This is a genomic window from Prauserella rugosa (assembly GCF_000719975.1).
GTDB lineage: Bacteria > Actinomycetota > Actinomycetes > Mycobacteriales > Pseudonocardiaceae > Prauserella > Prauserella rugosa.
In genome coordinates this window covers 1-57,233 of the sequence record NZ_JOIJ01000020.1, presented here as the reverse complement: position 1 = coordinate 57,233, position 57,233 = coordinate 1, and the positions used below count along the sequence as shown (strand labels likewise).

General features: G+C 70.6%; 56 protein-coding genes and 1 pseudogene (1 of these 57 running past the window's edge). 48 read left to right on the top strand and 9 right to left on the bottom strand.

The window, feature by feature from the left end; all coding sequences use genetic code 11:
- The 7 genes from IF64_RS0121480 to IF64_RS0121450 all read left to right on the top strand — a co-directional run.
- A protein-coding gene (locus IF64_RS0121480; RefSeq protein ID WP_030533968.1) for an HAD-IIA family hydrolase crosses the window boundary here: on the top strand, window positions 1–74 show its final stretch. The gene continues 925 nt to the left of window position 1, outside the view; the window shows 74 of its 999 coding nt (coding positions 926–999); its start codon lies off the left edge, out of view; it ends in the stop codon at window positions 72–74.
- Window positions 75–174: 100 nt separating this feature from the next.
- A complete protein-coding gene (locus IF64_RS0121475; RefSeq protein WP_030533967.1) occupies window positions 175–378 on the top strand; it encodes a hypothetical protein in 204 nt (67 codons plus the stop codon).
- Between the two features lie 3 nt (window positions 379–381).
- Entirely contained in the window at window positions 382–1,215 is an 834-nt protein-coding gene (locus IF64_RS0121470) for a TlyA family RNA methyltransferase (RefSeq protein ID WP_030533966.1), read from the top strand.
- Entirely contained in the window at window positions 1,212–2,150 is a 939-nt protein-coding gene (locus IF64_RS0121465) for an NAD kinase (RefSeq protein ID WP_030533965.1), read from the top strand. The genes IF64_RS0121470 and IF64_RS0121465 overlap by 4 nt, the downstream gene beginning before the upstream one ends.
- 66 nt (window positions 2,151–2,216) lie before the next feature.
- A complete protein-coding gene (gene recN / locus IF64_RS0121460; RefSeq protein ID WP_084706013.1) occupies window positions 2,217–4,148 on the top strand; it encodes a DNA repair protein RecN in 1,932 nt (643 codons plus the stop codon).
- Window positions 4,149–4,305: 157 nt separating this feature from the next.
- Entirely contained in the window at window positions 4,306–5,490 is a 1,185-nt protein-coding gene (gene steA / locus IF64_RS0121455) for a putative cytokinetic ring protein SteA (protein WP_030533963.1), read from the top strand.
- Window positions 5,487–6,437, top strand: a complete 951-nt coding sequence (locus tag IF64_RS0121450) for a copper transporter (protein ID WP_030533962.1) — start codon at window positions 5,487–5,489, stop codon at window positions 6,435–6,437. The genes steA and IF64_RS0121450 overlap by 4 nt, the downstream gene beginning before the upstream one ends.
- Before the next feature lie 31 nt (window positions 6,438–6,468).
- Here the strand turns inward: IF64_RS0121450 and aroA are convergent, their stop codons facing one another.
- Complete coding sequence (gene aroA / locus IF64_RS0121445; RefSeq protein WP_030533961.1) at window positions 6,469–7,767, bottom strand: 3-phosphoshikimate 1-carboxyvinyltransferase; 1,299 nt, start codon at window positions 7,765–7,767, stop codon at window positions 6,469–6,471.
- Between the two features lie 84 nt (window positions 7,768–7,851).
- On the opposite strand from aroA, the gene pyrG reads away from it, so the two are divergent.
- Complete coding sequence (gene pyrG / locus IF64_RS0121440; protein WP_030533960.1) at window positions 7,852–9,549, top strand: CTP synthase; 1,698 nt, start codon at window positions 7,852–7,854, stop codon at window positions 9,547–9,549.
- Window positions 9,546–10,190 (top strand): NUDIX domain-containing protein, encoded by a 645-nt coding sequence (locus tag IF64_RS0121435; protein ID WP_030533959.1) that lies wholly within the window; start codon window positions 9,546–9,548, stop codon window positions 10,188–10,190. The genes pyrG and IF64_RS0121435 overlap by 4 nt, the downstream gene beginning before the upstream one ends.
- Window positions 10,191–10,196: 6 nt before the next feature.
- On the opposite strand, the gene IF64_RS0121430 is transcribed toward IF64_RS0121435, so the two are convergent.
- The gene (locus tag IF64_RS0121430; RefSeq protein WP_030533958.1) at window positions 10,197–10,691 is read right to left on the bottom strand and encodes a DUF1707 domain-containing protein; all 495 of its coding nucleotides are present in this window, start codon (window positions 10,689–10,691) and stop codon (window positions 10,197–10,199) included.
- A 134-nt stretch (window positions 10,692–10,825) separates the two neighbouring features.
- Here IF64_RS0121430 and xerD point away from each other — a divergent pair, with 134 nt between their 5' ends.
- The 6 genes from xerD to IF64_RS0121400 all read left to right on the top strand — a co-directional run bounded on the left by xerD (window position 10,826) and on the right by IF64_RS0121400 (window position 16,077).
- The gene (gene xerD, locus IF64_RS0121425) at window positions 10,826–11,728 is read left to right on the top strand and encodes a site-specific tyrosine recombinase XerD (RefSeq protein WP_036877455.1); all 903 of its coding nucleotides are present in this window, start codon (window positions 10,826–10,828) and stop codon (window positions 11,726–11,728) included.
- Window positions 11,729–11,936: 208 nt separating this feature from the next.
- Window positions 11,937–12,986 carry a ParA family protein gene (locus IF64_RS0121420; protein WP_030533956.1) on the top strand — a complete coding sequence of 350 codons (1,050 nt, stop codon included), beginning with the start codon at window positions 11,937–11,939 and terminating at the stop codon, window positions 12,984–12,986.
- Entirely contained in the window at window positions 12,983–13,501 is a 519-nt protein-coding gene (locus IF64_RS0121415; RefSeq protein ID WP_030533955.1) for a hypothetical protein, read from the top strand. Before IF64_RS0121420 ends, IF64_RS0121415 begins: the two co-directional genes overlap by 4 nt.
- Complete coding sequence (locus tag IF64_RS0121410) at window positions 13,501–14,511, top strand: segregation and condensation protein A (RefSeq protein ID WP_084706012.1); 1,011 nt, start codon at window positions 13,501–13,503, stop codon at window positions 14,509–14,511. The genes IF64_RS0121415 and IF64_RS0121410 overlap by 1 nt, the downstream gene beginning before the upstream one ends.
- The gene (gene scpB, locus IF64_RS0121405; RefSeq protein ID WP_246134730.1) at window positions 14,508–15,347 is read left to right on the top strand and encodes an SMC-Scp complex subunit ScpB; all 840 of its coding nucleotides are present in this window, start codon (window positions 14,508–14,510) and stop codon (window positions 15,345–15,347) included. The genes IF64_RS0121410 and scpB overlap by 4 nt, the downstream gene beginning before the upstream one ends.
- Window positions 15,337–16,077 carry a pseudouridine synthase gene (locus tag IF64_RS0121400; protein ID WP_030533952.1) on the top strand — a complete coding sequence of 247 codons (741 nt, stop codon included), beginning with the start codon at window positions 15,337–15,339 and terminating at the stop codon, window positions 16,075–16,077. Before scpB ends, IF64_RS0121400 begins: the two co-directional genes overlap by 11 nt.
- Before the next feature lie 54 nt (window positions 16,078–16,131).
- Here the strand turns inward: IF64_RS0121400 and IF64_RS0121395 are convergent, their stop codons facing one another.
- Entirely contained in the window at window positions 16,132–16,560 is a 429-nt protein-coding gene (locus tag IF64_RS0121395; protein WP_030533951.1) for an organic hydroperoxide resistance protein, read from the bottom strand.
- A gap of 113 nt (window positions 16,561–16,673) precedes the next feature.
- Between IF64_RS0121395 and IF64_RS0121390 the strand changes: the two genes are divergently transcribed.
- Complete coding sequence (locus tag IF64_RS0121390; protein WP_084706011.1) at window positions 16,674–17,396, top strand: TetR/AcrR family transcriptional regulator; 723 nt, start codon at window positions 16,674–16,676, stop codon at window positions 17,394–17,396.
- A gap of 175 nt (window positions 17,397–17,571) precedes the next feature.
- Here the strand turns inward: IF64_RS0121390 and IF64_RS0121385 are convergent, their stop codons facing one another.
- The gene (locus IF64_RS0121385; RefSeq protein WP_030533949.1) at window positions 17,572–18,756 is read right to left on the bottom strand and encodes a cation:proton antiporter; all 1,185 of its coding nucleotides are present in this window, start codon (window positions 18,754–18,756) and stop codon (window positions 17,572–17,574) included.
- Window positions 18,757–18,759: 3 nt separating this feature from the next.
- Window positions 18,760–19,242, bottom strand: a complete 483-nt coding sequence (locus tag IF64_RS0121380; protein WP_030533948.1) for a cation:proton antiporter regulatory subunit — start codon at window positions 19,240–19,242, stop codon at window positions 18,760–18,762.
- Window positions 19,243–19,391: 149 nt separating this feature from the next.
- Between IF64_RS0121380 and mbhE the strand changes: the two genes are divergently transcribed.
- The 11 genes from mbhE (at window position 19,392) to IF64_RS0121325 (ending at window position 29,664) form a co-directional block, all read left to right on the top strand.
- On the top strand, window positions 19,392–21,770 hold the full coding sequence (gene mbhE, locus IF64_RS0121375) for a hydrogen gas-evolving membrane-bound hydrogenase subunit E (RefSeq protein ID WP_084706010.1): 2,379 nt from the start codon (window positions 19,392–19,394) through the stop codon (window positions 21,768–21,770).
- 71 nt (window positions 21,771–21,841) lie between these two features.
- Window positions 21,842–22,336, top strand: a complete 495-nt coding sequence (locus IF64_RS0121370; RefSeq protein WP_084706017.1) for an MnhB domain-containing protein — start codon at window positions 21,842–21,844, stop codon at window positions 22,334–22,336.
- A 7-nt stretch (window positions 22,337–22,343) separates the two neighbouring features.
- A complete protein-coding gene (locus IF64_RS0121365; RefSeq protein ID WP_030533945.1) occupies window positions 22,344–22,817 on the top strand; it encodes a Na(+)/H(+) antiporter subunit C in 474 nt (157 codons plus the stop codon).
- Window positions 22,814–24,346 (top strand): Na+/H+ antiporter subunit D, encoded by a 1,533-nt coding sequence (locus IF64_RS0121360; RefSeq protein ID WP_030533944.1) that lies wholly within the window; start codon window positions 22,814–22,816, stop codon window positions 24,344–24,346. The genes IF64_RS0121365 and IF64_RS0121360 overlap by 4 nt, the downstream gene beginning before the upstream one ends.
- On the top strand, window positions 24,346–25,107 hold the full coding sequence (locus IF64_RS0121355; RefSeq protein ID WP_084706009.1) for a Na+/H+ antiporter subunit E: 762 nt from the start codon (window positions 24,346–24,348) through the stop codon (window positions 25,105–25,107). The genes IF64_RS0121360 and IF64_RS0121355 overlap by 1 nt, the downstream gene beginning before the upstream one ends.
- Window positions 25,104–25,370 (top strand): MrpF/PhaF family protein, encoded by a 267-nt coding sequence (locus IF64_RS0121350; protein WP_030533942.1) that lies wholly within the window; start codon window positions 25,104–25,106, stop codon window positions 25,368–25,370. Before IF64_RS0121355 ends, IF64_RS0121350 begins: the two co-directional genes overlap by 4 nt.
- A complete protein-coding gene (mnhG, locus tag IF64_RS0121345) occupies window positions 25,367–25,708 on the top strand; it encodes a monovalent cation/H(+) antiporter subunit G (RefSeq protein WP_030533941.1) in 342 nt (113 codons plus the stop codon). Before IF64_RS0121350 ends, mnhG begins: the two co-directional genes overlap by 4 nt.
- Window positions 25,709–25,851: 143 nt before the next feature.
- Window positions 25,852–26,571 (top strand): (d)CMP kinase, encoded by a 720-nt coding sequence (gene cmk, locus IF64_RS0121340; RefSeq protein WP_030533940.1) that lies wholly within the window; start codon window positions 25,852–25,854, stop codon window positions 26,569–26,571.
- Complete coding sequence (locus IF64_RS0121335; protein ID WP_030533939.1) at window positions 26,562–27,251, top strand: lysophospholipid acyltransferase family protein; 690 nt, start codon at window positions 26,562–26,564, stop codon at window positions 27,249–27,251. Before cmk ends, IF64_RS0121335 begins: the two co-directional genes overlap by 10 nt.
- Entirely contained in the window at window positions 27,248–28,669 is a 1,422-nt protein-coding gene (gene der, locus IF64_RS0121330; protein WP_030533938.1) for a ribosome biogenesis GTPase Der, read from the top strand. Before IF64_RS0121335 ends, der begins: the two co-directional genes overlap by 4 nt.
- A gap of 92 nt (window positions 28,670–28,761) precedes the next feature.
- Complete coding sequence (locus IF64_RS0121325; protein ID WP_030533937.1) at window positions 28,762–29,664, top strand: proteasome assembly chaperone family protein; 903 nt, start codon at window positions 28,762–28,764, stop codon at window positions 29,662–29,664.
- Window positions 29,665–29,670: 6 nt separating this feature from the next.
- On the opposite strand, the gene IF64_RS0121320 is transcribed toward IF64_RS0121325, so the two are convergent.
- Window positions 29,671–30,846, bottom strand: coding sequence for a benzoate/H(+) symporter BenE family transporter (locus IF64_RS0121320; RefSeq protein WP_246134729.1), 1,176 nt, complete (start codon window positions 30,844–30,846; stop codon window positions 29,671–29,673).
- Window positions 30,847–31,201: 355 nt separating this feature from the next.
- Window positions 31,202–31,984: a zinc ABC transporter ATP-binding protein AztA gene (aztA, locus tag IF64_RS0121315; protein ID WP_084706008.1), complete on the bottom strand. Its 783-nt coding sequence runs from the start codon at window positions 31,982–31,984 to the stop codon at window positions 31,202–31,204.
- Window positions 31,985–32,050: 66 nt separating this feature from the next.
- On the opposite strand from aztA, the gene aztB reads away from it, so the two are divergent.
- The 12 genes from aztB (at window position 32,051) to IF64_RS0121255 (ending at window position 44,415) form a co-directional block, all read left to right on the top strand.
- Window positions 32,051–32,908, top strand: coding sequence for a zinc ABC transporter permease AztB (gene aztB, locus IF64_RS0121310; protein WP_030533934.1), 858 nt, complete (start codon window positions 32,051–32,053; stop codon window positions 32,906–32,908).
- Window positions 32,909–32,940: 32 nt separating this feature from the next.
- On the top strand, window positions 32,941–34,101 hold the full coding sequence (locus IF64_RS0121305) for a hypothetical protein (protein ID WP_246134728.1): 1,161 nt from the start codon (window positions 32,941–32,943) through the stop codon (window positions 34,099–34,101).
- Complete coding sequence (aztC, locus tag IF64_RS0121300) at window positions 34,098–35,027, top strand: zinc ABC transporter substrate-binding protein AztC (RefSeq protein WP_030533932.1); 930 nt, start codon at window positions 34,098–34,100, stop codon at window positions 35,025–35,027. Before IF64_RS0121305 ends, aztC begins: the two co-directional genes overlap by 4 nt.
- Before the next feature lie 69 nt (window positions 35,028–35,096).
- A complete protein-coding gene (gene aztD, locus IF64_RS0121295) occupies window positions 35,097–36,284 on the top strand; it encodes a zinc metallochaperone AztD (protein WP_030533931.1) in 1,188 nt (395 codons plus the stop codon).
- A 190-nt stretch (window positions 36,285–36,474) separates the two neighbouring features.
- Window positions 36,475–38,433 (top strand): molecular chaperone HtpG, encoded by a 1,959-nt coding sequence (gene htpG, locus IF64_RS0121290; protein WP_084706007.1) that lies wholly within the window; start codon window positions 36,475–36,477, stop codon window positions 38,431–38,433.
- Between the two features lie 222 nt (window positions 38,434–38,655).
- Window positions 38,656–39,123 (top strand): hypothetical protein, encoded by a 468-nt coding sequence (locus tag IF64_RS0121285; protein ID WP_030533929.1) that lies wholly within the window; start codon window positions 38,656–38,658, stop codon window positions 39,121–39,123.
- A complete protein-coding gene (locus IF64_RS26280; RefSeq protein WP_030533928.1) occupies window positions 39,123–40,733 on the top strand; it encodes a putative T7SS-secreted protein in 1,611 nt (536 codons plus the stop codon). Before IF64_RS0121285 ends, IF64_RS26280 begins: the two co-directional genes overlap by 1 nt.
- A 42-nt stretch (window positions 40,734–40,775) precedes the next feature.
- Window positions 40,776–41,297: a hypothetical protein gene (locus tag IF64_RS0121275; RefSeq protein ID WP_030533927.1), complete on the top strand. Its 522-nt coding sequence runs from the start codon at window positions 40,776–40,778 to the stop codon at window positions 41,295–41,297.
- Complete coding sequence (locus IF64_RS0121270; RefSeq protein WP_030533926.1) at window positions 41,294–41,818, top strand: YbaB/EbfC family nucleoid-associated protein; 525 nt, start codon at window positions 41,294–41,296, stop codon at window positions 41,816–41,818. The genes IF64_RS0121275 and IF64_RS0121270 overlap by 4 nt, the downstream gene beginning before the upstream one ends.
- Window positions 41,819–41,905: 87 nt before the next feature.
- A complete protein-coding gene (locus IF64_RS0121265) occupies window positions 41,906–42,616 on the top strand; it encodes a hypothetical protein (RefSeq protein WP_030533925.1) in 711 nt (236 codons plus the stop codon).
- A 74-nt stretch (window positions 42,617–42,690) separates the two neighbouring features.
- Window positions 42,691–43,341, top strand: a complete 651-nt coding sequence (locus tag IF64_RS0121260) for a HEAT repeat domain-containing protein (RefSeq protein WP_030533924.1) — start codon at window positions 42,691–42,693, stop codon at window positions 43,339–43,341.
- Window positions 43,342–43,371: 30 nt separating this feature from the next.
- Window positions 43,372–44,415: a MerR family transcriptional regulator gene (locus IF64_RS0121255; protein WP_030533923.1), complete on the top strand. Its 1,044-nt coding sequence runs from the start codon at window positions 43,372–43,374 to the stop codon at window positions 44,413–44,415.
- Window positions 44,416–44,449: 34 nt separating this feature from the next.
- On the opposite strand, the gene IF64_RS0121250 is transcribed toward IF64_RS0121255, so the two are convergent.
- The gene (locus IF64_RS0121250) at window positions 44,450–45,427 is read right to left on the bottom strand and encodes an exonuclease/endonuclease/phosphatase family protein (RefSeq protein WP_246134726.1); all 978 of its coding nucleotides are present in this window, start codon (window positions 45,425–45,427) and stop codon (window positions 44,450–44,452) included.
- 244 nt (window positions 45,428–45,671) lie between these two features.
- Here IF64_RS0121250 and IF64_RS0121245 point away from each other — a divergent pair, with 244 nt between their 5' ends.
- Both IF64_RS0121245 and IF64_RS0121240 read left to right on the top strand, forming a co-directional pair.
- The gene (locus tag IF64_RS0121245; protein ID WP_211252631.1) at window positions 45,672–46,796 is read left to right on the top strand and encodes a permease; all 1,125 of its coding nucleotides are present in this window, start codon (window positions 45,672–45,674) and stop codon (window positions 46,794–46,796) included.
- Window positions 46,797–46,941: 145 nt separating this feature from the next.
- Entirely contained in the window at window positions 46,942–47,916 is a 975-nt protein-coding gene (locus tag IF64_RS0121240; RefSeq protein WP_425468476.1) for a YncE family protein, read from the top strand.
- A gap of 52 nt (window positions 47,917–47,968) precedes the next feature.
- Here IF64_RS0121240 and IF64_RS0121235 read toward each other — a convergent pair whose 3' ends face one another.
- Entirely contained in the window at window positions 47,969–49,030 is a 1,062-nt protein-coding gene (locus IF64_RS0121235) for a LacI family DNA-binding transcriptional regulator (protein ID WP_030533919.1), read from the bottom strand.
- A 130-nt stretch (window positions 49,031–49,160) separates the two neighbouring features.
- On the opposite strand from IF64_RS0121235, the gene IF64_RS0121230 reads away from it, so the two are divergent.
- The 7 genes and pseudogenes from IF64_RS0121230 (at window position 49,161) to IF64_RS28085 (ending at window position 57,138) form a co-directional block, all read left to right on the top strand.
- Window positions 49,161–51,227, top strand: a complete 2,067-nt coding sequence (locus IF64_RS0121230; RefSeq protein ID WP_030533918.1) for a hydantoinase/oxoprolinase family protein — start codon at window positions 49,161–49,163, stop codon at window positions 51,225–51,227.
- Window positions 51,224–52,855: a hydantoinase B/oxoprolinase family protein gene (locus IF64_RS0121225; RefSeq protein ID WP_030533917.1), complete on the top strand. Its 1,632-nt coding sequence runs from the start codon at window positions 51,224–51,226 to the stop codon at window positions 52,853–52,855. The genes IF64_RS0121230 and IF64_RS0121225 overlap by 4 nt, the downstream gene beginning before the upstream one ends.
- Window positions 52,852–53,907, top strand: a complete 1,056-nt coding sequence (locus IF64_RS0121220; protein WP_030533916.1) for a Gfo/Idh/MocA family protein — start codon at window positions 52,852–52,854, stop codon at window positions 53,905–53,907. Before IF64_RS0121225 ends, IF64_RS0121220 begins: the two co-directional genes overlap by 4 nt.
- Window positions 53,908–53,983: 76 nt before the next feature.
- A complete protein-coding gene (locus tag IF64_RS0121215; RefSeq protein WP_030533915.1) occupies window positions 53,984–55,105 on the top strand; it encodes an NAD(P)/FAD-dependent oxidoreductase in 1,122 nt (373 codons plus the stop codon).
- A gap of 59 nt (window positions 55,106–55,164) precedes the next feature.
- Window positions 55,165–56,508, top strand: coding sequence for an MFS transporter (locus IF64_RS0121210; protein ID WP_030533914.1), 1,344 nt, complete (start codon window positions 55,165–55,167; stop codon window positions 56,506–56,508).
- Window positions 56,505–56,741: pseudogene (locus tag IF64_RS28090) on the top strand (gamma-glutamyltransferase); the annotation flags it as partial. The gene IF64_RS0121210 and the pseudogene IF64_RS28090, both read left to right, overlap by 4 nt.
- A gap of 106 nt (window positions 56,742–56,847) precedes the next feature.
- Complete coding sequence (locus IF64_RS28085) at window positions 56,848–57,138, top strand: gamma-glutamyltransferase (protein ID WP_030533913.1); 291 nt, start codon at window positions 56,848–56,850, stop codon at window positions 57,136–57,138.
- Window positions 57,139–57,233: the final 95 nt, after the last annotated feature.

Sequence of the window (57,233 nt, the reverse complement as noted above, 5' to 3'; positions counted from 1 at the left end):
GTGAGGGCAGCACCTCCGTACGCGCGGGCGACGACCGCGCCGACGCGGCGTTGGCCGAGCTCGGCCTCGCCTGAACGCCGGACCGGCGCGGGCGCACCCGGCCGGCCCGCGACGCCGTACCGGCGCGCGGTGACGTGACGACGCGGGCGCGCGTTGATCGGATAACGTTGAGGGGTGCAGGAACACACCGACCCTCCGCCGGCCGCGGCCGGCGAACCCCCTCAGGAACCGCAGGACACGGATCCGCGCGCCGGCATCGACGAGGCCGTGTCCGCGCTGGACGGCCTCGACGACCTGCCCGTGGCCGACCACGTCGAACGGTTCGACGCCGTGCACACGGAACTGACGGTCGCCCTGTCCAGTATCGACAAGGTATGAGGCATGCCGCGTAGGGCGCGTCTCGACGCCGAACTGGTGCGCCGCGGCATGGCGCGCTCCAGGGAACACGCCAGCACGCTGATCGGCGAGGGCCGGGTCACCGTGCGCGGGATGGTGGCCAGCAAACCCGCCACCGGTGTCGAACCCGACGCCGCCATCGTGGTCCGCACCGACGACGACCCCGGGTGGGCCTCGCGGGGCGCGCACAAACTGCTGGGCGCACTCGCGGCGTTCACGCCGCACGGACTGACCGTCACCGACAAGCGCTGCCTCGACGCGGGAGCGTCCACGGGCGGGTTCACCGACGTGCTGCTCCGCGAAGGGGCGCGCGAGGTCGTCGCCGCCGACGTGGGACGCGGCCTTCTCGACTGGCGGCTGCGCACCGACGACCGCGTCCTCGTCCTGGACAAGACCAACGTGCGCAGCCTGACGCCCGAGGACATCGGCGGCCACGTCGATCTGGTGGTCGCGGACCTGTCGTTCATCTCGCTGGGGTTGGTGCTGCCGGCACTGGCCGCGTGCGCCGCCGACGGTGCGGACCTGCTGCCGATGGTCAAACCCCAGTTCGAGGTCGGCAAGGAGCGTCTGGGCAGCGGCGGGGTCGTGCGTGATCCGGAGCTGCGCGCCGAGGCCGTGCTCGGGGTGCTCCGCGCGGCGGGCGAACTCGGGCTGGCCACGAAGGCCGTCACGGCGAGCCCGCTGCCGGGACCGTCCGGCAACGTCGAGTTCTTCGCGTGGCTGCGCAAGACCCCCGGCGGTCGTGACGACGACCGTGCCGGCGGCGGGGTCGATCTCGCCGAGCTCGTACGGACCGCCGTCGAGGAGGGGCCGCAGTGACCGCGTCGCACCCGTCCCGCCCCCGCCGTGAGGTGCTCCTGGTCGTCCACCCGGACCGTGAGTCGACCAGGGACGCCGCGCGGGCGGTCGCGTCCCGGCTCGCGGCCGCGGGCATCGGCCTGCGCGTGATCGACGAGGAGGTCCGCCGCCTCATCGGCCCGCCCGAGGACACGCCCTGTGTCGTCGCCGACCTCAGCGGCGACCCCGCCAACGGCGCCGAGCTGGTGCTCGTGCTCGGCGGCGACGGAACGCTGCTGCGCGCCGCCGAGCTGGCACGTCCGGCGGGCGTGCCGGTGCTGGGCGTCAACCTGGGCCGCGTCGGTTTCCTCACCGAGGCCGATTCGCACGCGCTGGCCGACACGGTGGAACGGGTCGTCGACGAGCGCTACCGCATCGAGGAACGCATGACCATCGACGTCACCGTGACCCACGGCGACGAGGTCGTGGCCCGCACGTGGGCACTCAACGAGGCGAGCGTGGAGAAGTCCACCCGCGAACGCATCCTCGACGCGCTCATCGAGGTCGACGGCCGTCCCGTGTCGGCGTTCGGCTGCGACGGCGTGCTCTGCTCGACCCCGACCGGCTCCACCGCGTACGCCTTCTCCGCGGGTGGGCCCGTGGTGTGGCCCGACGTCGAGGCGTTGCTGGTGGTGCCGAGCAATGCGCACGCGATGTTCTCGCGCCCCCTCGTGGTGTCCAGGGAGTCGGTGATCACCGTGCGCGTCGACCCGGACGGCTCGCCGGCGGTCCTGACCTGTGACGGCCTGCGGCACGTCGAACTCGAACCGGGCATGCACGTGCGCGTCACCGCGGGCACGGTGCCGGTGCGGCTGGCCCACCTGTGGGACGGACCGTTCACCGACCGTCTCGTGCACAAGTTCTCGCTGCCGGTCAAGAGCTGGCGGGAACGGCACGACCGCGACCTGCCCCGGTGACCGGAGCGACCCTCGCGATCGGTGCTCGGCGGTGGAAATGTCGGCCGCTGCCGATACGGTGGGACCGTGCTGGCCGAGATGCGAATCCAGGGCCTCGGAGTGATCGAGGACGCCCTGCTCGAACTGCACCCGGGGTTCACCGTCGTCACCGGTGAGACCGGGGCGGGCAAGACCATGGTCGTCACCGGGTTGCACCTGCTCTCCGGTGGTCGGTCCGAGGCGTCGAAGGTGCGCGCGGGCGCGGCTAAGGCGTCGGTCGAAGGTCGTTTCGAGGGCCTCGACGCGGCAGGCGAGCGGGCCACCGAGATCGTCACCGACGCCGGTGCCGACGTCGACGAGGACGGCAGCGTCATCGCGCTGCGGTCGGTGAGCGCCGACGGCCGCTCACGCGCGCACTTGGGCGGGCGGTCCGTACCCGTCGGCGTGCTGGGCGACCTCGCCGAGCAGCTGATCGCCGTGCACGGTCAGAACGACCAGCTGAAGCTGCTGCGCTCGGCCCAGCAGCGCGCCGTGCTCGACCGGTTCGCCGGGGACGCGGTGGCCGCTCCGCTGGCCGAGTACCGCCGGGTGCGCCGCGCCTGGCTCGAGGTACTCACCGAGCTCGAGGAACGGTCGTCGCGGTCGCGCGAGCTGGCGCAGCAGGCCGACATGCTCCGCCACGGACTGTCCGAGATCGAGGCGGTCGCGCCCGAACCCGGCGAGGACGTCGAGCTCACCGAACAGGTCAAACGTCTCGCGGCGGTGGACGAGCTGCGGGAGGCCGCGTCGGCGGCCTCGGCCGCCGTGTCGGGAGCCGCCGACGGCGACCCGGAGATGCCTGGGGCGCTCGGTCTGCTCGCCGACGCGCGCAGGCGCCTGTCCGGGGTCGACGACGCGGTGTTGCGGGACCTCGAGCCGCGGCTCGCCGAGGCGGCGACGCTGCTGTCGGACGTCGGCGCGGAGCTGATGACCTACCTCGACGGGCTCGAGGCCGACCCCGAACGGCTCGAACGGATCCTCGCGCGGCAGGCCGAGCTGAAGAAACTCACCCGCAAGTACGCCGCGGACGTCGACGGGGTGCTGGCGTGGGCCGACGACGCACGCACGCGACTGGACGGTCTGGACACCTCCGACGAGGCGCTCGCCGAACTGGCTGCGAAGCGCGACGAACTCGCCGCCGAGCTCGCCGGGCACGCGGACGCCGTGAGCAAGGCACGCCGCGCGGCGGCCGCCGACCTCGCCGGCCGCATCACCGCCGAACTCGCCGGCCTGGCCATGGGGCAGGCCGAGGTGGAACTACTCGTGCGGCCCAAGGAGGCCGACGCCGGCGATCCGCACGCCGTGGCCGTCGGCGGGCAGCGGCTGCACGCCGGCAGTGAGGGGGTCGACGAGGTCGAACTCGTCCTCAAGGCCCACGCGGGCGCCCAATCGCTGCCCGTGCACAAGGCCGCCTCGGGTGGTGAGCTCTCGCGCGTCATGCTGGCCATCGAGGTGGTGCTCGCGCACGCCGACCCGGTGCAGACCCTCGTGTTCGACGAGGTCGACGCCGGGGTGGGCGGCCGGGCCGCCGTGGAGATCGGCAAACGACTCGCCACCCTGGCCCGCACCCACCAGGTGCTCGTCGTGACCCACCTTCCGCAGGTCGCGGCGTTCGCGGACCGCCACCTGGTGGTCGACAAGGGCACCGCAGACGGCGTCACCCGCAGCGGCGTGACCGTCCTCGATCCCGAACACCGCGTCGACGAGCTCGCCCGCATGTTGGCCGGCCTGGACGACAGCGAGGCAGGCAGGGCACACGCCGAGGAACTCATCGGCACGGCCGACGCCTACAAACGGGACCGCGAGCGGGAACGCGCGAAACCGGCGAAGAAGACCGCGAAGAAGGCGACCGAGACCGCATCGACCGGGCAGGGCAAGACGTCGGCCAACACATCTGGCACGACGTCGGGCACGACGTCGGACAAGTCGGCGCGCGCCAAGGCGGCTCTGTCGAGGAAGAAGGCCGATACCGGCAAGTAACCCACTCGCCGCACGTTTCGCGGTCCGAAATGGACCGCCGGCACGCGTACCGGGACCCGCCGGCGTGGCGAGACGCACGTGGCCTGCGCCGGGAACGGTTCGGCCTTCCCGGCGCGTCGCGACGCCTTTTCCCGGCGTCTTTTGTCAGTATCGAGCCATGAAACTCTCCGGCATGCTCACCCGGGCCAAGGAGCCGCTGCCCGGTATCAGCGGAGTGGCACGCGTCGACCGGCGTACCCGGGAGTTGTTGCGCCGGGTGGGTTCCGGAGACATCGTCGTGCTCGACGAGGTCGACATCGACCGTGCGACCGCCGACGCCCTCGTGCAGGCCGAGGTCGCCGCGGTGATCAACGCGGCACCGTCCATTTCGGGCAGGTTCCCGAACCTCGGCCCGGAGATCCTGGTCGAAGCGGGCATTCCGCTGGTCGACAACGTCGGCGCCGACGTGGTGCACCGCGTCAAGGACGGCGCGAAGGTGCGGCTCGACGAGGGCGTCCTGTACGCCGGGGACAAGCAGCTGGCCTCCGGCACGGTCCAGACCGCCGAGAGCGTCGCCGACGCGATGATCGAGGCCAAGGCCGGCATGTCCACCCAGCTCGAGGCGTTCTCGGCCAACACGATCGAGTTCCTGCGCCGGGAACGGACGTTGATCCTCGACGGTGTCGGCGTGCCCGACCTGCGGATGTCGCTGAAGGACCGGCACGTCCTGGTCGTCGCGCCCGGAACCGAACACGCCGAGGACCTCAGGGCGCTCAAGAAGTACATCCACGAGCACCGGCCCGCATTGATCGGTGTGGACTCCGCGGCCGACACGCTCCGCGACCTCGGCCACACGCCGGACATCGTCGTGGGCGACCCGAACGCCGTCGAGGCGCAGACCCTCAAGGAGTGCCACGAGGTCGTCGTGCCCGCACAGCCCGACGGCTACGCGCCCGGCGTCGAGCGCATTCAGGACCTGGGGATCGGGGCCGTGACGTTCCCGGCCTCCGGCAACGCCGAGGACCTGGCGCTGCTGCTGGCCGACACGCACGAGGCGAGCCTCGTCGTCACGGTCGGCTTCCAGGCGACCCTGCGGGAGTTCCTCGACCACGGCCGGTCCGGATCGAACCCCTCGACGTTCCTCACTCGACTCAAACTGGGCACCAAGCTCGTCGACGGCAAGGCCGTCGCGACGCTGCACCGCAACCGGGTGTCGATGGGCGCCGTCGTCCTGCTCGTGCTGGCCGCGCTCGTGGTGGTCGCCGCGGCGCTGCTCGTGTCCGACGTGGGCACCGTCTACGTCGACTGGCTGCGCGACACCTGGAACTCCTTCGCGACCTGGGTCAGGGGGCTCTTCACGTGATCTCGCTGCGGTACCACATCGTGTCGATCGCGGCCGCGTTCCTCGCGCTGGCGATCGGCGTCGTGCTCGGATCGACCGCGCTGAACGGGTCCCTGCTGTCCGGGCTCTCCGACGAGCGTGGCGACCTGGCGCGGCAGGTCAGCGATCTCGAGAGCGAACGCAACGCGCTCCAGGCACGACTCGACGACGCCGACGCGTTCGCCGGCTCGGTGGGCGGCAACGTCGTCGACGGCACTCTCGACAAGCGTTCGGTGGTGTTCGTGACCACGCCGGACGCCAGCTCTGCCGACCGCGACGCGCTCACCGAACGCGTCGAGCAGGCGGGCGCGGACGTCACGGGCGAACTGCAGCTCACCGAGGCGTTCACCGATCCGGGCCAGTCGGACCAGCTGCGGGAGATCGTCACCCGCCTGCAGCCGTCCGGTGCGCAGTTCCCCACGGCAGGCGACCCCGGCACGTTGGCGGGTGCGCTCGTCGGCTCGGTGCTGCTGCTCGACGGGGAGAACGCGAAGCCGCAGGCCTCCGGGGCGGAACGGCAGGCGGCGCTGTCCGGCCTGACCGACAGCGGATTCGTCAAGCCGAGCCAGGACGAGGTGAAACCCGCACAGCTGGCGATCGTCCTGACCGGCGGCAAGGCCACCGGCGACGGCGCGGGCAACGCGGCGTCGATGATCAGCCGCTTCGCCGCGCAACTCGACCGCACCGGCGCGGGCACCGTGCTCGCCGGGCGGCCGTCGTCGGCCGAGGGCAGCGGTGCCGTGGGCGTGGCGCGTGCCGACACGGCGACGACCTCCGTGCTGTCCACGGTGGACAACGTCGATTCCCAGTCCGGGCGGATCGCCACCGTGCTGGCGCTGCGGGAACAGCTCGAAGGGGACGTGGGACGCTACGGCACGGCGGGCAGCGCGGAAGGTCCCGCCCCCGGCGTCAACCAGGAAGGCCGCTGACCCACCGCGCACGCGCGCGTCAGGGCGTCGCTCACGCCGAACGCGTCAGCATCGCGGTCCAGGCGTCGACGAACCCGGGGAACGTCTTGCCGACGGTCGCCGGGTTCTCGACCTCGATGCCCGGCACCCGCAGTCCGAGCACCGCGCCCGCCATGACGAGCCGGTGGTCGTCGTAGGTGTGGAACGTGCCCGCGTGCAGTGGTGCGGGGCGGATGATCAGCCCGTCGGCGGTCTCCGTGACGTTCCCGCCGAGCGCGGTCAGTTCGGTCGCGAGTGCGGCCAGCCGGTCCGTCTCGTGCCCGCGCAGGTGTGCCACACCGCTGATGCGGGACGGCCCGTCGGCGAAGCACAGGAGCGCGGCGATCACGGGCGTGAGTTCGCCGACCTCGTGCAGGTCGAGGTCCATGCCGGGCAGCGAGCCGCCACCGGAGACACGCAGTCCCGACCCGTCCGCGGTGTCGGTGTCGAACACCGTCGCACCGCCGAGCTCGGCCACGAGGCTGCGCAGCCAGTCACCCGGCTGGGTGGTCTCGCGGGGCCAGTCGGGAATGTGCACCGAGCCGCCCGCCACGAGCGGGGCGACGACGAACGGCGCCGCGGACGACAGGTCCGGCTCGACGGTGTACTCGGGCAGGTGCAGCGTGCCCGCGGGCACGTGGAACCGGGCGCGGTCACGCTCCGGGGCGGCGCCGAACCGGCGGAGCATGTCGAGGGTCATGGCGATGTGCGGCTCACTGGGCACCTCGCCGACCAGCCGTACGGTCACGCCGCGCTCGAACGCAGGGGCGGCGAGCAGCAGCGCGGACAGGAACTGGCTGGAGGCCGACGAGTCGAGCTCCACCTCGCCGCCGGCCAGTCCGCCGCGCCCGCGCACGGTGAACGGGGGAGCGCCCGGTGTGCCGCCCTCGTCCTCGATGTCGGCGCCGAGGTCGCGTAGTGCACCGAGCAGGGGCGAGAGCGGCCTGCGCCGGATCGCCGCGTCCCCGTCGAAACGCACCGTCCGGTCGCCGAGTGCGGCGAGTGCGGGCGTGAACCGGGCGACCGTGCCCGCGTTGCCCAGGTCCACGTGGGCCTCTCCGGCGCCGGAAGCGAGCGGTCCCACGCGCACGCCGCCGTCGACGTGCTCCACCGGCGCGCCCAGGGCCGTCAGCGCCCCTTCCATGAGGCGGGCGTCGCGGGAGTCCAGCGGCCTGCGCACGAGCGTCGAGCCCGACGACAGCGCCGCGAGCACGTAGGCACGGTTGGTGATCGACTTCGAGCCCGGCACGCGCACCGTGGCATCCACCGCGGCCTCGGCGAGCGGGGCTGTCCAGGAGGGTTCGGTCGGCACGCCGACACTCTCGCACGGCGGGCGGCACGCGGCGCGTGCCAGGCGTGCGCACGAACCGGTGAGAGTGAGTTAAGGTGGAAGCCCGTGGGACTTCAGCCGCGGACAACCAAGTACGTCTTCGTCACGGGAGGCGTCGCCTCCTCTCTGGGCAAGGGGCTCACCGCCTCCAGCCTGGGCCAGCTCCTCACCGCTCGTGGGCTCCGCGTCACGATGCAGAAGCTGGACCCCTATCTCAACGTCGACCCCGGCACCATGAACCCGTTCCAGCACGGTGAGGTGTTCGTCACCGAGGACGGTGCCGAGACGGATCTGGACATCGGGCACTACGAGCGGTTCCTCGACCGCGACCTGTCGGGATCGGCCAACGTCACCACCGGCCAGGTGTACTCGACGGTGATCGCCAAGGAACGACGCGGCGAGTATCTCGGCGACACGGTGCAGGTGATCCCGCACATCACCGACGAGATCAAGGCCCGGATCATGGCGGTCGCCGACGGTGACGGCAGCGGCCAGCGTCCCGACGTCGTCATCACCGAGGTCGGCGGCACGGTCGGCGACATCGAGTCGCTGCCGTTCCTCGAGGCGTGCCGGCAGGTCCGGCACGACGTCGGCCGGGACAACTGCTTCTTCCTGCACGTCTCGCTCGTGCCGTACCTCGCCCCGTCCGGCGAGCTCAAGACCAAGCCGACCCAGCACTCGGTCGCCGCGCTGCGCAACATCGGTATCCAGCCGGACGCGCTGGTGTGCCGCGCCGACCGCGAGCTGTCCGACGAGGTCAAGAACAAGATCGGCCTCATGTCCGATGTGGACAGCGAGGCCGTGATCGCCTGCCCGGACGCCCCCTCGATCTACGACATCCCCAAGGTGCTGCACGCCGAGGCGCTCGACGCCTACGTCGTGCGCAAGCTGGGCCTGCCGTTCCGGGACGTCGACTGGACGGTGTGGGGCGACCTGCTCGAGCGGGTCCACAATCCGAACGAGACGGTGCGCATCGCGCTCGTCGGCAAGTACATCGACCTGCCCGACGCCTACCTGTCGGTCACCGAGGCGTTGCGCGCGGGCGGATTCGCCCACCGGGCCAAGGTGAAGATCGTGTGGGTCGCCTCCGACGACCTGCTCACCGAGTCGGGCGCGGCCGCGGCACTGTCCGATGTCGACGGTGTGCTCATCCCGGGCGGATTCGGCATCCGCGGCATCGAGGGCAAGATCGGCGCGATCAAGTTCGCCCGCGAGCGCAGGATCCCGCTGCTGGGCCTGTGCCTGGGACTGCAGTGCATGGTGGTCGAGGCGGCCAGGAACCTCGCCGGCATCTCCGGTGCCGACTCGGCGGAGTTCGACCCGGCCACCGAGCACCCGGTCATCTCCACGATGGCCGACCAGAAGCAGGTCGTCGCGGGGCAGAAGGACATGGGCGGCACGATGCGCCTGGGTGCCTACCCCGCGCGGCTGCAGGCCGACTCGCAGGTGGCCAAGGCCTACGGCGAGACCGAGATCTCCGAACGGCACCGCCACCGCTACGAGGTCAACAACGCCTATCGCAAGCAGCTCTCGGACGCCGGACTGGTCTTCTCCGGGACCTCGCCCGACGACCGGCTCGTGGAGTTCGTCGAACTGCCCGCCGATCAGCACCCGTTCTTCGTGGCGACGCAGGCGCACCCCGAGTTGAAGAGCAGGCCGACGCGCCCGCATCCGCTGTTCAGCGCGTTCATCCGGGCGGCCGTGGACTACCACACGGCCGAGCGCCTTCCGGTCGAACTGCCCGAGTCCGCGGGCACCCGATGAGCGAGCCGGGCACGCACGAGTTCCGGGTGACCTCCACCGAGGACATCCACATCGGCCGCGTGGTCGGACTGCGGGTGGACGAGGTCGCGATGCCCGGTGACGGCACGGCGCGGCGGGAGGTCGTCGAACACCTCGGCGCCGTCGCCGTGTGCGCGGTCGACGACGACGGCGCGGTGACGCTCATCCACCAGTACCGGCACCCGGTGCGGGACCGGCTGTGGGAACTGCCCGCGGGCCTGCTCGACGTCGACGGGGAGGACCCGGTGGACACGGCGGCCAGGGAACTCGTCGAGGAGGCGGGCCTGGCCGCAGGCCGGTGGGACACGCTGGTCGAGGTCGCGGCCTCGCCCGGGTTCACCGACGAGGTGGTGCGGGTCTTCCTCGCCCGTGAGCTGCGTCCGGTGGACCGGGAGCTGCACGGGGACGAGGAGGCGGATCTGACGATCAGCACGGTGCCGCTGACGCAGGCGGTCGACATGGTGCTGTCCGGGCAGATCGTCAACGGCGCCAGCGTTGCCGGGATCCTCGCCGCCCACACGGTGCTGTCGGGCAACCACACCGCCGACGGCGTGCCGCGTGATCCCCGCGCGCCGTGGCGGCATCGGCCGACGACGTTCGCCGCGCGGCTCCGCGATTCCTGAGCGGCCTCACTCGCGGAGCCTGCGGCCGTTGCCGTCGTGGCCGCCGCTGGCCAGCAGGATGATGCCGTCGATGAACGACCAGATGCCGCCGATGCCGAACGTCACGATCGTCACCAGCAGCTGGGCGATCGCCAGACCGGTGTGGCCCGTGTAGAACCGGCCCGCGCCGAACGGGACGAGTAGCTGCAGCAACCCGGCGACGAGCCGGGACTTCTCGGACGGCGGCAGCACATCGCCGCCGGGACGCGGGTCGAGCTCGGGATGCCGGGTCATCGGCGCGTACGTGGGCAGCGGGGGAGCCAGGAACGTCGGATGCGGGGCGGGCAGGTCGTCGAACTGTTCGCGGACCTCGGCGCGGTTCCGTGCGGCGACCACGGCGGCGACGCGTTCGTCGTACTCGGTGACCGACAGCCTGCCCGCCGCGAAATGCTCGCCGAGCACGCGGGAGGCCTCCTCGCGTTCCGCCGTGCCGATCCGTAGCCGGTCGGGATCCTGCGCCATGACCCGACGGTACCGGTCGCGCGGTGGGGAGGTGGTGATCGCGACATCCGGCGCACCTGCCGGAATCCCGGACCCGCCGGGCCGCCTGCCTCTACAGTGTCCGCGTGGCACGCGTGCGCGGATCCGTCGACCAGGTGGTGGCGACCTATCTCGATCACCTGGCCGTGGAACGCGGCATCTCCCGCAACACCCTCGACAGCTACGCCAGGGACCTGCGGCGGTACGGGGAGTTCCTGTCCGGCAGCGGCGTCGAGCACCTGGCCGACGTGCAGCCGGCGCACGTGACCGAGTTCGGTGCCGTGCTGCGCGAGGGCGACGGTGACCACCCGCCGCTGGCGGCCTCGTCGTCCGCACGGGCGCTCGTGGCCGTTCGCGGGCTGCACAAGTTCGCGTGTGCCGACGGCATCACCGACCACGACCCCGCGCGCGACGTGCACCCGCCCGCGCCTGCCCGCCGGCTGCCGAAGGCGCTGCCGGTGGACGACGTCCTGCGCCTGTTGGCCACACCACCCGAGGACGGCGAGCGTTCGTTGCGGGACCGCGCGTTGCTCGAGTTGCTGTACTCGACGGGGGCGCGCATCTCGGAGGCCGTGGGGCTCGACGTCGACGACGTGGACACGACCGAGCGGACCGTCGTGCTCGACGGCAAGGGCGGCAGGCAACGGCTCGTGCCCGTGGGCCGGCCCGCGCTCGAGGCCCTCGACGCGTACCTGGTGCGGGCTCGTCCCGTGCTGGCCCGGTCGGGACGGGGGACCGCGGCGGTGTTCCTCAACGCTCGCGGCGGCAGGCTGTCGCGGCAGAGCGCGTGGCACGTGCTCAAGACGGCGGCCGAACGGGCGGGGATCAGCGCGACGGTGTCCCCGCACACCCTCCGGCACTCGTTCGCGACCCACCTCATCGAGGGCGGCGCCGACGTGCGCGTGGTGCAGGAGCTGCTCGGTCACGCGTCGGTGACCACGACGCAGGTCTACACCCTCGTCACGGTCAACACCCTCCGCGAGGTGTACGCCACGGCGCATCCCCGCGCACTGCGCTGACGTGCGCGGCTGACGTGCGCGCCGTCGTCCGGCGGGGCGTGCCGGGCGGTGCCGGACGTGATGCCGGACGTGGCCGGGAGTCGTGGTGTGGCCGGTGATGTGACCTGTGCGGTGATCTCGCGCGCGTGCCCGGCGAGCCTCTTTGCCGCTATGTCTACTCCGCGCTTAGGCTGACGCCGTCCTTGCCCGAAGGAGGAGCTTCCGCCCTATGTCGACCTCCCAGCATCCTGCGCGAACCGATGCGCACGGCCCCGACGCGGCGAGAGCCTCGAGTGCCTCCTCCGGCGCGTCGACCGAGAACGTGGCCCCGGTCGAGGGGCGCGCCACGGAGGACGTCACGAAGGACCCCGCTCCCCACGACGCCGCTCTGAAAACCCCTCCGAAAACCGCTGCGAACGGCACGGCGAAGGACGCCGCGAAGGACGAGGTGAAGCTCGGTCCGACGGGGCGCCCGATCCGGGAGATCCCGGAACCGCCGGAACTGCACACGCACGGCCCGGCGACGGTGCTCGCGATGTGCAACCAGAAGGGCGGCGTCGGCAAGACGACCTCGACGATCAATCTCGGCGCGGCTCTTGCGGAGTACGGCAGGCGCGTGCTGTTGGTCGACTTCGATCCGCAGGGTGCGCTGTCGGTCGGTCTCGGCGTGCAGCCGCACGAGCTCGACCAGAGTGTCTACAACGTGATCATGGAGCGGTCGCTGCCGGTGGACAGCGTCATCCGGAACACGAAGCTCGAGGGCGTGGACCTGCTGCCGAGCAACATCGATCTGTCCGCGGCCGAGGTGCAGCTGGTGGCCGAGGTCGGGCGTGAGCACACGCTACTGAGGGTGCTTACGCCCGTGATGAAGCAGTACGACTATGTTCTTGTCGACTGCCAGCCGTCGCTGGGGCTGCTCACCGTCAACGCGCTCACCGCGTCCGACGGCGTGATCATCCCGCTGGAGTGCGAGTTCTTCAGTCTGCGGGGCGTGGCGTTGCTGATCGACACCATCGATAAGGTGCGCGAACGGCTCAACCCCAAACTGGACATCACCGGCATTCTCGCCACGATGTTCGACCCGAGGACGTTGCATTCGAAGGAGGTCATGGCGCGCGTGGTGGAGGCATTCGGCGACACCGTGTTCGACACGGTCATCAACCGCACCGTGCGGTTCCCGGAGACCACTGTGGCCGGCGAGCCGATCACGAAGTGGGCTCCTCGCTCGGCCGGTGCCGCCGCGTACCGGCAGCTGGCACGCGAGGTGATCGGCCGGTGAGCAGGCGAGCATCCCTGCCGGGTGCGTCCGAACTGTTCCGCCGCACGAGCAACCCGGTCTTCGGGGACGGCGCCGTGACGCCCGCAGGCCCGCCCGCGCAGACCCCGGCTCCGGACGCCGAGTCCGTCGAGTCCGCGGCGCCGCAGGCAGGCACCGACCACGCGGCGTCCGAAAAGGACACGGGCGCCTCGGGGACATCGGGGGCTTCCGGGTCGTCGTCCGGTGCGTCGGCGACCGGCCGAGCGCTGGCGAAGGCGAGCGCGGGCAGGCGCGGGTCCGGGCGGCAGAAACACGACACGAAGATCACCGTGTACCTGTCCGGTGACGAGCTCGTCGCGATCGAGCAGACCCGGCTCGCACTGCGCGCCTCGCACGACCTCGCGGTCGACCGTGGCCGCATCGTGCGGGAGGCCGTGGCCGTGCTGCTTGCCGACTTCGAGGACCGCGGCGAGGACTCGGTGCTGGTGACCCGGCTGCGCGACGGCGACCTCGACGGTCAGGAAGCCACGAACTGATGGAACACGGGGCACCGCCCCAGCCGGACGCCGGCGACGACGACACACCCGACACGGCTGCGGCACCGGACCAGGCACCGGACCAGGCATCGGACCACGAGCCGGAACAGGGGTCCGCACCGGAGCCGGCGGCCGATCAGGGCACGGGCGCCGAGGGAGCCGACGGGACCACCGGGGCCGAGCAGGAGGCCGACACCGACAGCGGTGCGCCACGGTTCCAGGTGCGCCTGGACAACTTCGAGGGACCGTTCGACCTGCTGCTGCAGCTGATCTCGCAGCACCAGCTCGACGTCACCGAGGTCGCGCTGCACCAGGTCACCGACGACTTCATTGCCCACACGCGGTCGCTCGGGCAGGAATGGGACCTCGACGAGACGACCGAGTTCCTCGTCGTCGCGGCCACGCTGCTCGATCTGAAGGCGGCCAGGCTGCTGCCCGCGGGTGACGTCGAGGACGAGGACGACCTGGCGCTGCTCGAAGCGCGCGACCTGCTGTTCGCCCGCGTGCTGCAGTACCGGGCGTACAAACAGGTTGCGGCCCTGTTCGGGGAGCTCGAGGCGGGTGCGCTGCGGCGCTACCCGAGGTCGGTCACGTTGGAGGAGCGGTACCTGGGCCTGCTGCCCGAGGTGATGCTGGGCGTGACGCCGGACCGGTTCGCCGACATCGCGGTCAGCGTGTTCCGGCCGAAGCCCACGCCCGAGGTGTCGCTGGGCCACCTGCACATGGGCACCGTGTCGGTGCGCGAGCACGCCGCGGTGCTGCGGGTGCGGCTGGCCGAACGCGGTGGCGGGACGTTCCGCGACCTCGTGTCCGACTGCGAACACACCATCGAGGTCGTCGCGCGGTTCCTGGCCCTGCTCGAGCTGTACCGCGAGAAGGCGGTCAACTTCGAGCAGGCCGAGGCCCTGGCCGAACTGCATGTGCGCTGGACCGGCGGTTCGGTCGAGGAGGCGACCGCGCAGGCCGAGGCCGACCGCGCCGCGACCACAGACGACGAGGAGTACGGGTGAGCGAGCCACACGACATCGACGCGCCGGCGGGCGACGAGGTCGCCCCGGACGTCCCCGGTGCACCGGAATCCGCCGAACAGGCCCCCGTCGTGGAGTCCCCGGCAACCACGGAATCCGCCGAGCCTGCGGAACCCGCCGAGTCCGCGGAACCCCCTGTGCCCGCCGTCGGGGCCGCCGCGGGTGGGTCACCGATCGAGCAGGCCGCGGATGAGCCGGCCCCGGACTCGGAGGCCGAGCCGGGGGAGGAGGACACGAGCCTCGTGGCCGTGGCGCAGGACCGGGTGCTGCCGGACCTGAGCGGGTACGACACGCTGGTGTCGGCGCTGGAGGCCATGCTGCTCGTCGTCGACGCACCGGTGAACGAGGAAACCCTCGCTGGGGCGCTGGAGCAGCCGGTCGACCGGGTCACCGAGGTGCTGCGCACGATGGCCGAGGACTACACCGACCGCGGCAGCGGTATCGACCTGCGCCGCGTGGGCGAGGGCTGGCGGTTCTACACCCGCGACACCTACGCGCCGTTCGTGGAGAAGCTCCTGCTCGACGGTCAGCGTTCGAAGCTGACGCGGGCCGCGCTGGAGACCCTGGCGGTGATCGCGTACCGGCAGCCGGTGACGCGCTCGCGGGTCGCGGCGGTACGCGGTGTGAACGTCGACGGGGTGATCCGTACGCTCGTACAACGCGGTCTGATCGAGGAGACGGGGACCGACGGCGAGACCGGAGGCACCCTGTACGTGACGACCGAGCTGTTCCTGGAGCGGCTGGGCCTGGAGTCGTTGAACGACCTGCCGCCCATCGCACCCTTGCTACCCGAAGTGGATTCGATCGATGACATCTAGCAACCCCGAAGGGGTGCGCCTGCAGAAGGTGCTCGCGCAGGCGGGCGTGGCCTCACGCCGCGCGTCGGAGGAGCTGATCGCCAAGGGGCGGGTCAGCGTCGACGGCGAGATCGTGCGCGAGCTCGGCAGGCGCGTCGACCCCGACACCGCGGTGATTCACGTGGACGGCATGCGGGTGATCGTCGACGACGAGCACGTGTATCTCGCGATGAACAAGCCGAAGGGCGTGCACAGCACGATGTCCGACGAGGAGGGCAGGCTGTGCGTCGGTGACTACGTCCGCGACCGCAAGGAGCGCCTGTTCCACGTCGGCAGGCTCGACGCCGAGACCGAGGGCCTGCTGTTGCTGACCAACGACGGCGACCTGGCGAACAAGCTGATGCACCCGTCGTACCACGTGCCGAAGACGTACCTGGCCGAGGTCGACGGGTCGGTGCCGCGCGGTCTGGGCAAACGGCTCCGCGCCGGGATCGAACTCGACGACGGCCCGGTGCGGGTCGACGAGTTCCGCGTCAAGGACGTGCAGGCGGGCCGCACGCTGGTGGAGGTCGTGCTGCACGAGGGCCGCAAGCACATCGTCCGCAGGCTGCTGCGCGAGGTCGGCCACCCGGTGCGCAAGCTCGTGCGCACGGCCGTCGGCGAGGTGCAGCTGGGCCAGACGAAGCCGGGCGCGATCCGCAAGCTGAACCGCAAGGAGATCGGGTCCCTCTACAAGGCCGTCGAGTCCTGACGCGCGTCGCCGGTGAGCCGGGTACCCAGCCCGGGCCGGCTCACCGGCTGAGCGTCAGGCCACCGTCGCGTCCACGCTGACCGGGATGTTGCCACGGGTCGCGTTGGAGTAGGGGCACATCGCGTGCGCCGCCTCGGTAAGTTCGTCGGCGGTGGTCTGGTCGACGCCGGACAGTTCGACGTGCAGGTCGGCCGCGAGGCTGAAACCGCCCTCGTCGCGGGGCCGCAGCTGCACCTCGGCCACCACCGCGGAGTCGGCGATCGGTGTCTTGCGCTCGGCGGCGACGGCCTTCAGCGCCGAGTGGAAGCACGCGGCCCACCCGGCCGCGAACAGCTGCTCCGGGTTCGTCCCTCCGCCGGTGCCGCCCATCTCCTGCGGAACCGCGAGCGTGACGTCGAGCGCCTGGTCGTCGGTCGCGGCCCTGCCGCCGCGCCTGCCGTCGCCCGTGGAGGTCGCGACGGCCGTGTAGATCGCCTCTGACATGGAGTTCTCCCTGCTCGCACCGATGTAGACTAACTAGTACGTCTACGACGTTACCACCGTTCCGGCTCACCTGCGCGGGACGGCTAACCTGGATCGACGGAGAAGGGAGCGGCATGACGGCGACTCAACAGCCGGATCAGCGCGTGGCCGGGTCCGCGCGCCGTGCGCACCCGGACGAGCCACGCAGGCCCGTACGCGAACGCATCCTCGACGCGGCGAACGCGCTGTTCTACGCCGACGGCATCCGCGCGGTGAGCGCCGACCGGGTGATCGCGGCGGCGGGCGTGAGCAAGGTGACCTTCTACCGGCACTTCCCGACGAAGGACGACCTGGTGGTCGCCTACCTCGGCGTGCGGGCCGCCGCCGAGCGGGAGGTCGTGGGTGCGCTGCGCGCGCGGCACGCGGGCGACCCCGGCGGCATGCTGACCGAACTGGCCCGGTCGATGGCCTCGGCCAGCTGCGCGCCCGGCTTCCGCGGGTGTCCGTTCATCAACGCCGCCGCCGAGTACCCGGACGCAGGCCACCCGGTGCGGCAGGCCGTCGCCGCCCATCGCGCGTGGTTCACGGGCCTGCTCGGGGAGGTGCTGGGCGAGCTGGACGTCGCCGACCCGGCCGTGGTCGACCGGCTGATGATGCTCCGTGACGGAGCCATGGTCGCCGGCTATCTCGGTGGCAGCGATCTGGCCGCCGGTTTGCGTACCGATGTGGGCAGCGGCCGCGGCAGCGACGTCGCCCACGGCACCGACGGCACCGACGATCGCGCAGACGACGGTGTCGCGGCCCGCGCGGAGACGCTCGTCGAGGCGGGGCGGGCGATCATCGCGGCCGCCCGCTGACGGCCGGGTGCGTAGTACCCGCCCCGATCACCGAGCCGGCGGACCGAGCCGCACCCGCAGCCGGATCACAGCGAGTCCTGATCACACCGAGTCCTGATCACACCGAGAGCCGACCACACCTCGCTGGATGATGCCGAGCTCGCCCCACTCATCGGCCGGATCACACCGGGTCCGGTCACGAGCGGACGGTCTGCGGTGCCGTGCGGCGCTGCAGGCCCCTGGCCACCGGCTCGACGACCCGCGCGGCGATCGGGCCGATCATCGCCATCAACAGGACGTACGCGGTCGCCAGCGCGGCGAGTTCGCCCTCCACCGCGCCGGCGCTGACGGCGAGACCCGCGATCACGATCGAGAACTCCCCGCGGGCGACGAGTGCCGCACCCGCCCGCGCGCGGCCCAGTCTGCCGACGCCCGAGCGGCTCGCGGCCCACCATCCGGTGCCGACCTTCGTCGCCGTGGTCGCCACCGCAAGCACGATGGCCCACACTAGTACCGGAGGGATCGAGGCCGGGTCGGTGTTCAGCCCGAACACCACGAAGAAGGCCGCGGCGAACAGATCCCGCAGTGGCTCCAGCAGCTTCGTCGCGTTCTCGGCCGTCGACCCGGAGATGGCGATGCCGAGCAGGAACGCCCCCACCGCAGCCGACACCTGCATCGCCGAGGCCAACCCGGCCACCAGGAGCGCGGCACCGAAGACGCGCAACAGGAAGACCTCGCGATCCTCACTGTCCACGACGGCCGAGACGATGCGCCCGTAGCGGACGGCGACGAGCAGGACCACCGAGATCACGAGCAACGAGATCCCAACCGCCGTGAGCCCACCGAGCAGGCTGACGCCGCCCAACACGGCGGTGAGGATCGGCAGGTACAGCGCCATCGCGAGGTCTTCGAAGACCAGGATCGACAGGATGACCGGCGTCTCGCGGTTGCCGAGCCTGCCCAGATCGCCGAGGACCTTCGCGACGATCCCGGACGACGAAATGTAGGTGACGCCGGCGAGCGTGAGCGCCCCGATCGGTCCCCACCCGAGAATCAGGGCGACGATCGCGCCCGGAGCGGCGTTCGCCACCAGGTCCACCACGCCGGCGAGCCAGGACCGCCGCATGCCGGTCACCAGCTCGGTCGCCGAGTACTCGAGGCCGAGTAGCAACAGCAGCAGGACCACGCCGATCTCGCTCGCGACGGCGGTGAACTGGCCGATGTCCCCCAGGCTCAGCACTCCGCCCTGGCCGAAGAACAGACCGCCGAGCAGGTACAGGGGGATCGGCGACATGCCGATGCGCTGAGCGACCTTGCCCAGCGAGCCCAGCAGGAAGAAGACGGCGCCGAGCTCGATCAGGGCGAGTGCTGTGTGATCCACGCGTTACCCGTGGAGGAGGATCTTCAGCGCCGACTCCAGCCCTTCCGAGGTACCGACCGCGACGACCATGTCCCCCGCGGTGAACGTGAAATCCGGGGCGGGAGAGGGCAGCACCTGTCCCGCGCGCATGACCGCGACCACGGACACGCCCGTGCGCGTGCGGATCTGCGTGTCGCCGAGCGTGCGCCCGTCGTAGGGCGAGCCGCTCTTGACCGTGAGCTGTCGTGTGTTGATGCCGGGCAGTTCCCGGTGTTCCTCGGTCAGCTGCGCGACCAGCTGGGGAGCGCCGAGAAGGTTGGCGAGCGCGCCGGCCTCGTCCGCGCTCATGGGAAGGGACGCCAGGCACGCGTCCGGGTCCTCCGATTTCGACACGATCAGCTCGATCTTGCCGTCCCGGTGGCTGATGACACCCACGCGTCGGCCGTCTCCGGCCTCGAATTCCTTCCGGACACCGATGCCCGGCAGGGGAGTCACTTCGACGTTCACGTCGTACACGGTAACCCTTGTTCGTCGAGGTGGCACCGGGGTCCGCGGCCGCCGCGCGCGATTGTCCATTCTGGCCGGTCGCGCGCCGTGATCACCCGTTTCGTACGATGTCCGTATTACGGGGTTCGATCGAGGGACGGTGAAGCCGAGTGCTGGTGGCGATCGTGGCGCACTTCGCTCTGGCCGCGGTCCTGCCGCTGATCGGTCGCCGCTACGGTCGCGTGGCGTTCCTCGTCGGAGCCCTGGCGCCAGCCGCGACCCTCGGCTACGCGCTGAGTCGAGCAGGTGAAGCCGTCAGCGGGACGCCGCCGGTCGACACGGTGGCGTGGGCGCCCGTCATCGGACTCGAGTTCACCGCGCGGCTCGACGAACTGGCGCTGCTGCTGATCCTGCTGGTCAGCGGCATCGGGGCGGTCGTGCTCTGCTACTACTCCCAGTACGCCAAGGCCGACGATCACCGCACCGCCGCCCGCGACTCGGCACTGCTGGTGACGTTCGCCGGCGCGATGCTGGGCCTCGTCCTGGCCGACGACGTCATCTCCCTGTACCTGTTCTGGGAGCTCACCACGGTGTGCTCCTTCCTGCTGGTCGGAGGGGACGGCGTCGCGAAGCGGCTGCGCAAGTCGGCGACGCAGGCGCTGCTGGTGACGTCGCTCGGCGGCCTGGCGATGCTGCTCGGGCTTATCCTGCTGGGCACCGCGGCGGGCACGATGCGGATCTCCGAGATCCTGGCGGACCCGCCGTCGGGCGGGATCGTCACCGCGGCCCTGCTGTTGATCCTGCTCGGAGCGCTGACCAAGTCCGCGCAGGTGCCGTTCCACCCGTGGCTGCCGAGCGCGATGGTGGCGCCGACCCCGGTGAGTGCGTATCTCCACGCGGCCGCGATGGTGAAGGCGGGCGTCTACCTGGTCGCGCGGTTCTCGCCCGGATTCGCCGATCACCCCGCGTGGTGGATTCCCGTGGTCGTGTGCGGGCTGTGGACGATGCTGCTCGGTGGGTTCCGCGCCCTGCGCCAGTACGACCTCAAGACACTGCTGGCCTACGGCACGATCAGCCAACTCGGCTTCCTCATGATCATGCTGGGCTCCGGCACGTGGATGTCGGCGCTCGCGGCGGGCACCCTGATTCTCGCGCACGGACTGTTCAAGTCCGCGCTGTTCCTGACCGTGGGCATCATCGACAAACGCGCGGGCACTCGCGACATCCGTGAGCTCTCCGGTCTCGGCAGGCAATGGCGGACGCTGACGACCCTGGCGACGTTCGCCGCGATGTCCATGGCCGGCCTGCCCCCGCTCTTGGGCTTCATCGGCAAGGAGGTCGCGCTCGAAGCGCTGTTCGGCGGCGACACCCTCGATCAGGTCATCGGCGTCGGCGTGGCGATCGGCTCGGTGCTGACCGTGGCCTACAGCCTGCGATTCCTCCGCGGGGCGTTCGGCACCAAGCCCGACATGGCGGCGGCGGAGCCCGTGCCGTGCGGACGTCTGATGACCGGACTGGTCGCGATCCCGGCGCTCGCCGGGTTGGTGCTCGCGTTCGTGCCCGAGGTGATCGAGCCGATGGAAGCCGGGTACGCGGACGGCTACGGCAGTCACCCCGGATACCACCTCGCACTGTGGCACGGCATCACTCCGGCACTGCTGATCAGCGTGGGCATCGTCGTCGTCGGCTTCCTGGTGCATCGCTACGCCGGGCTGCAGCGGCTCGGTGGCTACGTTCCGGAGCCCCTGCGGGCACAGACCTGGTACACCAAGTCGGTCGAGAGCCTCGAGTTCCTCGCACAGGGAGTGACCGGGCGGATCCAGGTCGGTTCGCTTCCCGTGTATCTCGGCGTCATCCTCACCACGCTCGTCGTCGTTCCCGGTGCGGGCCTGCTGTCCGGCGGCGTGGAGTTCGGCGAGCTTCGCCTCGTGGACAACTGGCTGCAGCTGCCGCTGTCGGTGTTGGTGCTGGCCGCGGCGGTGACGGCTCTGATCGCGCGCCGGCGGCTCACCGCGGTGTTGCTGGCCGGTGTCGTCGGCTATGGCATCGGCGCCTGGTTCGTCGTCGACGGCGGCGCCGATCTGGCGCTGGCACAGTTCCTCGTCGAGACGCTCACGCTCGTCGTGTTCGTCTTCGTGATTCGCCGCTTCCCGCCGCGGTTCATCGAGAACCGCGGCTACGTGCACGGGCGCTGGCCGAAGGCGATCGTCTCCGTGGCGGCCGGGACGTTCGTGGCCGTGCTCGCGGTGCTCTACTCCGGATACACCTCGGGCATGCCGGAGGGGAGCCGGGAGTACATCCAGCGCGCCGAGGACGAGACCGGAGCCACCAACGTCGTCAACGCCATCATCGTCGACTTCCGTGCGTTCGACACGATCGGCGAGATCACCGTGCTCGCGGTTGCGGCCACGGGAGCGGCCAGCCTGATCCTGGCACGGTCGCGGAAACGGGGTGGTCCGGAGCCGGGCGAGCGTGACCGGTCGGCCGAGCCGGACCACGCCGGCTCCGACACCACGTCCGCTGCCGATACGCCGGAGGTGACGTCGTGAGCGACCGCCCCGACCCCGTACGCGAACCCGTTCCCTGGACCGAATGGGACACGCCGCGGGAACGCTGGCTGATGACCGAGCAGGACGCCTATTCGTGGCCTCGGTCGATGCTGCTCGAGGTGCTGGCCCGCATCCTGTTCCCCACGGTGCTCGTCTTCTCCGTGTATCTGCTGCTCGCGGGCCACAACGACGCGGGCGGCGGATTCAGCGGGGGACTGGTGGCCGGTCTCGCCTTCGTGCTCCGCTACGTGGCGGGCGGAAGTGCCGAGCTCGCGATGACGGTGCGCGTGCGCCCGCCTGTGGTGATCGGCGCCGGTCTCGCACTGTCGGTGCTCACCGCGCTCGTGCCGGTCCTGTTCGGCGAGCCGGTGCTCGCGTCGGCGATCTGGAAGCTGGACCTTCCCGTCCTCGGCGAGCTCAAGATCACCTCGAACCTGCTGCTCGACCTCGGTGTGTATCTGCTGATCATCGGGGTGGTCGTGGATCTGCTCCGCACGGTCGGCGCGGGCACGGAGGTCGGTGGTCCCGGCGTGGACGACGAGGCGCTCGAGGAAGAGAGAGGGTGAGGCGGCCGTGACCATCAACATCACCATGGCCGTCACACTCGCCGGTCTGTACTCCATCGGCTTCTACCTGCTCATGCAGCGTTCGCTGATGCGCGTGATCCTGGGCATCGTCATTCTCGGCCATGGGGCGAACCTGTTTCTGCAGGTGGCGGGCGGTCCACCCGGTGAGCCGACATTCGTGGGCACCGCGCTCATCGAGGAGATGGTGGATCCGCTCCCGCAGGCGCTCGCGCTGACGGCGATCGTCATCACGTTCGCGATGACGACGTTCCTGCTCGCGCTGGCCTACCGGTCGTGGGCCCTGCTCGGCCACGACGAGGTTCAGGACGACGTCGAGGACCGCCGGATCGCGGAGGCCGAACTCGCCGAGCAGGAGTCGGAGGACGAGACCCCCGACAGTGAACGGGTGGCCGGTTTCGAGGCGCCGGAGGCGCCGGAGAGCAGGCCCGGCGAAGATCACGAGGAGGCCCGGATCCGATGAGTGTCCTGGTCGCACTCCCCGTGCTGCTGCCGCTGCTGGCGGCTGCCCTTTCGCTGGTCGCCGGACGGTCGCCACGCGTGCAGCGGTTGCTGGGCGTGGTCGTGCTCTCGGTGATCGCCGTGGTGGCGGCGGTACTGCTCGTGCACGCCGACCAGACGGGGCCGGTGGTCCTGCGGCTCGGCGGCTACGGCCCGCCGTTCGGGATCACGCTGGTCGCCGACCGGCTCTCCTCGCTGTTGCTTCTCGTGTCGGCCCTGGTCACGCTCGCGGTGCTGATCTTCTCGATCGGTCAGCGCATCACCGATTTCGGGCGCAGGACCGCCTCGACCGCCTTCCACCCGATGTACCTGGTGTTGTGCGCGGGCGTGTCCCTGGCGTATCTGACCGGTGACCTGTTCAACCTGTTCGTCGCGTTCGAGATCATGCTCGGCGCCTCGTACGTGCTGATCACGCGGCGCGTGACCGCCGAGCGGGTCCGCCCGAGCATGACCTACGTGATCGTCAGCCTCACGTCGTCGCTGCTGTTCATCACGATGATCGCGCTGGTCTACACGGCCACGGGCACGGTCAACCTCGCCGCGCTGCCGGAGAAGATCGCCGCGCTGCCCGCCGGGGTGCAGTCGAGCCTGGCGCTGTTCATCGTCATCGTGTTCGGCATCAAGGCGGCGCTGGTTCCGCTGCACTTCTGGCTGCCCGACAGCTATCCGACGGCACCGGCGCCGATCACGGCCGTGTTCGCGGCGCTGCTGACGAAGGTCGGCGTGTACGCGCTCATCCGCACCCAGACGCTCGTGTTCGTCCATGACGACAGCTGGGCGGTGCTGCTGGCCGTGGCGCTCGTGACGATGATCGTCGGTGCGCTCGGCGCGATCGCGCAGAACGACCTCAACCGAATGCTGTCGTTCCTGCTCGTCAGCCACATCGGCTACATGCTGTTCGGTCTCGCGCTGTTCACCGTGATCGGCCTCGCGGGCGTGATCCTCTACGTGGTGCACCACATCACGGTGCAGGGCGCGTTGTTCCTGGTCAGCGGTCTGGTTACGCGGCACACCGGCACCGTGTCGTTGCAGGCGATGTCGGGGGTGGCCAGGGCGTATCCGCTGGTGGCCGTGCTGTTCGCCATCCCCGCGATGAGCCTGGCCGGCATCCCACCGTTCTCGGGCTTCGTCGCCAAGATCGCCCTGTTGCAGGCGGGCGCAGCGACCGGAACCCCGATGGCGATCGCGGTGACCGCGGGTGCCGTCCTCACGAGCTTGCTGACGCTCTACGCCGTCACGAAGATCTGGGTCGGCGCGTTCTGGGGCCCGCCCACCGAACCGTCGCCGGACGCCGATCCGAACGACGACGTCACCGTGGGAACGGGCTCCACGTCGGCGGCGATGCTCGGGGCGACCGGCGGTCTGGTGCTGATCAGCGTGCTGATCGCCGTGTTCGCGGGTCCGCTCGCCGACATGAGCGAACGTGCCGCCCACGACCTGCTGCACGACGAGGGTTACCGCTCCGCGGTGCTCGGAGAGGGGAACGGCTGATGCCCCAGCGCAGCATGCCCGGCACCCGCGTCGCGCCGTCGCTGGTGATCTGGCTCGTCATCGTCTGGATGCTGCTGTGGGGGACGTTCGACGTCGCCACGGCGGTGTACGGCCTGCTCGTGGCTCTCGTCGTCCTGGTGCTGTTCCCGTTGCCCTCGCATCGGTGGAACATCTTCCGCAGGCCGCATCGGCTGGCGTATCTGACGGTGTACGTCGTGATCGACCTGTTCGGCTCGGCGGCCCGGTTCTTCGTCGACAGCCTGCGGGCGTCCGGCAGGGTCTCGGCCGCCATCATCGCGGTTCCGGTTCTCTCGGACGTCGACCACGTCATCGCGTCCGCCGCGAACGTCGTGTCGCTCGCGCCCGGCACGTTCGTGCTGCAGATCGATCGGCCGGGCGGTATCTGGTACGTGTACACGACCGGCGTGCGCACCGCCGAGGACGCCCACAAGGCCTACGACGACGTGATCGATATGCAGCGCGTGGTCGTGTGGGCGTTCGGCGACGAGCAGGAGGCACCTGCCGCGCGCAGCCGCGCCGAGGAGGCGAAGCGGCAGCGTGATCGCTCGTCCGTGTGCCGTCCCCAGCGGCCGGCCCCCGTCGAGGCGGTGGCCGCGTCGGAGGCCGCCTCCCGTAGCGCGGGAACGGACGGCCACGCGCCCTCGCACACCGCCGACGCCGAGTCCCCGGACAGCGCCGAGGACACGGCGGCTGGGAGCGGTGCCGAGGGGACCGACGACACCAGGCGGGAGGACCGATGAGCGTCGTCTTCGCGATCACGTTCGGTCTGCTGGGGCTGGCCGGACTGCTGACCCTGGTGCGGATCGTGCGTGGCCCGCGCACGCTGGACCGCATCCTTGCGGTGGACGTGTTGGTGGTGCTGATCGTCGCAGGCACGGCGGTGGGCATGGCGATGTCGCTGCGGGGTATCTACATCGCCCTCATCGTGGTGGTGGCACTGCTCGGCTTCGTCGGCACGATCTCGGTCGTCCGGCTCGTCGAACGGAGGGAGGAGTACCGATGAGCACAGCGGACTGGATCAGCGCGGTGCTGCTCATCTCCGGCGCCCTGTTCTGCGTGATCGGGGCGTGGGGCATGGTGCGCCTGCCCGACACCCTGAGCAGGCTGCAGGCGGCCACGAAGCCGCAGACACTGGGACTGCTGCTGATCCTGGCGGGCGTGGCGGTGCGACTGGAGCCGCAGTACGCGGTGGGCCTGCTGGTTGCGGGTTTGTTCCAGGTGATCACCGCGCCGGTGCTGTCGCAGTTGTTCGGCCGTGCGGCGTACCGGACCGGGGCGGTCGACCGGTCCACGCTGGTCGTGGACGAGCTGTCCGAACGCCTGCGTGCCGGGCGGAAGTGACCGGAAGGCAGAATAGGACGCTGGCACGGGCGACGTCCGGCGCCGCGAGAGCGGTCCCGGCGCCGTAGAGACGCGTCCGCACGGCCTGGACACACGGACGCGAGTAGCTGAGGAGAACGCCGGTGACGGGAGCCCTACGCGGTGTGGTCGCGCTCGACGGACCGTCGGGAACCGGCAAGACCACGGTGGCGAGGAAGCTGGCGGCCAACCTCGGAGCCGGATTCCTCGATACGGGTGCGATGTACCGCGTCGTGACGCTCGCCGCGCTCGAGGCCGACGTCGACCCCGCGGACGCCGCGGAGGTGGCGTCGCTGGCCGAGCGGCTGCGACTGGACATCGCGACGGACCCGTCCGCTCCGGGGGCACGCCTCGACGGCGCCGACGTCGGGGAGTCCATCCGCACTGCCCGGGTCGATGCCGCGGTCTCGGCGGTCTCGGCTGTGCCTGAGGTGCGTGAGCTGCTGGTCCGCAGGCAGCGCGCGATCATCGCCGAGACGGTCGAGCGGGTCGGAGGCATCGTGGTCGACGGACGCGACATCGGCACCGTCGTGGCCCCCGACGCACCGCTGAAGGTGTTCCTCACCGCATCGTCCGAGGTGCGGGCCGCACGGCGGGGTGCGCAGGACACGGCAGCAGGGCGTCCGGTCGACCAGGCCGCGGTGCTCGCGTCGGTTCGACGCCGCGACGAACTGGACTCCAGCAGGGCCACCTCGCCGCTGCGTGCTGCGGACGACGCGGTGGAGCTCGACACGTCGGAGCTGTCGATCGAGCAGGTGCTCACGGCGCTGACCGAACTGGCGGGCCACCGTGGGCTGCTCGACCAGGACGTGCGGGGTGCGCAGGCCGCGGAGGCGTGCCGGTGACCGGATCCGGCGGCCCGGCGAGCGGACTGCCCGAGGGTTCGGTGCCCTGGCTGCACGACGTCGGGCGCACGATCGCGCGGCATCTCTACCGGCCGGCGTACCGGCTTCGGGTCAGTGGCATGGACCGGGTGCCGCGCACGGGGCCCGTGGTGCTGGTCGCCAACCACAGCACGATGATCGAACCGCAGCTGATCTTCGGATTATTGCCGCGGCGTTCGGTGTTCCTCGTGAAGGACGAGATGTTCGACGGCGTCGCCGGGCCGTGGCTGCGCAGGATCGGCCAGGTCCCGGTCACCCGGGGCGCGCCGGACCGCACGGCGCTGACCACGGCGACCGGGGTGCTCGCCGACGGCGGGCTCGTGGGAGTGTTTCCCGAGGGCACCCGCGGTGCGGGCGACGTGAGCTCGGCGCACCACGGCGCGGCGTGGCTCGTGCGCATGTCCGGCGCGGCGGTGCAGCCGGTCGCGGTCCGCGGCACGCTGCGCCCGCCGGAACGTACGCGCAGACGGCTCCGTCCCGTGGTGGACGTGGTGGCGGGGGAGCCGTTCACACTGGACGTCGGACGTGGGCGGAGCGGATTGGCCGAGGCCACCGAGCGCCTGCGCGGAACGCTCGCCGATCTGGTCGCGCACGTGGATGCGGCCAGGACCAGCGACAGGGAAGAGAAACGAAAGCCATGACCGAAGCAGACGGCACGTGGTCCGACGAGGCCGAGTTCGCCCGCCTCGACGAACTGGGTGAACAGGCCGGGGCCGACGACGAGGGCGCCGTCGCGGCACAGCCGGTGCTGGCCGTGGTCGGCAGGCCCAACGTGGGCAAGTCGACCCTGGTCAACCGGATTCTGGGCCGCAGGGAGGCCGTCGTCCAGGATGTGCCGGGCGTGACCCGCGACCGGGTCGCCTACGACGCGATGTGGAGCGGCAGGCGGTTCACGGTCGTGGATACCGGTGGATGGGAGCCCGACGCGGACGGCCTGCAGGGGTCGGTCGCCGCCCAGGCGGAACTGGCGATGTCCACATCGGACGCCGTGCTGCTCGTCGTCGACGCGACGGTCGGGGCGACCGCGACCGACGAGGCGGTCGCCAAGGTGTTGCGCCGGTCGAAGCGACCGGTGATCCTCGCCGCCAACAAGGTCGACGACCAGCGCCTGATCGCCGAGACGGCATCCCTGTGGTCGCTCGGCCTCGGTGAACCGCGGCCGGTGAGCGCCTTGCACGGGCGCAGTTCCGGCGATCTGCTCGACGCGATCATGGAGGCGCTGCCCGAGGCGCCGCGCGAGTCGTTCGGCGCCTCGTCGGGCCCGCGCAGGGTGGCGCTCGTCGGAAAGCCGAATGTGGGCAAGTCCAGCCTGCTGAACAAGCTGACCGGGGAAGAACGGTCCGTTGTGGACGACGTCGCGGGCACGACCGTCGACCCGGTGGACTCGCTCGTCGAACTCGACGGGCAGGCGTGGCGGTTCGTCGACACCGCGGGGTTGCGCAAGCGGGTGCAGACGGCCAGCGGCATGGAGTACTACGCGTCGCTGCGCACCAAGACGGCCATCGATGCGGCCGAGGTCGTGATCGTCCTGCTCGACGCGAGCGAGCCACTGTCCGAACAGGACCTGCGCATCATCACGATGGTCGCGGAGTCGGGGCGCGCGCTCGTGCTGGCGTTCAACAAGTGGGACCTGGTCGACGACGATCGCAGGCGCCAGCTCGAACGCGAGCTCGACCGCGGCCTGGTCCGGGTTCCGTGGGCCGAGCGGGTCAACGTGTCCGCGCTGACGGGGCGCGCGGTGCGCAAGCTGGCGCCCGCGCTGCGTACGGCGCTGGAGTCGTGGGACCAGCGGGTGCCCACCGGCCAGCTCAACAGCTGGCTCTCGGACCTGGTGGCGGCCACGCCGCCTCCGGTGCGCGGCGGCAAGCAGCCGAAGGTGCTCTTCGCCACCCAGGCGGGAATCCGGCCGCCCACGTTGGTGTTGTTCACGACGGGCTTCCTCGAGGCCGGCTACCGCCGGTTCGTCGAGCGCAAGTTCCGGGAACGCTTCGGCTTCCGCGGATCGCCCGTGCGCATCAACGTGCGGGTCCGGGAGAAGAAGCCGAGGAAGCAGCGGTAGGTCGAGCGCACTGAGGCGCCGACGACCATCCATCGGAGGGTCGGCGGGCCAGCGCCCGCCGACGCGGTGGGGGCGAACAGAGAGGTGTCGAGATGGCCGATGCGGACGAGTTGTACCTGGTCGATTCGGATGTGCCCGTGCTCGACGGCGCGGTGCTGCTGTACCACCTCGACGGCTATGTCGACGCGGGCAGCGCGGGCGAGCTGCTGACCGAGCACCTGACGGAGGCGTTCGACGGCCCGGTCGTCGCGCGGTTCGACGTCGACCGGCTGATCGACTACCGCTCCCGCAGGCCCGTGATGACGTGGGACGGCGACAGCTGGGCCGACTACAACGCGCCGCAACTGACGGTCCGGCTGCTGCACGACGCCGACGAGACACCGATGTTGCTGCTGAGCGGTCCGGAACCGGATCGGGAGTGGGAGGCGTTCGCCGAGGCAGTGCGCAGGCTCGTCGAGCGGTGGCGCGTGCGCCTGAGCGTGCAGTTCCAGGGCATTCCGATGGCCGTGCCGCACACGCGCACGCTGGGAGTGACGGCACACGGCACCCGCACCGACCTCGTGCGGCAGTTCAGCCCCACCTTCAACCGCACGCAGGTGCCGGGCAGCGCGGAGGCGCTGGTCGAGTACCGCCTCGGCCAGGCGGGCCACGACGCGGTCGGGTTCGCGGCGCACGTGCCGCACTACCTGTCGCAGTCGCGGTATCCGCAGGCGGCGCTCACGCTGGTCGACGCGGTGCAGAAGGTGTCGGGTCTGACGCTGCCCGACGACGCCCTGCGTGAGTCGGCGCGGCGTGCGGAGGTCGAGATCAACCGGCAGGTGTCGGACTCGGACGAGGCCGCCGACGTGGTCCGCAGCCTCGAGCAGCAGTACGACGCGTTCACCTCGTCGGAGAACAACCTGCTGGTCGGCGGCGAGGAGATGCCGACCGGCGACGACCTGGCCGACGAGTTCGAACGGTTCCTCGCCGGCGAGACGGGGCCGGACCAGGACTGAGCGGGCTCACGCCGCCGCGCGGTCGGCCGCCGCGGCGGCGAAGTCGTCGCGTTCCATGAGGGCCGACACGGCCATGCCCGCGACGAGGCCCCAGAACGCGGCGCTGATGTTCAGCGGTGTCACGCCGGACACGGTCACCAGGAGTGCCACGAGGGCGCCGAGGGTGAAGCGCCCGCCGAACGCGGTGACGAACGCACCCTGCAGGGCACGCAACATCGCCAGGCCGCCGAGGACGGCGACGAACGCTTCCGGCGTCGCCAGCATCAGGCGGACGAACGCCGGTGCCAGCAAGCCGACGATCATCGCCAGCACCCCGCACACGACGCCGGCCACGTAGTGACGGTGGCGTTGCCCCGACGCGGTGAGCAGTGCGTTCGTCGGCCCGGTCAGGCACGTCGAGACCGCGCCGACGGCCGCCGCGGGCAGTGACCACAGGCCGCACGCCACCGTGGCGACATTGATCGGCGGCCGGTGTCCCGCCTGGCTCAGTACGGCGATTCCCTGCCCGTTCTGCACGACCAGGACCGTGACGACGAGCGGTACGACCAGCTCGACCATCGCCTGCCAGGACCACTGCGGGGCCTGGAGCATCGGCTGTGCCAACCACCCGGCCTCGCCTGCCGGCGGCTGGAAACGGCCGGACAGTGCGACGGCCGCGACACCGGCGAGGAGCGCACCGAGGATCGGTGGCAGTCGTCGTCCCAGCGTGGTCACCACGCTGAGCAGGAGGAACACCCCGACCATGGGTACGGCCACGGCGGCGTCGAGACCGAACGCGCCCACCAGGTCGAGGCCGAACTGGAGGAACACGCCTGCGACCATCGCCATCACGATGGGCATCGGGAGTGCGGCCATCACCGGGCGCACCCAGCCGGTGAGGCCGACGGCGAGGATGACCAGTGCGGTGACCACGAAGGCCCCGAGTACCTCGGGCCAGGTGAGGTGGTCGAGCGAGCCGCCGACGACCACCGTGCCGGGGATGGTCCAGAAGAACGCCAGCGGCTGGCGGTAGAGCCACGATGCGAGCGCCGTGAGCAGGCCGTTGAGGAAGAAGATCCCGAAGATCCACGACGACAGTTGCGGGGTCGACAGTCCGCCCTGCACGCCCACGGTCATGATCACCGCGATCGGGCCGGTCGCGGCGAACACGAGCCCGATGAGGCCGTTCGCGAGGTAGGACACGCCCGAATCCCGGCGCAACTTGCCCAGTCCCGGCGGCGGCCACGACGGACGTTCGAACCGGGGTGCCGTGCCGGTCCCGGCAGGGGGCCCGGACGGCCGAGCGGACCCAGCGGACCCGGGAGGCGCGGACGATGCCGATGAGGCAGTCGGTGGGGACGACTCGGACGACGCGGATGCCGACCGATCGGTGACCATGAGCGCCTCCTCGCGTCCGTAGCCGGTGCGGCGGTCATGCCTCACCACACCCGTGTGTACGCATGCTGAACGGTCGGGCGCAGGGCGTACACCGCGGAGTGGGTGAGGTCACGCGGGCGCGCGGCTGCCGTGCGTCATCGGGCGTGCGTGGCGGTGCGGATCACCGCTCCGGCCGGGAGGCGCGGCGCCTGCGGCCGAGACCCCAGGCGAGGTCGACGGCGGAGTCGGTGAGCACCTCGCGTGGCGTGCCCTGTCCCACGAGCGCGCCGCCGGACAGCAGCAGGCAGTGGTCCGCGTCCTCGGCCGCGGCGAGGTCGTGGGTGACGTGGACGGTGGCGGTGCCATTGTCGGCCGCCTCCCGCAGTGCGTCGGCGATCGTCTCCTGGGCGGTGACGTCGAGGCCCGCGACCGGCTCGTCGAGCAGCAACACGGGCGAGTCCTGAACGAGACCCTGCGCGACGAGGGCGCGCTGGCGTTGTCCACCGGACAGTGCGCTCAGCCTGCGGTCGGCGAGGTCGGCGATCCCGAGGCGGGTGAGCGCCTCGGCGACACGCTCGTGGTCCTCCCGGCGAAGCCGGCGCCACGGCCCGCGGTGTGCCCAGCGGCCCATGCGGACCGCGTCGCGGACGGTGATGGGCAGCCGCTCCGGTACGCGGGACTGCTGCACCACGAGTGCGGGCCGGACGGCCGAGGGCAGCCGCACCGTCCCTGCCGTGGTCCGGACCACTCCGGCGATCGCTCCGAGCAGGGTCGACTTCCCCGCGCCGTTGGGTCCGACGATCGCGGTCACCGCCCCGCGCGGCAGTTGGGCCGACACGTCGGTGAGCACGGGCGTGCCGTCGTAACCGGCGCTGAGGCCCTCGAGTGTCACTCCGCCGTCGGCCGTGTGCCCGCCGGTGTCACGGCGGGTATCCGATTCGGCTCCGCCCGTCGTCTGTGTCATGCCTCTCCCGAGTTGTCCCGCTTCACGCATTGTAATGAAATTCGTTTTCATTTTAAGGTGTACGCCGTGGAGTGGTTGATCGCGCCGTTCGAGGTGTCCTTCGTGCAGCGGGCGCTGTGGGGCGGCGTTCTGGTGTCGATGATCTGTGCGCTCGCCGGCACCTGGGTCGTGGTCCGCGGGATGGCCTTCCTCGGCGAGGCGATGGCGCACGGCATGTTGCCGGGTGTCGCGGTCGCGTCGCTGTCCGGCTGGAACCTGATGCTCGGCGGTGCCGTCAGTGCCGTCGTCATGGCCGCCGGGGTCACGGTTCTCGGCCGCTCACGGCGGTTCGCGCAGGACACCGCGATCGGCCTGTTGTTCGTGGGCATGCTTGCGCTCGGCGTGATCATCGTGTCCTACTCGCGCTCGTTCGCCGTCGATCTGACGAGCATCCTCTTCGGCGACGTGCTGGCCGTGCGTGGTCCGGACCTCGTGCAACTGGCCGTGGCGCTCGGCGTCGCGGCGGTGGTGTGCGCCGCGGGGCATCGCGCGTTCGTCGCCCTCAGTTTCGATCCGCGCACCGCGACCGCGCTGGGACTTCGCCCGCGCGTCGCCCACGGTGCGCTGCTGTTGCTGCTGAGCCTGGCGATCGTGTCGTCGTTGCACGTCGTCGGCACGCTGCTGGTCGTCGGCCTGCTCGTGGCACCGCCCGCCGCGGCGATGTTCTGGGCCGACCGCATCCCGATGATCATGCTGATCGCCGCGCTCCTCGGAAGCCTGGCGACGGCCACGGGCCTGCTCATCTCGTGGCACGCGGGCACCGCCGCCGGCGCGACGATCGCGATCACCTCGGTGGCGCTGTTCGCCGCCTCCGCATCCCTGTCCCGTGCGCGCGGCCGCGTCGCGCGCACCACCACTCGAAGAACCCTCGAAAGGACATCGTGACTCAGCGTGTGACGACATCCGTCGGAAGATCCGTGCCCGCCATCGTCCTGTGTGGACTGCTCGCCGCGGCGTGCGGCGGCGGAGGCTCCGGAGATCCCGGAGACCAGGCCGAATCCGGGGAATCGGCCAAGCCCCACGGGTATGTGGAGGGGGCGGAGGAGGCGAGCGAACCCCAGTCGCGCCTCGTGCTGGCCGACGCCGACGGCGGGAAGGTCGGCGTGCTCGACCTGCTGTCCGAGGACGTCACCGAGCTCGACGGCGGAGCGGCCGCGAGCGGCGCGATCACCGACGGCCGGTTCGCCTATCTTCCCTCCGGCGACCGCACCCGCGTGATCGACAGTGGTGTGTGGACGGTCGACCACGGCGACCACAAGCACTACTACCGGGCGAAGATCGCCGAGACGGGTGCGATCGACGGCACCGTCACCGGTGCGTGGTCCGACACGAAGACGACCGCGCTGGCTCGCGACGACGGCACGACCGTGTTGCTCGACCGCGAGAAGCTCGAGGACGGTGAGGTCGCCGAGACCGGGACCGTCGACGGGATCGCCGTGCCGTACGAACAGCACGTCGTCGTGGCCGGATCCGGCGGCATCGTGGTGCGGGACCGGGACGGCAAGGACGTCGCCGACCTCGACGCGACGTGCACCGATCCCCGCGACGCTGCGGTCACGACCCGCGGCGTGGTGGTCGGCTGCGCCGACGGAGCCGTGCTCGTGGACGAGGACGACGACACGTTCTCCGGTGAGCAGATCGCCTATCCCGGCTCGGGGCCGTCGGAATCGCTCGGCACCTTCGGACAGCGTCCCGGAAGCAGCGTGCTCGCGGCCGCGGCAGGCGAGGACGAGGTGTGGGTTCTCGACGCCGGTGAGGGCAGCTGGCACCGGATCGAGACGCAAGCGCCGGTGGCGGCCGTCGCGGCCGTGGGCGAGGACGTCCCGGTGCTGGTGCTGACCGACGACGGCGTGCTGCACGCGTACGACCCGGAGTCCGGTGACCAGCAGGCCTCGCAGGAACTCGTCGACGGCGACGTCCGGGACGGCGCGACGATCGCCGTCGACACCAACCGTGCCTACGTCAACGACGTGGCGGCGCAGCAGGTCCACGAGGTCGACTACAACGACGAGCTGCGGGTGGCCAGGACGCTCGACGTGGACGTGGCGCCGGCGCACCTGACGGAGACCGGACGATGAGGGCGCGGCTGAGGCTCGTGGCCGCGGGCGCCTCGGTGCTGGCGCTGGTCCTCGGTGGCTGCTCCGCGGCCGGCTCGGACGGCCAGGACGGTGCGGGCGTGGTCGTGACGACGAACATCCTCGGCGACATCACCTCGGAGATCGTCGGGGACGAGGCCGACGTGACCGTGTTGATGAAACCCAACGCCGATCCGCACTCGTTCGCGGTCTCCGCCCAGGAATCGGCCGCGCTGGAGCAGGCCGGTCTGGTGATCCACAACGGACTCGGGCTGGAGGAGGGCGTGCAGCGCAACGTCGACGCCGCCGTCGCCGAGGGTGTGCCCGACCTGGCCGTCGGCGAGGAGGTCGACCCGATCAGCTACTCCGACGGTGGCTCACAGGGGCAGAAGGATCCGCACTTCTGGACCGACCCGGAACGGGTGCGCACCGCCGTCGAGATCATCACCGACCGCATCGTGTCCGATGTGGATGGTATGGACGAGCAGAAGGTTCGCGCCAACGCCGAGGCATACCTCGGCGAACTCGACGAGCTCGACGAGTGGATGACCGAACAGTTCGGGAAGATCCCCGACGACGAGCGCGCGCTGGTGACCAACCACCACGTGTTCGGCTACCTGGCCGAACGGTACGACTTCGACGTGCTCGGCGCGGTGATCCCGAGCGGAACCACGCTGGCCTCGCCGAGTGCCTCCGACCTGGAGGACCTGGCGGGAACCGTGCGGGACGCGGGCGTGCGCGCGATCTTCGCCGACTCGTCGCAACCCGACCGGCTGGCCAAGGTGCTCGCCGACCACGCCGGGATCGACGTGCAGGTCGAGTCGCTGTTCTCCGAGTCCCTGACCGGACCCGACGGCGGCGCACCGACCTATGTGGACATGATGCGCGCCAACACCGAGACGATCGTCGGCGGCCTGACCGGCGACTGACGCCGGAACCCGCCGGGGACGTGTGCAAGACCGCGAACACGAAATTCCCGGTAACGGAAGAGGAGAATGATGAACCGTAGTGTCCGAAAGGGACGGATCGCGGCGGTGTCCGCGACGGCTGCGATGCTCGGCCTCGTCGGCGCCTGCGGCACCGACGAGGCCGGTGGTGAGGGCGGCGGAGGTCAGCAGGGCGGCGGCAAGAACATCGCCGATCCGGTGACGGTGACCTACGACGGCGGCATGTACGTGCTCGACGGCAACACCCTCGAGGTCCAGGCCGACGTGGAACTGGACGGGTTCAACCGGTTGAACCCGGCGGGTGACGACCGGCACGTCGTGGTGTCCACGTCGGAGGGATTCCAGCTCTTTGACGCCGTCGCGGGCGAGATGACCGACGTGGCGTTTCCCGGCGCCGAACCCGGCCACGTCGTACGGCACGCGGGCCGCACGGTGCTGTTCACCGACGGCACGGGCGAGGTGCGCAGCTTCGACCCGCACGACCTCGGTGACGGGATGCCCGAGACCGAGGAGTACACCACCGAGCACCCGCACCACGGTGTCGCCGTCGAGCTCGAGAACGGCGGGATGGTCGTCACGCTCGGCGACGAGGAGGAGCGCAACGGCATCGCGGTGCTCGACGAGAATCGCGAGGAGGTCACGCGCAACGAGGACTGCCCGGAGGTGCACGGTGAGTCCGCCGCGCAGGGTGAGGCCATCGCCGTCGGCTGCGAGGACGGTGTGCTCATCTACAAAGATGGCGAGATCACCAAGGTCGACAGCCCGACCGAGTACGGCCGGATCGGCAACCAGTCCGGCTCGCCCGAGTCGCCGATCATCCTCGGCGACTACAAGCAGGACGAGGACGCCGAGCTCGAGCGCCCGACCGAGGTGGCGCTCGTGGACACCGAGAAGAAGAAGCTCGAGCGCGTGAAGCTGCCCGCCAGCTACACGTTCCGCTCGTTGGCCCGCGGTCCCGAGGGCGAGGCTCTCGTGCTCGGCACCGACGGCAAGATCCACGTCATCGACGAGACGTCGGGGGAGCTGACCGACTCGATCGACGTGATCGGCGAGTGGAGCGAGCCGATGGAGTGGCAGGAGCCGCGTCCGGCGATCTTCGTCCGCGGCAGCACCGCGTACGTCTCCGATCCCGGCGAGAAGCAGCTGCACGCGGTCGACCTGGAATCCGGTGAGGTCACCGGGACCGCGGACCTCGACCAGGCGCCCAACGAGCTCAGCGGCACGCTGCACGAGCACTGACGGCGGGCCGTGGCGGTTCCTCGCCGCAGGCCGTATCCCGCACACCGTGGCCGGTGTTCCTGCCCCGCAGGGACACCGGCCACGTTTCGTTGCCGTTCCTGCTCGGCGCGCGTGGCGGGGCGCGTATCTTCTACGGGCGCAAGGACGTCACCGTTCATACCGGGTGTCAGGCAAGGGGGTTCCATCGCAGATGGCCGAACAGGTGATGCAGGAGTCCGAGACACGGGAGTTCCAGGCCGAGGCGAAGCAGCTGCTGCGGCTCATGGTGCACTCGATCTACTCGGACAAGGACGTGTTCCTGCGGGAACTGCTGTCGAACGCGTCCGACGCGCTGGACAAGCTCCGGCTCGAATCGCTCGTCGACAAGGATCTCGACGTCGACACCACGGATCTGCACATCCAGCTCGAGCGTGACCCGGCCGCGCGCACGCTCACGGTGCGCGACAACGGCATCGGCATGTCGCGCGAGGACGTGGTGGGCCTGATCGGCACCATCGCCCGTTCCGGCACCGCCGAGCTGCTGGAGAAGCTCAAGTCGGCCAAGGAGGCGCAGGAAGCCAAGCAGACACAGGGCAGTGAGCTCATCGGCCAGTTCGGCGTCGGCTTCTACTCGGCGTTCATGGTCGCCGACAAGGTCACCGTCGTGACGCGGAAGGCGGGCGAGTCGACGGGGACGCGCTGGGAGTCGGAGGGCGAGTCGACCTACACGGTCGCCGACGTGCCGGACGCTCCGCAGGGCACGGCCGTGACCCTGCACCTCAAGCCGGTCGACACCGACGACGGCATGCACGACTACACCGACACCGGTGTGCTGCGGCGGATCGTGACCCGCTACTCGGACTTCCTGGCGTGGCCGATCCGCATGGAGGTCGAGCGGGTCAAGCCGGCCGAGGACGAGGACGGCGAGTCGACGACGGTCCGCGAGACCGAGACGCTGAACTCGATGAAGGCGCTGTGGGCTCGACCGCGCAGCGAGGTCACCGACGCCGAGTACCACGAGTTCTACAAGCACATCAGCCACGACTGGGCCGACCCGCTCGAGACCATCCGGCTTCAGGCCGAGGGCACGTTCGAGTACCAGGCGCTGCTGTTCCTGCCGTCGCGCGCGCCGTTCGACCTGTTCACCCGCGACGCCAAACGCGGCGTACAGCTCTACGTCAAGCGCGTGTTCATCATGGACGACTGCGAAGAGCTCATGCCCGAGTACCTGCGGTTCGTCAAGGGCGTGGTCGACGCCCAGGACCTGTCGCTGAACGTCTCGCGCGAGATCCTGCAGCAGGACCGGCAGATCCGCGCGATGCAGCGCAGGCTCGCCAAGAAGGTGCTGTCCACCGTGTCGGGGCTGCTGAACTCCGACGAGCAGGCCGACCGGGACAAGTACCGCACGTTCTGGAGCCAGTTCGGCACGTGCGTCAAGGAAGGCCTGGTCACCGACCCGGACAACCGCTCCGACATCCTGGCGATCGCCTCGTTCGACTCGACCCACTCGGCCGAGCAGCAGACCACGCTCGCCGAGTACGTCGAGCGCATGCCCGACGACCAGGAGCACATCTACTACCTGACCGGGCGGTCCAGGGAGATGGTGGAGAAGTCGCCTCACATGGAGGCCTTCACCAGCAAGGGCGTCGAGGTGCTCATCCTGACCGACCAGATCGACGAGATGTGGGTCGAGTCGGGCGCCGAGTTCCAGGGCAAGACCTTCCGGTCGATCGCCAAGGGCGAGGTCGACCTCGACTCCGGCGACGACGCGGCCGACGAGAGCGTCAAGGAGGAGTTCGCGGGCCTGCTGGAGTGGCTGCGCGGGGCGCTGTCGGACCACGTCAAGGACGTGCGGCTGTCGTCGCGGCTGACCACCTCGCCCGCCTGCATCGTCGGTGACGAGGGCGACATGAGCCCGGAGCTGGTGCGCATCTACAAGCAGATGGGCCAGCCGCTGCCCGACATCAAGCGCATTCTGGAGATCAACCCGGAGCACGCGCTGGTCACCGGGCTGCGCGAGGCCCACGCGAAGAACGCCGACGACCCGTCGTTGGCCGACATCGCGCACCTGCTGTACGGCACGACGTTGCTGGCCGAGGGGGAGGAGCTGCCCGATCCGCACCGGTTCGCGCAGTTGCTCGCGGGCAGGCTGGCCGACGGGTTGCACTGACGCGCGAGGTCATCCGCCACCGAAGGGCGGGCCGGGAGGGATTCCCGGCCCGCCCTTTTCTCGTCCGTTCCCGCCCGCCCGTGCCCCGAGGTCGGAAATTCTCGGCCGAACACGGAACCGGCAGGCCGATATCGGCGTCTGCGTAGTTATACGCAGGGGGGACCGGCAGAGAGCAGGCGATGGGCGAGAGGCCCACCGCACAGGGCAAAGGGGCTGGGGACGATGGCAGGCTTCGACGCGGTACCCGACGAACTCCGCGGGACGGCCGGACGGATCGGCGAGACGGTCGGCGGTGCCGCGAACCTCTCGTGGCAGGGCCCGAGCGGGGACTACGGCCACGACGCGGTGCAACAGGCATGGCAGCGCTACATCGAGGGCATGCGCAAGCACTTCGAAGGGCTCAAGGGCAAGGCCGAGGAGCTCGGCGGCCAGCTGGGGGCGGCCGCGAGCAGGTACGCCGAATCGGACGGCGACACCCAGTCGACGCTCGGCACGCTCGGCGGAGCCGTGGAAGGCGCGGCCGGGGGCGTCCTGGCCGGCGGAGCGGCAGGCGGTGCCGTCGGCGGCGCGGTCGGCGGCGTGGCGGGTGGCCTCGCGGGCGCGGCCGGGGGCGCGGTCGCCGGTGGTGTCGCAGGCGGGATCAGTGGCGTTCTCGGTGGCGGTGCCGCCGGCGAGGGACAGGAGCGGTGATGGTGGCACAGCTGGGGCAGACCGACGACCCGAAGGCGCTCGTCCCGGGCGAACCGGAGGCCATTTCGACGGATCTGAACAGCCTGGTCGACCCGATCAACGTGGCCGACCAGATCGGCTCGTCGCTCGGAACGATCGACCCGGTCGGCTGGATCGGGGACGCGGCCTCGACGTTCCGGTCGGTGTTCTCCGAGGAACCGCCCAAGTGGGGGCAGGCGGTCGAGGCGCTCGGACAGGGCGGGGAGAAGCTCGCCGATTACGCCGACGTCCTGACGTGGGGACAGGGCGAGGCGCAGCGCGCCATCGAGCTGTACCACCAGGCGCGGGCCGCCAGCAGGGCAGCGAAGGCGCAGTACGACGCGCTGCGTGCGCTGGGGCCGATGGTCGGCGGGCCCCTGGCCGCGCCGATCGGGCCGTTCCAGGACCCTGGCGCACCGGCGATGGCCGAGGCGCAGCAGATCCTCGACGCCGCCAGGAAGGCCGTGGCCGCCGAGGGCGGCATCATCGCCATGGCGCTCGGCCTCACCCACGACGAGGAGGGCCGGTTCTCCCACTCCTTCGGCGAGCAGGAGTTCGGGGCCGACAACCGGCAGACACAGCGCCGGTTCAACCCGGAGACCGGCCAGTGGGAGGACGTCGACCCGGGTGGCTGGCAGACCGACGAGAACGGCAACCGCAGCTACCAGAACACGGTCGGCGACGAACCGGCCGACAAGCTCATGCACGACGGCGCCCGTGACCTGTTCGACAGCCTGGGCATCCCGCTGCCGGGGCCGGGCATGCTGGGCATCGACCCGGTGCGGCACGAGGTCGGCGCAGGCACCGAGGTCATGGGCGGCGACTTCGAGGTCGGCGCGGGCGCGGGGCCGATGTCGGTCGGGGCCTCCGGTTCCGGTTCGCTCCTCGGTGCCGAGTCGGGCGCCTACGCCGAGGTCACCGAGGACGGCTTCGCGGCAGGGGCCAACGCCGAGGCGTACCTGGCCAAGGGCGAGGTGGCCGGTGAGTTCGACACCGGCATGGGTGTGTCGGGCAGCGGCAACGCCAGCGGTTTCTACGGTGCGGAGGCCGGTGCCCAGGCGAGCGTCGACGCGCTCGGGGCGCAGGCCAGTGCCGAGGCGTTCGTGGGTGCCAAGGCCGACGCCGCGGGCGAGGTGAACCTGGGCGATCACGCGAGCGTGTCGGCCAGCGGCGAGGCGATGGCGGGCGCCGAGGCCTCCGCCGACGCGAGTGTCGGGCTCACCGGGGCCGACGTCAGTGCCGAGGCGTTCGCCGGTGCCAAGGCCAGTGGTGATGTCGGCGGCGAGGTCGCCGGTGTCGGTGCCGGTGTGAACGGTGAGGCGTGGGCCGGTGTCGGTGCCTCCGCCGATGCGCAGTTCGGCATGGGTGACGACGGCAAGTTCCACATCGGCGCGTCGGCGGGTGCGGCCCTCGGGGTGGGCGGCAAAGTCGGGTTCGACGTGACCGTCGACCCGGGCGGTGTCGTCGACGCGGCCACCAGCGCGGGCCAGGCCGCCTACGACACCGGCCAGGCCGTCGGCGAGGCCGTGAACGGTGTCCGGGACAAGGCGGGCGACGTGGTCGGCGGGATCGGCAATGCGCTCGGCTTCTGAGTACCGTGAGTGCGGCCGACCGACGAGGAAGAAGGCGTGAGCATGGCAACGACGATCCCGGTGCCGATCGAGTTCTCCCTGCCGGAGGGCTGGCTGTCGGTACCGCCCGACGAGATCGGCACCCCCAACGCGGCCTTCGTGGCGCTGCGTCCCGACACCGGCGGTGACGGGTTCACGGCCAACATCACGATCAGCGGCGAGGTGCGGGACGCGGCGCTCGATCTGGCCGACATCGCGGCCGAATCGGCCGACCGCCTGCGTGCCGGCGCGCACGAGGTGAAGGTCGGCAACACGAAGGCCACGGGCACCGCGGCCAACCCGGTCTACACCCAGCCGCTGCGACTCGACGTCGACGTGGCGGGCCGCCGCCGGTACCTGGTGCAGTACCAGGTGTTCATGGGCTTCACCGACGCCTCGGACCCGTCGCGGCGTGCGGTGGTGCAGATCGTGCTCAGCTCCACCCCGGAGACGTTCGAGAGGGTCTTCGCCGACTTCGAGACGTTCCTGGGCACCATCCGCCCCGAGCAGGGCGGTCGCGGCGGCAACGTGGGAGGTTCGGCATGAACGAGACGGCCAAGCACCTGGTGCAGCGGATCCAGGCGGTCGACGACGCGGCGGCGGCCAACCGCAACCGCGCCGAGACCTACCGGGCCATGACGGAGCAACTGTCCGAGGTCACCGGCACGGCCAGCTCGCCGGACGGGTTGGTGAGCGTCGAGGCGGGCCCCGACGGCACCGTGGAGAAGGTGACCTTCTCCGACGCGGTGCGCCGCGGCGTCGAGCCGGGCGAGCTGGCCGCCAAGGTCCAGCACACCATCGCACTGGCTCGCGTGGCGGCCACGCGGCAGCAGGCCGAGATCGTCCAGCGCGGTCTGGGCTCGAGTGACCTGCTGGACAAGGTGCTCGCCGAGGACAAGAAGCTCTTCGGCGACTCCGAACCGGTCGACCCGGGCCCCGCGCCCGAAACGGGTCCCGAAACGGGTCCCGGATTCGGTCCCGGCACCGTCCCCGGAACCGACGGCGGCCGCCGGCCTCGCCGCCGCAGCGATGACGAGGCCTTCGAGAACTTCCGCGTCATGCGGTGAGAGGCTGAGCGGCGAAGCGGTCCGGCGGCGGGTGACGACATCGGCCGTCGGGCCCGACCGTGGACGGCCGTGTCTGGAGGACGACGGATGAGTGTCGGAGCTGTGCTCGCGATCGTGTTCGGCGGCGTGGTGGTGCTGGCCGCAGGGGTGATCGCGTTGATCGTCGTGATCCGGCGTGCGGGCAAGGCGCGGGCCGCGATGCCGGCGCAGGCCGCCCGCGCCGCGGTGCAGAGCCGCGGCTGGACGTTCGCCGAACGTGACGACTCCTACATTCCCGTCTACGACCGGCAGTACGACCGCAAGGGCTGGGCCGAGCCGATGTACGCGCCGCCGCGGGCCACCGCCGCGACCGACGTGATCACCGGAACGCATCGGGGACGGCCGTTCGTCGCGGCCACGTTCGAAACCGTCCACAAGGGACAACACCAACGGGAACGTGCGGTCTGGGTCGCCGCACCGGCACCGCACCCCATGCTCAGCGCGGTGCGGATCGTCGGTCCGCAGAACACCGTCAACCGCGCCATCGGCATGGGCGGGGTGCAGCTCGGTGACGAGGAGTTCGACCGGAGCTTCGAGATCCACTGCGACGACGAGGCGTTCGCCCACGCCGTGTTCGGTCCGGACCTCAAGGCCCTGTTGCTGCGCGACCCGCGCACGTTCCGCGGGATCGCCCTGCGCGGGGAGTACGTCGACGCGTTCGACCCGGTGAGCGATCACCGCGCCCCCGAGCAGCTCACCGCCGCACTCGACCTGCGGTGCGACATCCTCGATCGCATTCCGGTCTGGGCACGCACCTGACCGACGGTGCCGCCCCGGTGGGCTTGACCCTCGCACGGTGTCAGGATCTTCACTCGCGTGCGGAGGTGTCGACCATGAACTCACCACGCACGCACCGTGCCGCACTCGCCGACCACAGCCCATCGGTGCGGCTGCGCGCCGCGCTGGAGGCGGGGACCGGCGCCGACCCCGGCCTGCTCGAGGTGCTGATCGAACGGTGCGCCGTCGAACCGGATTTCTCCGTGCGCGACACGCTCAGTTGGGCGCTGACCCGGTTGCCTGCCCGGCTCACGGTGCCGAGGCTGCGGGCCGAGACCCGCCGCGAGCAACCGCAGGCCGTGGCCCAGGCGCTGCACACACTGTCGAAGATCGGCGACCCGGACGGGTGGCAGGCGATCACCCCGGCCGTGCTGCACGCCGGCGATCGCGAGGTGGCACGCAGTGCGTGGCGCGCGGCCGTGGTGCTGGTGCCCGACGACCGGCGGGAATGGTTGGCGTCGATGCTGGCCGCACGTCTCGGCCGCGGCGACGCCGAGACGCAGCGGAGTGTGAGCCGGGCGCTGGTGGCGCTCGGCCCTGCTGCCGATGCGGCGATCGCCGACGCCGCGGGGCATCCCGACGGGCGGGTGCGGGTCCACGCCCGCGCCACGAGGGCGTTGGCAGCCGATCCCGACACGGGGTTCGACGCCGCGCTCACCGAGGCGCGCCGCCTCGACGCCCTGGGGTTCCTGGCGCAGGGTGGATGAGGTGCGGGGTGAGTGCAGGGTGGGCGGCTGATGCGCATCGGTGAGGTGGCGCGGCTCTCGGGCGTGAGCGTGCGGATGCTGCGGCACTACGACCGCCTCGGTCTCGTCGTGCCGAGCTCGCGGACGTCGGCGGGATATCGGGAGTACGACGACGGCGACGTCCGCAGACTCTTCCACGTCGAGAGCCTGCGGACGCTCGGCATGGCGCTGTCCGACATCACCCGCGTACTCGACGAGCCGAGCTTCGCCCCCACCGAGCTGGTCGACGAGCTGATCGAGGCGACCCGGCAGCGGCTGGCGAGGGAACAGCGCCTGCTCGACCGCCTGCGCAGGGTGCGGGCCAGTGAGCCCGCGGCGTGGCCGGACGTGTTCCCCGTGATCGCCCTGCTCCGCGGGCTCGACTCCGACGACGCGTCGCGACGGCACCGGGTGGCACTGGAATCCGGCGGCCGGATCGGCCCGGATGCGTTGGCGGAGGCCCTGCTCGCCGAGACCGACCCGAACGTGGCCGGGGCGTTGCGGTGGGCGTTGGAGTGGGCGTTGGGGCCGGCTCTGCGCCGCAGCGGCGGGGTTCCGGCCGCACTGGACGAGGCGCTCACGGCATCCGATGTGGACATCCGACGGCGTGCGGCCGAGGCCGTGGCGGCGGTGGGCGCCACGGACCGGCTCGTGCCCGCACTCGACGATCCGGACCGGGCCGTGCGCGCGGTCTCGGCGCTCGCGGTCGGTGAGAGTGGCGACGCGCGTGCGGTGCCTGCGTTGCTGACCATGGTCGTCGAGGGGGATCGGGACGTCGAGGCGGCCGACGTCCTCGGCGCGTTGGCGCGGCGGCAACTGCCTGCCGAGCGGATCTGTACCGAGCTGGTCGCGCTGCTGGACACGCCCGGCGTGCCCCAGGAGCAGGCACGGGAGCAGGGTCAGGAGGCGGTCCGGGTGCGGATCGTGCATGCGCTCGCCGAACTGCCGGGCGAGGCACCCGACACCGCGTTGCGGCGCCTCGCCCGGGATCCCGCCCGCCGGGTGGCGGTGACCGCGACGGCGGTGCTGCGCGTGCGCGGGGCAGGCGGGCCCTGACGGCAGCGCGGCACCGCCGCGTGACCGGCCGGGATCAGCGGGTGCTGGTCCAGGTGAACTCGGCGGCGATGGGGTAGTGGTCCGACAGCATCTCGTCGGCGTCGTCGCGGAAGTCGGCGTTGTCGTTGCGGTACTCGTCGGCGGTGAGGGTGACGTCGTCGCCGCTGCGGTACAGGATCTTGTCGACGACCTCGCACTCCTCGGTGACGGCCGCGTCGTCGCACAGGAGGGCGTCGTCGCCGGCAGCGGGCGGGGTGCCGCCGCGGACGAGCTCGACCCAGGTGTCGGTCAGGCCGGTTCGCTCGGTGAATTCGCGGATGTTGTCCTCGGAGCGGGTGTAGCGCGTGTTCGTGTCGCCGTAGACGAGGACCGCGTTGCCCGCGGAGCGCTCCTCGATGGCGTCGGCCACCTGGTCGAGGTTGCTGCGCCGGGCTTCCAGGTCGCCGTCCTCGACCCCGGCGTCGGTGTGCAGGTTGTAGACGTCGACCTCCACCCCGTCGGCCAGCTCGACCCGCATGAACGTGAATCCCTTCGGCGTCAGGCAGTCACCGGAGCCGATGTAGCAGTCGTCCCACGTGGTGCGCTCGAAGTCGTGGAACGGCAGGTGCGACAGCGTGTTCAGGCCGTCGCCGAAGGGCACGCCGCCGCTGGTCGGGGTGCGGTGCGGGTGGTCGTCGGCCTCGTACAGGCTCGCGTGGTAGTTGAAGTCCTCCTGGACGTGGACGATGTCGTACGGTTCGAGGCGCGATCCGATGATCGGGGTGTTGGTCTCCGGGTCGCCGTCCTGGAGGAAGGCGGGAAGGCCGGCGATGTTGTACGACAGCACCGACACCGAGCCGCTTGCCTGCTCGGCCGCGGCGGCCGGGATCCCGGTGGCTGTGGTCAGTGCGGCGAGAGCCGCGGCGGTGACCGCGACCGTCGCCCTCGTGGTCCCGGTACTGCCCGTGGGTGTGATTGCGTTGGGTGTGGTTGCGTTGGGTGTGGTTGCGTTATTCGCGCGGCGGGCGAACATGGTTCCTCCAGATCCGGTCGGTCCGATGTGGATGGTCGGAGTGGTTCGGCGGTGGTGGGGCGGGGGTCGAACCTTCCGGCCCGCGGTGGCCGATGCTGGGCGTGATCGACAACGGCTCGATACCGTAGCGTGAACATTCGGACGTCGGAACGCATATCGGGCGCGAGGCGACCGGATGGCCGTGCGTGCCGCGCGGCACCGTGCCGGAGCCGGCCCGGAACGGCGGAGAGAGGACGGGTGCAACGTGACCGACGTGGTGGGTGGCCGCAGGGTCTCGCGGCCGGCGATACGCGTCGCGCTGGGTGTCGGGGCGGCGCTCGCGGTGGTCGTGGTGGCGTTGCTGTGGGCGAAGTGGCTGCCCTACACCGAGAAGGTCGCCGGACTGCTGGGCGGTGCCGGGTGGAGCGGTGAGTCGATCCTCGCCGCGGTGGCCGAGCCGGGCTCGGGGCCGTCGCTGACCGCGGGGTGGGAGTTCACGGTCGCCTACAGCGCGGCCGTGTGGAAGGCGCTCGTCGCGGCACTGATCATCGCCGCGCTGATCGAGGCGCTGGTGCCGAAGGCGTGGTTGCCGCGTCTGCTCGCGGGGCGTGGTCCGGCCACGTCGTCGTTGCGCGGGGGACTCGCGGCGATGCCGTTCATGATGTGCACCTGCTGCACCGCGCCGGTCGCGGCGAGTCTGCGCCGCAACCACGTCCCGTTGCCTGCGGTGCTGGCGTACTGGATCGGCAACCCGCTGTTGAACCCGGCGGTGCTGGCGTTCCTGGTGCTCGTGGCGCCGTGGGAGTGGACCGCCGTGCGGGTCCTGGGTGGACTGGTCCTCACGGTCGGTGCCTCCGCGCTGATCGGCCACGTCTTCGGCGGGCGCGAGCGCAGGGACGCGGAGGCCTCACCGCCCGGGGCGGCGCTGCCCGGGCCGGCGGGGGAGGCGGGCGCGTCGGCGGACTCGGGGCAGGACCGGCGGCGTGGCCCGGCGGTGCGGTTCCTGACCGCTCTCGGCCGGATGTCGGTCACGCTCGTTCCGGAGTACCTGCTCGTGGTGTTCGCGGTCGGCGCGCTCAGCGGCTGGCTGGTGCCGTTCGACGGTGCGACGGCCCACTGGGGAGTGTGGGCGGTACTCGCCGCCGCGGTGTTGGGAACGATGGTCGTGATTCCCACCGCGGGCGAGATCCCCATCCTGTTCGGCCTGGCCGCGGCCGGTGCGGGCGCCGGTGTGGTCGGGGTGCTGCTGATCGTGCTGCCCGCGGTCAGCCTGCCGTCGATCGTGATGGTGGGGCGCGCGCTGTCGTGGCGGGCCACGGCCGCCACGGCCGGAGCGGTCGCTGCGGTCGGCCTTGCCGCGGGCGGGATCCTCACGATGCTCGCGAGCTGAGGCGCCGAGCCTGCGCCCCCGAGTTGCCGGTCGCCTACGCCGTTGATCGTGTTCCGCCGCTCCCATAGTGTGGCCCCCGAGTACTGGGGCAGAGGCAGCTACATCGGGGACGACGGGACCGGCGGGGAAGGCGATCGACGTGGTGATGCAGCAGGCAGGGTCGGCCGACGTGCAGGGCGGCTCGGCGGGGGACGTCGACGGCGTTCTCGTGGTGGTGGAGAAGAGCGGGCACGCCGTCGCGTTCCACGACGTGGCCGACGGGACGCTGCTGACGCGGATCGAACTCGGCCGCTACCCGCACGAGATGGTGGTGGACGGTGCGCGCAGGTTCGCCTACATCGGACACTACGGCGTGCGGATGTCGGGCGATGTAGGCGTCGGCGGCTCGAGCGTGTTCGTCATCGACCTCGCAGCACGCGAACTGGTCCGGACCATTGAGCTGAGCCCGTTCAACCGGCTGCACGGCATCGCGCTCGACGAGCAGGGCCGGCTGTACGTGCTCAGCGAGGAGAAGGCGGTGCTGGTGCGGCTCGACGACCCGTCGAGTGCGGAGGCGGCGGCGTCGGCAGCCGTGCACACCGGCGGCATCAAGACGCACATGGTCGTGACGAACCGGGCGGGCTCGGCGGCGTACGTCACCGGCCTGCTGTCGCACACGGTGAGCAGGGTCGATCCGCACGACGGTGCCGCAACGCCGACGGTCGTGTCGCCGGGCCGGCTGCCGGAGAGCTGTGCGTTGAGCGGCGACGAGCAGCGGCTGTATGTGGGGGCGCGTCAGGACAGGGAGTTGGTGTGTCTCGACGCGCGGACGCTCACCGAGCTCGGCCGCGCCGCGGTGCCGGGGGATCCGTTGCGGGTGTACGTGATTCCGGGGCAGGAGAAACTCCTGACGACCGACATCGAGAACCGCACGGTGACCCGGTACGACGCGGAGCTGACGGAGGAACGGTCGGTGAGCTTCGAGGGCACTCCGGCGGGAATCTCGTTCCACCCGACCGCGCCGACGGCGTTCGTCACGCTCCTGGACGTCGACACGGTGGCGATCCTCGACCTCGACACGTTCTCGGTGACGGGCACCATCGCCACCGGCTCCGAACCGGACGTCACAGCGCTGATCTGAGGGGCCTCGTGGTCCAGAGCGCCGCGCCGGGTCCGGACCCGGCGCGGCGCCCTCAGCCGGGTGGAGCCGTGGAGTCGCGGGCGACCAGTTTGGCCTTCAGCTGTACGTGGCGCGCTCGGCCGGGGCCGCGCTCGATTCGGTCGAGCAGCTGACGACCGGCTTGCGCGCCGAGCTCGTAGGTGGGCTGTTCGACGATGGTCAATCCGGGCCGGACGAGTGTTGTCCACGGTTCGTCGTCGAAGCCGATCAAGGATAGGTCGTCTGGCATGCGCAGCCCCTTGTCCTGGGCGGCTCGGTAGGCACCGGAGGCGAGGACGTTGTCGGTGCACAGCATGGCCGTCGGGGGCTCGGTGAGCTCCAACAGTCGTGTCGTCGCGTCGTAGGCGGACTCCCGGTCGTACCGGGCCACGCCGACGAGACTCTCGTCGACCGGGATGCCCGCCTCGGTCAGCGCCGAGAAATAGCCTCGGAGGCGCACGGCACTCGGCAGCAGGCCGCGTTTCCGATTCCCGCTCCGGAGCCGCGCGATGTCGCCGTCCGCCTCGGTGATGACGCCGATGCGCCGGTGGCCCAGCTCGAGCAGATGGCCGACCGCTTCGGCGACGGCGTGCTCGTTGTCGATCGTCACGCTGTCGGCACTGGGTACGCCACTGGCCAGGCGATCCAGCTGGACGACGGGAACGCTCAGCTCGATCGCACGGGCCAGATGCGCCCCGTCCGACGGTAGGGCCGGTGCGACGATCACCCCGTCCACTCGTTTCTCCGACATCACGGCCAAGGCGCGGCGTTCGGCGTCGGCGTCCCCGCCGGTGTTCGACAGGAGAACCTCGAATCCCGCCTGTTGCGTGACGTCGGTGATTCCGCGGAGCGCGGTAGCGAAGAACGGATTCGACACGTCGCTGACCAGTACACCCAGTGTCTGGGTGCTGCCCGTGATCATGCTGCGCGCCAACCCGTTCGTGCGGTATCCGAGCCGGGATGCGGCGTCTGCGACCCGTTCGCGGGTGCGCTGGCTGACCTTGCCGTAGCCGCCCAGAGCGCGCCCTGCGGTCGCAGTCGAGACACCCGCTTCGCGGGCCACGTCGATCAGTGACGGCGCACCACGTTCCGTCATCCCGTGCCCCTCCTGTCGTTAACCGCGAATTTTCCCGGGTGTCTTGACGCATCGTACCCGTGTTGAGAAGGTTCTCATCCAACACCCGCTGAGAAGGTTCTCACCAACTTCGACACGACAGGCTCAGTAGATGACACTTCGCATCGGCGTCGACACCGGAGGCACGTTCACGGATGTCTGCGCGTTGGACGAACGAACCGGCCGCATCTCGGTGCACAAGGTCCCGAGCACCCCGGACGACCCCGGGCGCGCGATTGTTGACGGCGTGTCCGGTCTGCTCGACGAACTGGGCGGACGGAGCCTGTCCGAGGTCGGCTACTTCGCACACGGGACCACGGTCGGGACCAATGCGCTACTCACCGAGGGCGGCGCGCGGACCGGGTTGCTCACCACCGAGGGTTTCCGGGACCTGCTCGAACTCGGTCGCGGCCGCAGGCCGTCGATGTACGACCTCCAGGCGGACAAGCCGACCGCGCTCGTCGACAGGGACCGAAGGCTCGAGGTCTCCGAGCGCGTGCGCCACGACGGTCGCATCGAGCGACCCCTGGACACCGGACAGGTACGGGCACTCGCCAGGGAGCTCGGACGCCAGGGCGTCGAGGCCGTCGCCGTCTGCTTCCTGTACAGCTTCGTTCATCCCGAGCACGAGCGGCAGGTGGAGCAGATCCTGGCCGAGGAACTGCCCGATGTGTACGTGTCGGTCTCGTCGGCGGTGCTGCCCGAGTTCCGCGAGTACGAGCGCCTGTCCACCGTGGTGGTCAATGCTTACATCGGACCGGTCGTGTCGCGGTACCTCGCCAGGCTGCGACAGACGTTGCACGATCGCGGACTGGTGGCGCGGCCTCACGTCACACAGTCGAACGGTGGGATCATCCCGTTCGAGACAGCCGAGCGAACGCCGTCGCGGATGGTCCTGTCCGGGCCGAGTACCGGGGTCGTCGGTGCCGCCGAGCTCGCGAGCGCCTCGGGCTATCCCGACATCATCACGTTCGACGTCGGCGGCACGTCCTCGGACGTATCCCTCGTGCAGGACGGTGTCCCGAAGGTCACCAACGGCACGGAGATCGATGGAAGACCTGTACGTGCGCCGATGCTGGACATCCACACCGTCGGGGCCGGTGGCGGATCGATCGCGTGGATCGATGCCGGTGGTGCGCTGAAGGTCGGCCCGGCGAGTGCGGGCGCCGACCCCGGCCCCGCCTGCTACGGACGCGGCAGCGAACCGACGGTCACGGATGCCAACGTGGTACTACGGGTGCTGAACCCGGAGCATCTGCTCGACGGCAGGTTGGGCATCGACGCCGACGCGGCACACCGCGCGGTCGAATCGGTCGCCGCACCGCTCGGGCTGGACGTGTGCGATGCGGCGGCCGGCATCGTGCGAGTGATCACCGCCAACATGGCGCGGGCGATTCGGGTTATCTCGGTGCAACGCGGATACGACCCGCGGGACTACGCACTCGTGCCGTTCGGCGGAGCGGGGCCGTTGCATGCGGGCAGACTCGCCCGCGAGCTCGGCATGCGCACCATCATCGTTCCGGAAACGCCGGGTGCGCAGTGTGCTGCCGGGCTGCTGATGACCGATATCCGCGCCGACTTCCTGCGTACGAACATCATGCAGGTCGAGTCCGGCCACGAAGCCGAAGCGGCCGACCGCCTGGCTGGGGCGTTCGATGGCCTCGGGCAACAGGCCGCAGCATGGCTGGCCGAGGAGAACATCCCCGAGCAGCGACGTCGACTCGAACGCTGGGCGGAGCTGCGCTATGCCGGGCAGAACTACGAGCTTCCGGTGCGCGTGCCCGACGGCGACATCACGGCGGCCACGATCGACCAACTGGCGAAGCGGTTCGCCGCGGAGCACGAGCGTCTCTACGGTTACGCGGCCGCGGACGAGAAGCTGCAGATCGTGACCCTGCGGCTGCGGGCGATCGGTGAGGTCGCCCGAGCCGAACTGCACCGGGCGCTGCGCAGCGGAAGCGATGCGTCGGCCGCGATCCGCAGCACCAGAGAGGTCTACCTGCTGGAATGTGGCGGTTTCGTCGAGTGCCCGGTGTACGACCGTTCGAGGCTCGAGGCGGGGAACCGGCTCGTCGGGCCTGCCGTGATCGAGCAGATGGACACCACGACGCTGCTGCTTCCGGGCGACGTGGCCGAAATCGATGCGTTGCGCAACATCGTCGTGGAGGTAGGACAGTGAACAACGATCCCGTGCTGGTCGAGGTGATCGGGTCGGCCCTCTCGTCCGTTGTGGAGGAGATGAGCGAGACGCTCGTGCGCGCCGCATACTCCACGAACATCAAGGAGCGCCGGGACTGCACCGCGGCGGTGTTCGACGCGCAGGGTCGCATGCTCGCGCAGGACGAAGGTGGCTCTCCGCTGCATCTCGGCTCCCTGATGGGAATCGTCGACGAGATCACTCGACGTCACCCGGCGGATAGCGTCGCCGAAGGCGACACGTTCATCGGCAACGATCCCTTCCACGGCGGCGGTTCGCACCTGCCGGACATCGTGCTGGTCTCGCCCGTGTTCGTCTCCGGAGAGATCATCGGCTGGGTGGCCAACCTGGCCCACCACGCCGATTTCGGCGACCGCGGTCACGCGCACATCTTCCAGGAAGGGCTCCGCATCCCGCCGGTGCGGCTGATGCGGCGGGGAGAGGTGCAGGAGGACCTGTTCGAGCTCATCCTGCTCAACTGCCAGGTTCCTCACGAACGCAAGGCAGACCTTCGCGCGCAGATCGCGGCGAACCGCCTGGCCGTCACGCGATTCGCCGAGCTGTCCACACGCTACGGACGGGACACGCTTGTACGGGCCTCGGAGGCGCTGCTCGATTACACCGAGCGGCGCACCCGGGCGGCGATCTCGCGCGTCCCCGACGGCGAGTACACCTTCACCGACATCTTCGACTGTCCCGAGCTGGACGAGGAACTCGACCTCGCGGTGCGGGTCACCGTCCACGGGGACGAAGTGGACTTCGTCTTCACTGCGCCGGATCAGGTACGCGCGAGCGTGAACGTCGTGTGGACCGGTCTGTACGCTGCTGTGTACTACGCGCTGAAGACACTCGTCGATCCCGACATCGTTCCGAACGCCGGCCTGCATCGGCCGGTACGCATCGAGGCCCCAAGCGGGTCGGTACTCAACTGCGTGGAGCCCGCGGCCGTCAATGGCAGGAGCGAGACGTGCCAGCGGGTCGTCGACCTCATTCACGGTGCATTGGCCCGGGCCGTCCCCGAAGCCGTCACCGCGGCGAGCAACGGTGCCAACACCGGGGTGCACTTCTCCGGCGTCGACGCGCGGACCGGGCGCTACTTCGTCTATCTGGAGACGATCGGGGGCGGGTGCGGGGCCCGCATCGCCAAGGACGGCCTCGACGGTGTCCAGGTCCACATGACCAACACCAGCAACCTACCCGTGGAGGCGCTGGAGACGGAGTACCCGCTGCTGGTGTCCGAGTACGCGCTCATCGACGATTCCGGTGGGGTCGGACGCACACGAGGCGGTATGGGGATCGTCCGCACCGTGCGGGTCGAATCCGACGACGTCCATTTCTGGCTCGACACGTCGCGGCAGACCTCCCAGCCGTGGGGCCTCGCGGGCGGGGGACCGGGGGCCAGCGCGGAGGTGGAGCTTTCCGACGGTGCCAGGCCGATCGTCGCCGGCTACACCCGCCTGAACACAGGCGATGTCGTGTCGGTGCGTACAGCGGGAGCAGGAGGGTACGGACCACCCGACGAACGTGATCGCGAGGCGGTGGAGCGGGACGTAGCCGAGGGTCGCGTCTCGGCCCGGACCGCGCAGGACACCTACGGAGTGCGGCGATGACCATCCGCACGGCCGTCGTTGGATTCGGCACCGCGGGCAGTGTCTTCCACGCACCGTTCCTGCACCGCGACGAGTCCTACTCGCTCGAGTTCGTCGTCACCGGCGACCAGGCGCGTGGGCGGCAGGCGACGAACGCCTTCCCCGGCGTGACCGTCCTGGGTGACGTGGCCGCCTTGTGGGAGCGTGCGTCCGACGTGGACCTCGTGATCGTCGCAACGCCGCCTGCGACGCACGCCACCATCGCCGCCACAGCATTGGATGCGGGCCTGCACGTCGTCGTGGACAAGCCGTTCGCGACCTCGAGCGCACAGGCTCGCACGCTCGTCGACCATGCCCGGAGGGCGGGCCGGGTTCTGACCGTGTATCAGAACCGCCGCTGGGACGGGGATTTCCTGACCCTGCGCGAACTCGTCGAGGCCGGTGAGCTGGGCACGGTGTACGGCTTCGAGTCGAGGTTCGAGTGGTGGGCTCCCGACGGCGGGCGTGGCTGGAAGGCGAGCGCGAGCGTCGGTGACGGTGGCGGGATGCTGTTCGATCTGGGGACTCACCTGATCGATCAGGCCGTGCAGCTGTTCGGGCCGGTTGACGACCTGTGGGCCGATACGACGACGCGGGGAACCGACAACGCGGACGACGACTCGGTGGTCGTGCTTCGACATGCGGGCGGTACCCGCTCGCGATTGACCATGTCCGGCTTCGCCGCGTTGCCGGCGCCGCGGTTCCACGTGCTCGGATCGAAGAGTGCGTTCACGATCCGGGGCATGGACCCACAGGAGGATGCGCTTCTCGCCGGTGCCGCGCCGGGCGATGCCGGCTTCGGGGTGCGGGACCGCGCACAGTGGCCAACGGTCGGCACCCGCGACGACCAACGCCGCATCGAACCCCGGTCCGGTGACTACGGCGAGTTCTACCGCCGGCTCGCCGATGCGATTCGGGGCGAGGCCGACGTTCCCGTCGACCCGAACGACGCGGTCGAGGTTCTCGAACTTGTCGAGCGCGCACACCGTTCGGTCGCCCGGCGGCGAGAACCCGGAGCCGAAGTCCGGCGCTGAGGAACACCTCCAGTGAAGCCAGGTCGTGAAACCCGGCACTGAAGCGAAGAACAGAGTAGAGAAGGTGGAAGTCCCCATGCCCAGAGGCAATGCGCCTGCCGAACGAGTCGTCGTGCTGGGTGGAGGTGTCATCGGCGTCTCGACCGCGGCGCATCTGCGCCGCCGCGGGGTGCCGGCGGCGCTGGTGACGGAGGGCGAACTGGCCAGTGGGGCCTCGGGTCGTTCGCTGTCCTGGTTGAACTCGGCGGGCAGCCGGTCCGCTCCTTACCATGCCCTGCGGATCGCGGGAATCGACCGCTACCGGACACTGTTCGCCGCCGATCCCACGCGTGAGTGGTTGCGGTTCGATGGCGGTCTCTGCTGGAAGTCGTCGTCGGAGGAGACACAGGGGCGGCATCAGGCCGAACTCGCGCACGGATACGAATCGCACGTGCTCAGCCCCCACGACGCCGCGCTGCGCGTGCCGGGGGTGGCCGCGGACGCGGTCACCGAGGCCGCCGTGCACAATCCCGGCGAAGGGTGGGTGTCGCTTCCGCACCTCATCGAGGAGCTCGCCGCGGAGTTCGTCGCCGCGGGAGGCGAGCTCGTCACCGGTGCCGGCCGCTCGAGTGTGCGCACGGCCGGCGGCCGTGCCGTGGGCGTGCGCACCGAGGACGGCCGGGACGTCGAAGGCGACGCCGTCGTGGTGGCGTGTGGCGCGCAGACTCCGGAGGTCGTCGCGGAACTGGGCGGGACCGTTCCCGGAGCGTCGCCGCCCGCGATGCTCGTGGTGACCGAACCCACTGGTTCGGAGATGTCCGCGGTGCTGAACACGCCACGGGTCGCTGTGCGGCCGAATCCCGGCGGGACGTTCGCGCTGGACCACGACTGGTACACCGACCGCATCACCGTGTCGGCGACGGGCGAGTACACGATCGATGAGGCGGTCGTGAAGGAGCTCGTGGCCGAGGCCAGCACGGTGCTCGCCGGAGACGTCCCGTTGGCGGCCGCATCGTGGAAACTCGGTCCCAAACCGATTCCCGGCGACGGTGAACCCGTGTTCGGACGGTTGCCCGAAACCCCGGGATGCTACGTCGCTTTCACCCATTCCGGAGCCACGCTCGGGCTCATCGCGGGCGAGCTGATCGCCCACGAGCTCGGCACCGGAACCGATCACCCGATGCTCGTCCCGTTCCGCCCGGAGCGGTTTCAGCGCTGAACACCGCCGTCGCACACGCTCGCGACGCGGGTGTGTACCCGAGCCCGGAGGAGACCACCGTGACAGTCGACGATCCACAGCGGACGGCCCGTGCCCCGCAGTCGGGAGGGGGTGAACGCGCCCGCAAGAAAGTCCTGGTGTCGGCCATGCTCGGCAACGTGGTCGAGTATTACGACTTCAGCCTGTACGGCACGCTGGCCGTCATCATTTCGAGGCAGTTCTTCCCGGAGAGCAACGCCACGGTGGGGCTGTTGTCGACCTATGCGGGTGTGGTCCTCGCCTACGCTCTGCGCCCGCTGGCGGGCATGGTGCTCGGGCCTCTCGGCGACCTGAAGGGACGTCGGTTCGTCCTGGTCCTCACGTTGGCCGTGATGAGCATCGGCACCGCGGGGATCGGTCTGATGCCGACCTACGCCGCGATCGGAATCTTCGCACCGATCCTCATCCTGTTCTGCCGCGTGCTGCAGGCCATCGGCGCGAGTGTCGAATACACGACCGCGGCCAACTTCATCTTCGAACACGACCGCGGAAACCGGCGCAACTTCCTCGCCGGCCTGAGCGTCGCGTCCACCTCGGTCGGGCCCCTTCTGTCTACATTGGCCTGTTATCTCGTCATCTCGCTGATGCCGGAACAGGCGTTCAACACGTGGGGCTGGAGGATCCCGTTCCTGCTGGCCATCCCGATGGCGCTCGTCGGCATCTACATCCGTCGGCACGTCGAGGAGACCCCCGAGTTCAAGGAGGTCGCCGAGGCGGCCAAGCGGAGCAAGGTCAAGCAGACACCCTTCCGCACCGCCGTGCGCTACCACTGGCGGGAGATGTTGAAGGCGATCGGTCTCGGCGCCGGTCAGCGGGTCGGTTCATTCGTCATCCAGGCCTACTTCGTCACGGCCATGGTCGACGCGGGGTTCGCTGCGTCGAACGCACTTCTCGCGTCGTTGCTCACCTACGCGATCGGGCCGATCCCGGCGATCTGGGGCGGCAAGATCGCGGACCGGTACGGCGCGAAGCTGCCATTGGTGGTCGGCTACGGCCTGTTCGTCGTGCTGACGGTGCCGACCTTCGTCGCGATCGGTTCGGACTCGTTGGTGCTCGCGATCGTCGCTGTCGTGGCGTTCACGTTCATCAACAACTTCGTCGGCGCACCGTTGACCACCGCGTACGTCATGAGCTTCCCGCCGGAGGTCCGGTCCAGTGCGTCGGCGCTCAACTACAACATCGGCACGACCTTGCTCGGTTCGACGGCCGGGATGGTGGCCGTGTGGTTGTTCGATCTCACGGGGACGAACACGGCGTTCGGCTGGTACATGACGGCGATCTGTGCCGTGTCGGTTCTCGTGTCGTTGTTCGCCATGCCCGCGGCCGTCGACGAACAGCGGCGCACGGGAGAGCAGGGTGCATGATGGATCGTGGTGACGTGACCGAACTGGGCATGCGTGCCCGGTTCGGCAGGAAGGATCCGGTGGAAGGGCGGCGGGGTGTCGTCGTCACGTCTCATCCACTGGCCGTGCGGGCAGGAACCGACGTACTCAGGGAGGGCGGCAACGCCTGCGATGCGGCATTGGCCGCGGCCGCGACCCAACTGGTCGTCGAACCGCACATGACGGCGGTGACGGGTGGGCTGTCGATGCTGTACCGCGACGGTTCCTCGGGTGCGACGTCCTATCTCAACGGCAACGTCGCGGCGCCACTGACGCGGCTCGAGGGTTTCGGGGGGCGCGGACCTGACCACCGGCAGGGCGGTGCCCGTTCCCGGTTGGTGGCCCGCGTTTCGCGCCGCCCACTCCCGCTTCGCGACGACGGCACGACACCGGCTGCTCGGTCCGGCCGTCCAGCTCGCTCACGAGGGCTTCCCGGTCCACCCGTACCTGTTCGGCGAGCTCTACACCCATCGCGCCGAGCTCGGCGCGCATCCTCAGGCACGCGAGGCATATCTGCCGCACGGCAGCCTCGTTACCCCCGGCGACACCCTGCGGCAGGAACGCCTTGGTCGCACGCTGCAACGGCTCCGCGATGAGGCCCTCGACTTCTAAGAGCGTGTCTCGTTTGGATCTTGACCCGTCGTCCGGGATGATCGTCCATTGTGGTTGATGCGTTGTCGTGGCGGTTGGTTCCTGATGAGTTGTGG

Bases quoted from the DNA above. Each gene is read 5' to 3' on its own strand.
- IF64_RS0121470 (WP_030533966.1), top strand. From the start codon at position 382: ATGCCGCGTAGGGCGCGTCTCGACGCCGAACTGGTGCGCCGCGGCATG.
- steA (WP_030533963.1), top strand. From the start codon at position 4,306: ATGAAACTCTCCGGCATGCTCACCCGGGCCAAGGAGCCGCTGCCCGGT.
- IF64_RS0121435 (WP_030533959.1), top strand. From the start codon at position 9,546: ATGAGCGAGCCGGGCACGCACGAGTTCCGGGTGACCTCCACCGAGGAC.
- IF64_RS0121430 (WP_030533958.1), bottom strand. From the start codon at position 10,691: ATGGCGCAGGATCCCGACCGGCTACGGATCGGCACGGCGGAACGCGAG.
- IF64_RS0121420 (WP_030533956.1), top strand. From the start codon at position 11,937: ATGTCGACCTCCCAGCATCCTGCGCGAACCGATGCGCACGGCCCCGAC.
- IF64_RS0121410 (WP_084706012.1), top strand. From the start codon at position 13,501: ATGGAACACGGGGCACCGCCCCAGCCGGACGCCGGCGACGACGACACA.
- IF64_RS0121400 (WP_030533952.1), top strand. From the start codon at position 15,337: ATGACATCTAGCAACCCCGAAGGGGTGCGCCTGCAGAAGGTGCTCGCG.
- IF64_RS0121395 (WP_030533951.1), bottom strand. From the start codon at position 16,560: ATGTCAGAGGCGATCTACACGGCCGTCGCGACCTCCACGGGCGACGGC.
- IF64_RS0121390 (WP_084706011.1), top strand. From the start codon at position 16,674: ATGACGGCGACTCAACAGCCGGATCAGCGCGTGGCCGGGTCCGCGCGC.
- IF64_RS0121370 (WP_084706017.1), top strand. From the start codon at position 21,842: ATGACCGAGCAGGACGCCTATTCGTGGCCTCGGTCGATGCTGCTCGAG.
- IF64_RS0121360 (WP_030533944.1), top strand. From the start codon at position 22,814: ATGAGTGTCCTGGTCGCACTCCCCGTGCTGCTGCCGCTGCTGGCGGCT.
- IF64_RS0121355 (WP_084706009.1), top strand. From the start codon at position 24,346: ATGCCCCAGCGCAGCATGCCCGGCACCCGCGTCGCGCCGTCGCTGGTG.
- IF64_RS0121350 (WP_030533942.1), top strand. From the start codon at position 25,104: ATGAGCGTCGTCTTCGCGATCACGTTCGGTCTGCTGGGGCTGGCCGGA.
- mnhG (WP_030533941.1), top strand. From the start codon at position 25,367: ATGAGCACAGCGGACTGGATCAGCGCGGTGCTGCTCATCTCCGGCGCC.
- der (WP_030533938.1), top strand. From the start codon at position 27,248: ATGACCGAAGCAGACGGCACGTGGTCCGACGAGGCCGAGTTCGCCCGC.
- IF64_RS0121325 (WP_030533937.1), top strand. From the start codon at position 28,762: ATGGCCGATGCGGACGAGTTGTACCTGGTCGATTCGGATGTGCCCGTG.
- aztA (WP_084706008.1), bottom strand. From the start codon at position 31,984: ATGACACAGACGACGGGCGGAGCCGAATCGGATACCCGCCGTGACACC.
- aztC (WP_030533932.1), top strand. From the start codon at position 34,098: ATGAGGGCGCGGCTGAGGCTCGTGGCCGCGGGCGCCTCGGTGCTGGCG.
- aztD (WP_030533931.1), top strand. From the start codon at position 35,097: ATGAACCGTAGTGTCCGAAAGGGACGGATCGCGGCGGTGTCCGCGACG.
- htpG (WP_084706007.1), top strand. From the start codon at position 36,475: ATGGCCGAACAGGTGATGCAGGAGTCCGAGACACGGGAGTTCCAGGCC.
- IF64_RS0121285 (WP_030533929.1), top strand. From the start codon at position 38,656: ATGGCAGGCTTCGACGCGGTACCCGACGAACTCCGCGGGACGGCCGGA.
- IF64_RS26280 (WP_030533928.1), top strand. From the start codon at position 39,123: ATGGTGGCACAGCTGGGGCAGACCGACGACCCGAAGGCGCTCGTCCCG.
- IF64_RS0121275 (WP_030533927.1), top strand. From the start codon at position 40,776: ATGGCAACGACGATCCCGGTGCCGATCGAGTTCTCCCTGCCGGAGGGC.
- IF64_RS0121270 (WP_030533926.1), top strand. From the start codon at position 41,294: ATGAACGAGACGGCCAAGCACCTGGTGCAGCGGATCCAGGCGGTCGAC.
- IF64_RS0121265 (WP_030533925.1), top strand. From the start codon at position 41,906: ATGAGTGTCGGAGCTGTGCTCGCGATCGTGTTCGGCGGCGTGGTGGTG.
- IF64_RS0121260 (WP_030533924.1), top strand. From the start codon at position 42,691: ATGAACTCACCACGCACGCACCGTGCCGCACTCGCCGACCACAGCCCA.
- IF64_RS0121255 (WP_030533923.1), top strand. From the start codon at position 43,372: ATGCGCATCGGTGAGGTGGCGCGGCTCTCGGGCGTGAGCGTGCGGATG.
- IF64_RS0121250 (WP_246134726.1), bottom strand. From the start codon at position 45,427: ATGTTCGCCCGCCGCGCGAATAACGCAACCACACCCAACGCAACCACA.
- IF64_RS0121240 (WP_425468476.1), top strand. From the start codon at position 46,942: ATGCAGCAGGCAGGGTCGGCCGACGTGCAGGGCGGCTCGGCGGGGGAC.
- IF64_RS0121235 (WP_030533919.1), bottom strand. From the start codon at position 49,030: ATGACGGAACGTGGTGCGCCGTCACTGATCGACGTGGCCCGCGAAGCG.
- IF64_RS0121230 (WP_030533918.1), top strand. From the start codon at position 49,161: ATGACACTTCGCATCGGCGTCGACACCGGAGGCACGTTCACGGATGTC.
- IF64_RS0121220 (WP_030533916.1), top strand. From the start codon at position 52,852: ATGACCATCCGCACGGCCGTCGTTGGATTCGGCACCGCGGGCAGTGTC.
- IF64_RS0121215 (WP_030533915.1), top strand. From the start codon at position 53,984: ATGCCCAGAGGCAATGCGCCTGCCGAACGAGTCGTCGTGCTGGGTGGA.